Below are 57,671 nucleotides of genomic sequence, written 5' to 3' on the forward strand. Positions count from 1 at the left end.
GTTCAGGTTTTCCGCCATCCACACCTGATCGCCGATTTTTACGGTTCTATAAGTCTGGCCATCGCGGGAGTCCGTAAGTGTTCCTTCGGCAGGCTCAGAACTGCTGCTGGACAGATCCTCGACCGGAGTCGAGGATGACGACTGACGGGAACCGCTGCTAGATTCCTCGCTGCTATCGCTGCTCAGGATGACGGTGTCGCCAAAGGCTTCAATGTACTTCTCGAATGCGGGCACTTCGTCGGCATAGCCCAAGTGTTCGACGTTCTTGCGGATTGAATCGAGCGTGCCGTCGGCCGTAGCGGCAATCTGCCACTCTTCAATCGCGGCCTTCGTCTTGTCATCGCTCCACTTGCCGGTTTCCGCAAACGAATCCTTAAACCCGTCCATGCGCTTCTCGAGCCCAGGCACATCCGTCCCAGCCTGCATCAACACGCTCACGGCAAGCAGCGCAGCGTTGCCGTCGCCACTTTCATAGATGGTCAAGTCTTCGGAATTATCGAAGTCACCCGCAATGCCGAATGCAGCGAGTACTTCCTTCTCGGCCTGCTTCTTCGCATCCGCGAACTTCTTGCTCTTCTCGGTCACGAGGTACAACACGCGCTTGCATTCCAGGTCGGTGAGCATGTTTACGTTCACATGCCCGCGGTCCTTCAGGTCGCTCAGCGCAAAGAGCGTCACCGACTCCGACGTTGTATTGCCGGTAATTTCGTTGCGGTAAATGCCCGAAACTTCGAACAGCGCGCACGTAGACGAAAGCGTCACGTCGTCAAACGCGAAGTCGCCCTTGTCGCTATTGATTTTGCCTTCGAAAATCTCATCCGTCAGTTCAAGCGTCTTGCAGTCGATTCCCTGCACCGTCACCTTGGAGCCCTTCACGAACGGGCCCTTCTGCGCCAAGCCCGCGATATCCTTCGCGACAATGCCCATGTCTCCCGAGGCACCGCCAACGAAATCATCTGACTCGTCATCGGAACACGCCGCCGTCAAGATAGCCATGGCGGCAAGCGCACAGGCCGGAATAAGCCGAGCCATAAAACTCCTGTTCATCATGTTCCTCATCTCCTTTACCTCTTTTTAACTTTAAAAACTTTCTTGGTTTCGATCCGCTTGCTCAGCGGGAACAGTTGCATATTCATGCGATAAACGCGCTCCGTCTCGTCATCTTCGGTAGCAATCGCCACAACACGGCGGTAAAAATCCGCCATTTCCTTGCGGATGCGTTCGTACGAGCGTTCCGTAAGGCCGAGCACGAACCCCGACATAGTGCGTTCAGAAAGCGGCAGGTCGATGGCTTTAATCGCGAATTCCCCCATCTGGCGCTGCAGTTCGCGAGCCGCCACGGGCACCACATCCATGTTACCCATCGTAATCGTCTTGTCCGTCTGGTGGTAGTTTCCGTCCCTGTCCTTCTTCAGGAGCTTCATCCTTACCAAAAAGTTCAGCGTCTCTGTCACCTCGGCAGCGGTAATCGACGGGCTGCAGGCGCGCGCCATCTCGAGAGGCTTGGCGCCCGGCATGTGCGGGGCAAGTTCTCGCAGCACCGGATTCTTCCACGACTTGAAATAGTCAAACTCATCGTTACCCAGCACGCGCATCTTGTGCGCCTTCGCGAGCGCACAGCGTTCCTCGAACGCGGCACGCTTGGCCTTGTCGCTTTTCGCGTGCGCATACGAGACCATCAGTACAAAATAAGTCTGTTCGTAACCGGCGAGCCCCATGGCGCTCGCGACAGAACCTGCGGAACCGACGCTCAGGTTCTTTTTACCCTCACAAACATATTTCAGAAACACCGCCGACGAAAATCCGGCATCCTGGGCAAACTTCTGCCACGAAAAGACGGAACTACGCTTGCGCTCTTCGTAGTAGTCCAGGATATACTTGCGGTAATCCGTATATTCAACGATTTCCTTCATAGGTACAAATATACCCTCTTTTCGTGCATTTAGGACATAAATATGGCGATTTTAGCCAAATTTTACCACTTTTGGCTAAATTTTGAAAAATTTAGCATTTTAGAACATGGCGTTATGTTCTGAGGACATGAGAGATCCTCGCCTTCGCGAGGATGACAAGCACAAAAGCCCCGCCATTCCTGGCGGGGCCTTCCTCTTTTCCCCCTTACAGACTTTCTTAGTTCTTTACGCAGCGCACAAAGCCTTTTGGCTGTACTTCCGTGTCGGACACGTAATTCCAGTTAATCGAAATCTCGATGGTTACGAAATCCGTTTTCGTCAAGGGATAGTCGATAAATTCATCCCGTGTAAAGAATTCCCGGTTCCACACATCGTCATTGGGACTGGTTGGCTGGAAGGACATCCTTGGAGCATAGGTATGGAAATAGGCTTCCAGGAATTGCTTATCTAGCGGAACGAGATTGAAGTCCAGCCTATTGTAGAACACTCCCGTCAGGCCCTTCGCAATGGCGGTTTCCCTGTCAGTCCTCCAATTTTCGTCGAGCAGGTTGTTGGGATTGCCGTCCACGTAATCTAGCAGGGTTTTCCACTCCTCGCTATTCGCCACGTGCCAGCCGTCGGGGCAGATTCCCTGATGGAGAGAATCGATCAGGCCTTCGCGCACATACCTCGTCATGTAGCCCTCGTTAAGGCGCATGGCCTCGGTCCAGCTATATACACCCGGCTGGCGACGACTCACCCTACCTCCCCTTGGACGTGTTTCCGGATCAACAACACTATACATAAGGTTTTCCGCCATCCATTCGTACCTTTTCCCTTCGTACTCAAAGCTTATCGTCTTGTATTCCCGTCCATCACGCGGGTCAATCATAGTGCCATTTTCATGTTCAAACATCGTTGTGAGCGAATCGATGTACCCCCTTGTCTTTATATCCCACTTAAAGCCATCGCAAAGGACGTAGCCGGAATCCAAGATACGCTGTTCCCCCTCCTGATAGTCATAGACCTCTATGGGCTTGTGAAACGCCGTATATTCGCCCCAGCGATTCTCGGTGCATGCATCTATCTCCAGATGGTGCAAGAGCACCAGCTTGCTGAACTCGTATTCCTTTTTCATGACCACCAAATCATCATACGACCCTGGGTCAGCGGCTTCCTTTTCCCACATGTCGTCTTCATCGACATACTCCATATGGGTGTACATACGGGTGACTTCGTAGGCCCCGCCTGCGATAACCTGCATAATGGAATCAGCGAGTTCCCCGTCATCGGCAAAATCTTCCGCAAAACCATCGAGATAATTCTGCAATTTCGGGCAATCTTCTTTTTCATCATCAACCCAATAAGTCCATTCCGGGGTATTATCGATAAGAAGACTGATATTGAACAGGGTCCTGTCCCCTTCGGACGTATTGAATATATTCAAGTCCTCCGCAGAGGAGACATCAATATCAACCCCGAATGCAGCGAGAACTTCCCTGGAAGCCTGCTTCTTGGCTTCGGCGAAAGGCACGCCTTCCTTAACCAGTTTCAATACGCGCTTGTACTCGAAATGCGTCAGGATGTTGACGTTAGCCGTACTGCGGTTATTCAGGTTCGTGACCGCATCAAGGCGCATGGGGCATTCTGAACGTTCACCGTCGTATTCGTGAGCATAGTAACCTTCGGCAGAAAGCAGCGCATACTGGCTTTCCAGATCAAGCTCGCCAAACTGGAATTCACCCTTGTCGTTCACAGTCGTCGTATGGAATTCCCTGCCCGTGGGCTCAAGGCTCCCTTCTGCCGACGTTTCGCGGAGCACGACGTCCGAGCCCTTTACGAGCGGGCCCTTCTGCGCAGCGCCCTTGATTCCCTTACCCGCAAGAGCAACAATGCCTTCGGATTCCTCGCTCGTGCCCGCCGTCTGAGTGGAACACGCACAAAGCGCGAGGCTCAAGGCAGATACACCCATAAAAATATTCTTTCGCATAAACATATTCACTCTCCTTTACCCGATGTGGACTTGCCACGATTCTTGCCACTGTTCAAGTTTTCCGTCAGCGGGAAAAACTGGAAATTGAGTCTGCACACCTTATCCGGATGCGGCTCGTCGGCGACTATCGACACGATGCGCTTGCGGCACTTCGCAAGTTCATCCACGACCTTCTTGTAGCTTTCTTCCGTCACGCCCATAGTAATTCCGCTAAAGTGACGTTCCGAAATGGGCAACTTGTCAAGCGCCTCGAGCGCGAACTCGCCCATCTGGCGCAAGAGCGAATGCACCGCGACGGCAACCACGTTCAGGCGCCCCGTAGTAAGCGAGCGGTTCGTCTGGTGGTAATTGCCCTTGATGTCGCGCGTGATGAGCCCCGCCTTCATGAGAAAGTTCAGGCTCGCGCTCACGTCCGCCGCAGAAATCGCGGGCCTGCAGGCCTTCGCAATCTCGTGCGGTTTCGCTCCCGGCATGGCAACCGCCAGCTCGCGCACCACGGAATGCTTCCAGGTTTCGTAGAACGTGTAGAGTTCGTTCCCCAGAATCTTCACGTGGTGTGCGGCGCTCAGCGCCTGCATTTCCTCGAAACACTTCTTCTTTTCGCGATCCGTCTTCGCGCTTTCGTAGCGCACCATCAAAATAAAGTAGTCGTACTCGAAGCCGAGCAACCCCATAGCAAGCGCAGTTTTCTTCGCTCCTTCTTCCCGAAGACGCGTCTTGCCGTCGCATACAAGCTTCAGGTACGATCCGGAGGCGAACCCCGCAAGTTTCGCAAATTCTCGCCAGGTAAATGCGGAACTACGCTTGCGTTCGCTGTAGTAGTCCAGGATATACTGGCGATAGTCCTTATATTCGACAACTGATTTCATCATGACAATAAAATAGATAATCAAATTGTCCGATGCAACATTTTCTAAAAAACAAATTTGGCGATTTTAAGCAAATTTTGGAGGTTTTATATCCACCCAAAAGATTTTTGTTAAAGTAAAAAACAAAAACAGGGATTCTATAGAACAAACCGCACAAGGCATAAAAACGGAGCCCCCGGCGCATTGCCGAGGGCATTCCTTTGCTCAAAGATCCTCGCCTTCTCCCCAAAGAGGATAACTCTACTGAGGCAACAAGTTGCCAAGTATCGTATAGCGAGGATGACGTATTGTCGGCTAGCTCAGGCGGCTAATCATGTAACCGGCGCAGACTGCGGTACCGATCACGCCGGCCACGTTCGGGCCCATGGCGTGCATCAGGAGGAAGTTCTGCGGGTCATACTTGGCACCTTCCACCTGGGAAACACGTGCGGCCATCGGCACGGCGGACACGCCAGCAGAACCGATAAGCGGGTTCACGGGGTTCTTCGGAGAGCACCAGTTCATGATCTTCGCGAGGAAGAGGCCGGCCGCGGTCGAGAAACCGAAGGCGACAACGCCCATGGCGATAATCATGAGGGTCTGCGGCTTCAGGAAGATGTCGGCAGACATCGTGAGGCCCACGGAAGTACCGAGGAAGATAGTCACGATGTTCATAAGTTCGTTGGAAGAAGTCTTCACGAGACGTTCCACGACGCCGGCTTCCTTGAAGATGTTGCCGAGCATGAGCATGATGATAAGTGCAGAAGCATCGGGCACCACGAGGATGCAGACGATCATCACCATCACGGCGAAAACGATGCGTTCGGCCTTGCTCACCTGGCGGAGAGCCTTCATGCGGATCTTGCGTTCCTTGTCGTTGGTCATCAGGCGCATGATAGGCGGCTGGATGAGCGGAACGAGAGCCATGTAGGTGTAGGCCGCCACGGCGATAGGTCCGATGAGGTGCTTTGCGAGTTTGTTCGCAGTGAAGATGGAGGTCGGACCGTCGGCGCCGCCGATGATACCGATGGAGGCCGCTTCACCGAGAGTAAAGCCACCGAGGGCCACGGCACAGAACATGGTCGCGAACACGCCGAACTGGGCGCCACCGCCGAGAAGCAGCGTACGCGGGTTGGCGATAAGCGGTCCGAAGTCCGTCATGGCACCCACGCCCAAGAAGATGATGGGCGGGAAGAGTTCCAGGTGGATACCCTGGCTAATGTAGTAGTAGAGGCCGGCAGTCGGCGTGAACATACCTTCGATGCTCCAGCCGCCATCGTAGAACCCGGCGCTCGGGATATTCACCGCCAGTGCGCCGAGCGAAATCGGCAAGAGCAGCAGCGGCTCATACTTTTTGACAATCGCCAAGTACATCAGCACGAAACTCACGATCCACATAATCACCATGGGTCCGGTGACGTATGCGAATCCGGTATCGCAAGCGAACTCGACGACCGAATTTAAGAGTGAACTCATTTATCTGTACCTCTTAGGCGATGGTCATGAGGGTCTGGCCGTCGACGACGGTATCGGTTTCCTTGACGGAGATGGAGTTGACGGTGCCGGCGCACGGAGCGACGACCGGGTTTTCCATCTTGAGGGCTTCGATGATGGCCACTTCCTGGTTGGCTTCGACCTTGTCACCGACCTTGACCTTCAGCTTGAACACGGAACCGGCGAGCGGGCACTTCACTTCGGTACCACCGGCTGCGACGGGAGCTGCGGCAGGAGCGGCAGCGGGGGCAGCGGCGACCGGGGCTGCCGGAGCGGCGGCGACGGCGGAATCAAGAACTTCTACTTCGACGTCGTAGGTCTTGCCTTCGAAACTGATACGGACTGTTTTCTTCATTTTGATTTTTCCTGGCTTATAAGCCTGTTAAGTTTTAAAAGTTGACCTTACTTGACAATCGTCCAAGCAGGGGAGTTAATGTTCTTGTAGGCGGTCACGCGGCAGGGCTGACCGATGGCCTGGGTCGCAGCGGCGGTCACCAGGGCAAGGAACGTATCGTTGCTCATGCCGGGGTGTTCTTCCAGGGCGGCCACGGCGGCAATGCCGAGGAAGGCCTGGAGCTGCTTGTTGGTGAAGCCCGGGTGGACGCTCTTCGCGTTCGGGTCCCAGTCGCAGTGGGCCGGGGCGATCGTCTTCGGAGCGGCGGCGGCAGCAGGAGCAGCCTTGACCGCTGGTGCCGGAGCCTTGATCTTGTTGAGGCCGAGCTTCGCCATGATAAAGTTCATGAGGTAGCAGAGCACCGTGAGGCCGATAATCACCACCATCACCACTATGAGGCCGGTAGCCTGGAATTCAACCAGGGAACCGATGCCGAACGTGTCGGATTCGCCCTTGCAGCCCTGTTCGGTGGAGTATTCGCCCTTGCAGTAGGTGGTCCCGAGCTTCGCCTTCGCGATGGGGAGGACCTTGTGGCCGGCGGCGTTCTCGATGGAATCGCGCACGTCGCGGGCAAGCACTGCCTGGTCGTAAGTCTTGTAGAGAACCGCATGGTTACCGCCGTGGGTTTCCACGATCTTGTAAACCATGTCATCGCTCATGCCCGGCATGGAAAGCTGCGCCTGGACCTGGGCTGCGTCGGAGGGGAGCATGAGCCCGAGCTGTTCGTCGAACTTGCCCTTCACCTTGGCAGCCGGTTCGCTTGCAACGATAGCCGGTTGCTGCACAGCTTCTTCGGCGACAGGGGCCGCGGCGGGGGCCGGGGCTACTGCGGAATCGGCTGCATTCTGTACTGTTTCATTCATATAGGAATGTGTCCATTTAATTAAGTGAACTGTTTGATAAAATCAACGCGGGATAATTTAGAATTTTTTTTCGGAGAAGGCTGTAAAAACCCTTGCCACATGGCCGAATTTTTCTATAATTGAGCCCGTCGAAAGACCTTCGGATGATTAGCTCAGTTGGTAGAGCAGCTGACTCTTAATCAGCGGGTCGCAGGTTCGACCCCTGCATCATCCACGAAAGCCTCTCCCCAGCGGAGAGGTTTTTTTGTACCCTGTACATATTGCGCCTGCGGCTACATCGTGCCCGTTTCGAGACCCTTCACGGGAATATAGCGCACGGATCCGTCGGCAGAAATAATCATCGCCACGCCCGCCATGTAGTTGACCCAGCGATTCTTCTCGTAGTAGCGCACGTTCGCATGGCCGTCAGTCGTGTAGGCAAGGAGCGGAACCACCAGGTAATCGTGCGTGCACATCACGTTCACGCGCTTCATGCTCCCGATGTTCGCAAGAATCTGGTCCTTGAGCAGTTGCTCGCTGCGCGTTTCCAAATCGTAGAACGCATCCGGGTAGGCGCCGGTGAACCCGTACTTGGAATACACCACCCAGCCGCCGCCATCGGAATTCGTGTAGGCCTCCGCCTTGTCGGCATCCTTCACGTACCACGCGCCATCCATGTACGGAAGCTCCACGATGCTGTAGTTCACCTGGCCCTTGCCCTGCGCAATGTTCTCGCACGTCTCGTACGTGCGCGTGTAGCCCGAATACCCGAAGTAGAAATCCTCCGTCCCGACTTTCGCAAGGCGCGCGCCCAGCTCGCGGGCATATTTCTTCCCGTTGTCGGTCAGGTGGCCGCTCGGTCCTGTATCGTTCGTGCGCTCGCTGTGCCGGATGATGAACACCACCTTCTCGCTCGACTTGAGATTCGCGTAGACATCTACGAGATCGGTAAAGCCGTCGGCCTCCTGCGGGGTCGCAACGCGCCAGTTGCCCGCATCGAATATGTAGTAGTTGTCGTGGTTCACGCGGCCTTCGCGCACCTCGCGGTCGTACTCGCCCGCGCCGAAGCCCGCGGTATCCTTCTCGATGGCATTTGCGACGCGCCACTGGAATCCATTTGCATCGCAGATGAACCGCACCCGCGATTGGTCCGCATGCTCATAGTTGTTCGCGAAATAAACGCTCTGGCCCTGGTTCACGTACGTGACCGCACCCGCATTCGAGGCGCCACACGGTTCAAAACCGTAGGCAATCGGGAAAAACTCGCGCATGTACCTCTCGAAATAAGGCACGTTCCCGCCATAGTACGGAGCCGCGTTGTTGCGCACATCGTTATACCGCCAGCTGGAATCAAGCCCCACGACCCAGTCCGCAATCCTGATTTTCCAGTTCGGGTCGTTCCACACGCCATCGCCCTTCAGGTCCTCCCCCAGATTGCGGATAAAGTTCTGCGTCTCTTCCTTGCTGGCACGGTTCTGCACCATCGCCGAGACGGCGAGCATCACTGCACCGGAATCGCTTGCGAGCTGCACGGAATCTATCCCGAAGGCGGCGGCCGCTTCGCGTTTCGCCTGCACGTGCACCAGTTCCTCGGGCACGTGGTTCATCAGGAGCTGTTCCACGCGCGGTTCAGACAACATGTCCAGAATGTCGATAGAGGTCGAATCCGCCGCCATCCGGTCTGCGAGAATTTCATAGACAAAGAGCGGCGCGTCAATCGTCTCGTAAGCCTCGGGGGAACCCGACGCGTTTACAGGGCCATGACCATCGCTACAGCCCGCGACAAGAGCGCCAGCCAAGGCGGCCACCAAGCATCCAACAAACCATACAACCTGTTTCACCGAACACCTACATCGTCATAGTCGCCTTGTCGAGCCCCTTCACCGGCACATAGCGGATGTTGCCCTTCGAATCCATGATGACGGCAAGCCCTGCCAGGTAGTAAATCCACTGCTTGGTATCGAAGTAGCGCAGGTTTACCTTCTTGTTCGAGCCGTAAACCGTTATGGGTACCACGAACGTATCGTGCGAAATCCACACGCCCACGCGGTTAACCTTTGCAAATTCAGGCTTGACAATGTCCGAAATAAACGCCTCGCTCCGGGAATCGAAATCGTAGTAGACGCCCGGGCAAATGCCGCCCTTGTAGGCATACGCAGAAGTCGCCTGCCAGCCACCGCCGTTTTCACTCTTGCAGGATTCGTACTTGGATTCGTCCTTCACGTACCATTCGCCGTCCAGGTCTGCAATGGTGTTCTCGGTATAGGTCACGCCCGCACCCGAAGCCACGCCCTCGCAGGTTTCCATGCTGCGAGTGTAGGTAGAATTCGCGAAATAAATCTGCTCGCCCTTGAGCTTTTCACCCACGGTCTTCGACTGCTTCTTGCCGCCATCCGTCAGGTGGCCCTTCTTGCCCGTATCGTCGGTGCGTTCCGCATGGCGCAAGATGAATATGACTTTCTCGTCCGGAGCAAGGCCCGCCATGACTTCCGCGATATCCACGAATTCCATGATGTCGTCGCCAGTCGCCGCGCGCCACTTGCCCTTACTTTGCTCGTAGACGTAATACTTTTCCGCGTTAATCTTGCCGTTCTTGATTTGCCCGTCGTAATCGCCCTTGCCAAAGCCAACCGTATCCTTCTCGATATCGGTCGCCGCGCGCCACAGGTGCGTCTCGGCATCGCAAATGAATCGCGTGCGCGGGCCATCGGGCTGTTCGTAATACGAGATGAAGAACTTGCTCAGGCTGTTGTTCACGTGCTTCACGGTCCCCGCAGTCATGGAGTTGCAGGCCCCGAACTGGTAGATGCTTGTCCAGAAGTTGCGCAGGTGCTTCTCGAAATCGGGAACCTCGCCCAACTTCCAGCTTGCAATGTTGTTCCTGATAGTCGCATACGAGCCGCTCGTATCGAGCACCATGAGCCAGTCCGCAAGGTCCGCCTTCGCGTTGTTGTCGTCCCAGTTGCCATTGCCCTTGATACGTTCGGCAATGCCCGAGGTGTACTGGAGCATGTCATTGCCGGAACCGTTCCTCTGCATCATGATAGAAACCGCAAGGAGCGCCGCGCTGTACTCGTCACCATCGAACAGGCTGATGTCTTCGGCAAAGCGGCCATCGGTCGAAGTCGTTGTCTGCTGTTGCTGGCCCCATCCCCAACCCGGGAAAGCGCTGTTACCGCCCGAAGAGCCCCCCAGGCTAATCTCGAACGAGCCGAGAATCTCCTTCAGGGCCTGAGCCTTCACCGAACGTATCGGCTGGTTGTTGCCGCTATTCTCCACAAGTTTCAAGACGCGCGGGGCTTCCATGTGGGTAAGCATGTTCACGTTTACCGTATCGCGGTCCGTCACGTCTACAATCGCCTTGAGCGTTACCATGTGCGAAGAAAGCCCGCCGGTCAGTTCGTTCTGGAAATACCCGTTCGCCTCCACGCGCAGGTACGGCGACACCAGGTCGACGCTATCGAAACTGAAGTTGCCCGCAGCCTCGGTAATGCAGGTCTTGTGCGTCTTCCTGGAATCGGCAAGCCTCTGCGTGCTGTCGAGTTCGATAATCTTCACGGAAGCGCCGTAACGGAACGGTCCCTTCTCGGCAATGCCCACAATGTGCGCACCGGGGCGACGCGCGGGCATCGTGTCGAGCGCCGAAGAAGTGCTGCCACCGCCAAAGCTGAAGTTACCGCCCCACGGGTTCGTCTGCCCCTGGCTGGGCGATTCTTCCTCCTCTTCCTCGCCAGTCATGTTCAGCGTCAAGACGCCATTGTGGCAACCAACCTGGAAAACTTCCGTCACCGTTTCGGAGGGGTGCCATTCCGACCCGATGCAGAAATAGAGAGTCTGTTCACCTTCGACATAGAAAGACTCGCCTTCCTTGTCGGGCGTACAGGCCGGCAGGTCGCTCTTGCTTGCCACCGCAGTCGTGTCCTCAATCAGCGTGTCCGTCACCGCAGAGATGGGCTCCACCTTCATGGAACTCGAACTGCCCGAATGATGGCCTCCGCTCGAATGCCCTCCGGAATGCTCGCCGCCGGAATAGGCGATATCCCCGCCAGACGGATCGTCGACAGCGGGGTCTTCGGATGCAGGATTGTCAGAACCACAGCATACGAGAAAAAAGGCGAGCAGTACTAGGGGCCATGTCGTCTTCATAATGAGGAACAATAGTAAAATAAACCGGAATTACGGCTACATGTAGGCCGAATCGAGCCCCTTGACGGGCACATAGCGCCTGTTTCCGAGTTCGTCAATGATAATGGCGACCCCCGCGAGGTAATTGAGCCACTTCCCGCCGTCATGCTTCTTGAGGTTCACCTTGCCCTGCGTGCAGTAGACCACCAGCGGGACCATCACCTTGTCGTGCGAACTGAGCATCACGAACCGCTGTGACGGGTCGTTGTACTTCGCGAGGAGCACATAAACAATCAGTTCCACGGAGCGTTCGTCCAGCGCATAGAACGCCGCCTTGTCGCCAGACGTGTAGGCACCCGTGTAGGCATACTTGGAAGTCAGTTCCCAGCCGCCACAATTACAGTCGGACTTCGCCTTGTCATTCGCTTCCTGGCTAAACGTGTACCAGTCGTCGTTGAGTTCGGGGAAAGTGTCGCGTACATCGTACTGCTGACCACGCCCCCTCGCGATGTATTCTACCGTCTGGTGCGCCCGCTTGAATTCAGAACCGCCCAGCAGGAAGGGTTCCTCGAACTTGGTGAGTTTTTCGCCGACTGCCTTCGATTGTGCCTTGCCATTGTCCGTAAGCGAACCGCCCTTGCTCGTATCATCGCCACGTTCCGCATGGCGGAGCACGAAAATCACGCGTTCATTCGGCTTGATTCCTTCGTAGACATCCTTGATATCGGTAAAGGTCGACGTTGCCGACATTTGAACAAAGTAAGAGTCCTTCTCCACCTCGGTAGAGGGCACCCAAGCGTTCTTCGAAGAACTGTAAGTGTAGTAGCGGTTCTTGGTGAATGCGCCCTGGCGCACTTCGCCAGCCTTACCTTCACCGAACGCATAAACATCCTTCAGGGAATCCGAGGCGAGTTCTATGCCACCTGCAGCATTGCAGGTAAACCGCTCGGAGACCTTCGAAAAATCCGATTCGTCCGTAACAAAGTAGCGGCTCGCGACATTCCCCACGTGAAGCATCGTCCCCGCATTTTCGCTACTGCACTCGGGTATCCCGAGTTCTTTCTGGTAGAACAGGCGCAGGTTCTTTTCGAAACCGGGAACAGACGGAGCCCGATCCGAAAGCCACTTGCGGACACCGGCAAAGGCATCTTCCGCATCCGCGCGCAGAGCCCAGTCGGCAACTGACGCACGTGCAGCCGAATCATTCCAGAGTCCGTCATCCGCAATGTCGCGGGCAATATCTGCAAACGTAAATCCATCGCCCACCGCCACGCGCGAAGAAACAAGCAGGTGGATGGCGAGGAAATGTGCAGCCACATCCTCTTCAGGCAAGTCGGTAAAATCGTCCATGTGGAACACACGCAGAACCTCTGTTGCCGCCTGCCCCACCGCTTCGGCCAGGGGTTGCCCTGCAGCTACAAGGGTTTCAGCACGCGAAAGTTCAGCGGTCGAAACAAAGTCCACGTTCACCGTATCGCTCGAAATCAAATCGCCCAATGCCGAAAGAGAAATCCCTGTAACCGCCGATGCACCCGGGAAATCGAGAGCGATACCATCGATCGACACCCTGACATAGGGCTTCCAGTAAGTGATCGGTAAAAAAGCCTCGATAACGGAAGCACTTCCAGAATCCACCCCATTCACGGAGAAGTCGGTTAGCGTCTGCAGATATTCAATCCTCATCGAGGAGTTCGGAGTCAGGCCGAATAACGCGGACACGCGGCCATCAATAGCAAGACGGCTAAAATAATAGATGGAATCCGGATTCCTGACCCAGTCCGTATCGTGCGAAAGGGTATCGTCCGACACAAGAGTATCACCTACCGTAACCGTATCGGAGGTCTGCACGGAACTGCTGCTGGCGCTGACCGAAGACGAATAAGAAATTGCCGGGTCCGGGGCATCGGCCTTAAAATCAGAAGACGAGGATTCCGGAACCTGCTCGTCGGAAGAGGAATCCTGAACCTGTTCTTCGGGCGAGGCAGATGAGGAATCGCCGCCACAGGCAACAAGCCCGAAGGCCAGCGCACACACAAATGCCCAAAAAGTAGCAAGTCTATTTTCTTTTCGTGTACCCATCAAAACGCCCCATGAACGTATAAACGTGGAGTCACACACCCGTTCTAAAGATATAATAATTTTCTTACATGCGCAAAAATATGCCGCAAATCGGGCATTCCAAATGCGAATGATGCGAAAGCCGAGCTTTCCTAGAGCATTTTCCCGGTTTCGAGGAAGCGGTTGTGCATCTCGAAGGCGCGTTCGAGCGCGAGCGGCAGGTGCCTACCCTTTGCATGCTTCAGGCCGTATTCCAAGAAATCGGTCAGCGGTTCGCGGAAGTCGGGGTGGGCGCAGTTCTTGATAATGAGTCGCGCGCGGTCTTCCGAGGCGAGCCCGCGGAGGTCGGCAAGGCCCTGCTCCGTCACGAAAATCTGCGTGTCGTGTTCCGTGTGGTCCACGTGGCTCACGTAGGGCACGATGCTGCTGATGGCGCCACCCTTCGCGACAGACGGCGTGAGGAAGAATCCGAGGGCGCAGTTGCGGGCAAAGTCCGCCGAGCCGCCGATGCCGTTCATCATGGCCGAGCCGCACACGAGACTGCTGTTCACGTTACCAAAAATGTCAGCTTCGAGGGCAGTGTTCATCGAGATGACGCCCACGCGGCGGATGATGTCGGGGCTATTGCTCACTTCCTGCTGGCGGAGCACGAAATGCTTTTTCCAGTCGGCGGCGTTCTGCACGAACTCCTGCTGCGCGGCCTGCGACAGCGTGAGCGCCGTACCGGAGGCGACACCGAGCTTGCCCTTCTTCAACAGAGGGAGCACCGCCTCCTGAATGACCTCGGTAAACAGGTCGATGCGCCCGAGACGCTCGTCGTTCGCCATCGCGCAGAGGACCGCATTCGCAACCTTCCCGACTCCGCTCTGGTAGGCCATTCCCTTCGGGAGCCTGCCGTGCGATTCCTCGAACCGGATAAAATCGAGAATGCGCTCGCCGATATTGCGCGAAACGTCGTCGGGTTCTACAAACGGGGTCACCTCGTCGTACGCATCGTTCTCGACAATTGCAATTACTTTATTCGTATCAATCTTGACAAATTCGCTACCCACGCGGTCACCTGCGGAATAGACCGGCAGGGGTTTCGCATGCGGGGGCAGTTCCGGGAGGGCGTCGTCGTGCATGCCCACACAGCTCTCGCCCAGGCGTGTATTGAGTTCCAGGATGATTTTCGGCGCCATGTCGAGGTAGCAGACCGAATTGCCTCCCGAAGTAGAAAGGCACACGCGTCCATCGGGGAGAATTGCGCTCACTTCTATCACGGCGACAGTGGGCGCAGGGACTGCGCCCGTGCGCACAAGGTAACCCATCTTGCCGAGGTGCGCGTCGATATAGCGGATGCTCCCGTCGTTGATGCCCTTGCGGAGGCTCGGGTTGCTCTGGTAGGGCATGCGCAACTTGAGCGCACCTGCGCGGGAGAGCGCCCCGTCGCAGCTGTCGCCGGTCGATGCGCCCGCATAGAGCGTCACCTGGAAAGGCGTGCCGACAGCGTGCAGTTTTTCGGCGCGGGCGGCAAGCGCGAGGGGAACCGCCTTCGGGTAACCCGCGAGCGTAAAGCCCGAAACGCCAAGAATATCGCCATCCTGAATCATCGCCGCGGCATCTTCCGCGGAACACTTCTTGCCTTCAATCCAATTCATGCTATAAACCACCAGTCATTTCTTAAAAACCCACTTCTTGTACAGCATAAAGCTCGCCAGCACGTAGACAATGTTCGCGACAATGTTCGCAAAGTACGTAGGCTTCATGAACTGCGAAATCCACACGGTAAACGACCTGCACCACTGCGCGTTCTCGAGCAGGTACGCAGTGCCCTCGAGCGCCGCGAGATTGAGCGCGTAGCTCAGCAAAAAGACAACGAGGAACCGCACGACTTCCGTCCGCTTGCGGTTATGGCTCTTGAAATTCCAGATGCGGTTCATGAGGTAGCTGTTGACGCCGCCCGCGACGAACCCCAGAAAGTTCGAGACTTCCTTGCCCCAGTCCAGCCACTGGTGCAACACCCACACCACGGCAAGCGTGATGAGCGTGTTTATGATGCCAATGGCATTGTACTTGATGAAATGGAGCACGGGTATAATATAGTTATTGGTCATTGGTTATTTCCATATACAAAAAGAGCACCTGCATTTGCAGGTGCCCTTAAGCTTTATCTCAGCAGTCTATTACTTTTCGAACGGAACGAATTCCACGCGACGGTTCTGCTTACGACCCTTCTTGGTGGAGTTGCTGGCAATCGGCTTGTCCGGACCGAAACCGACAGCGCGGAAACGGTCGGCGGCGATGCCACCCTTCTTCACAAAGTAGTCAACCACAGCCTGAGCACGCTTCTGAGAGAGAGCCTTGTTCTTCTTGGCGGAGCCGACGTTGTCGGTGTGGCCCTGAACTTCAAGGTTCACGTTCGGGTACTGCTTCAGGAGGTTCACGAGGTCGTTCAACTTGCCGTAGCTGTTCTTGGTGAACTTGGTGGAGTTCGTCTGGAACTCGATACCGTGCTTCAGTTCGTTGAGGTCCTGCTTCTTGTCGAGCGGGCAGCCCTTCTCGTCGACCTTCACGCCTTCGAGCGTGTAGGCACACTTGTCGAGGTAGTCGGCAACGCCATCCTTATCGGTATCCATCGGGCAACCGACAGAGTCAACAGAGACGTCAGCCGGAGTTTCCTGGCACTGGTCAAGGCCATCGAACACGCCGTCCTTGTCGCTATCCTGCGGGCAACCGGTAGAGTCGACAGTGATACCCGGCTTGGTGTTCGGGCACTTGTCGTTGTCATCGGGCACGCCGTCCTTGTCGTAGTCCATCGGGCAACCGGTGTTGTCAACGGTGGTGCCGGCCGGAGTATTCGGGCACTTGTCGTTCACGTCAAACACGCCGTCCTTGTCGCTATCGGCCGGGCAGCCGGTAGAATCGACAGGCACGCCCTGCTTGGTGTTCGGGCACTGGTCAGCATCGTCCGGTACGCCGTCACCATCGTAGTCGCCTTCGCAACCTTCAGCATTCACCTGAGCACCCTGCTTGGTGTTCGGGCACTTGTCGAGAGCATCAGCAACGCCATCCTTGTCAGCATCAGCCGGGCAGCCGAGAGAGTCAACCGGGAGGCCAGCCGGAGTGTTGAGGCACTTGTCGAGAGCATCGGGCACGCCGTCCTTGTCGCTATCCATCGGGCAACCGAGAGAGTCAACCGAGAAGCCGGCCGGAGTGTCGGCACACTTGTCGAGGTCATCCGTCACGCCGTCCTTGTCAGCATCAGCCGGGCAGCCGAGAGAGTCAACCGGGAGGCCAGCCGGAGTGTTGAGGCACTTGTCGAGAGCATCGGGCACGCCGTCCTTGTCGCTATCCATCGGGCAACCGAGAGAGTCAACCGAGAAGCCGGCCGGAGTGTCGGCACACTTGTCGAGGTCATCCGTCACGCCGTCCTTGTCGGTATCCTTCGGGCAACCCGTGGTATCGACAGAAACGCCCTTCGGGGTATTCGGGCAGCGGTCGAAGGAATCTTCCACGCCGTCACCGTCGAAGTCACCTTCGCAGCCGTTGATGCCGACCTGGTGGCCTTCCGGAGTTTCGTTGCACTTGTCAATGCCGTCATACACGCCATCCTTGTCGGTGTCGAACGGGCAGCCGACAGAGTCGATGGTAGCGCCTTCCGGAGTACCCGGGCACTTGTCGAATCCATCGAGAACGCCGTCCTTGTCGCCATCGAGCGGGCAGCCGAGGGAATCAACCACGGCACCCTTCGGGGTGTTGGCGCAGGAATCCTTCTTGTCGACAACGCCATCTTCATCGGTGTCCTTATCCTTGCCGCCGAAGCGCCAGACGAGGGCGGCAGTACCGGCATAGCGCGGAGTCGGGACGTAGCCGTAGGTAACCTTGTTGCCACGTTCATCCATGTAGCGGACCGTGTAGAGGTTGGCCGTTTCCATTTCGTCCTTCATGTCGTAACCGAAGTTCTTGAGGGCACGGACGGCAATGTCGAGGCCCATGGCAAAGTCGATGTTCCAAGGCAGGTGGAAGCGCAGACCCGGAGTAATGAGCATCGGGTCTTCGATAGCTTCGCGCGGGTAACCCGTCTTCTGCACGCGGAATTCGCCGGAGTATTCTACGAAGGCATCCATCCAGGAGAGCGGGAGCCAGTTGATACCCGTACCGTAGACGAGCGTGTTGGCCTGACCATCACCCGTTGCAAGCACGAAGCCCGCATGGGTGTTCCAGCGGATGGGGATGTTCTTCTTGGTGAGGTCCAAGGTGAACTCGAGAGTACCGGCCATCGCGAATGCGTCGGCAGAGAACGGCTGGGTAAAGCCTTCGTCGTTCAAGTACCAGGCGTGGCGGGGGCGAGTACCCACGGAATTTTCACCGGTCGGAATATAGAAGTCGAACATGGCGGCAAGGCCGAAGATGCTCTCGTCGCTGAACGGCACGCCAACCTTGAACCAGAGATCAAGGTCGCCACGGCTCGTGGTCCACATGTCCAGGTAACCGGACGGACCTTCGTCATCGTTTGCGTGGTCGTAGTAGAGCGGAAGGCTCACACCGACATCCAAGAAGTCGAGAAGACCAATCGCGGCATTGAAGTTGCCGGCGAGAGTCCAGTCCCACTGGTTGAGGTCATAGGTCTTGCCCTTGTAGGTGTAGAGGCCACCACGGGTAAGGGACCAGGAATCCAGAGTAATGTCACCACCCGTGCCAATGGAGAAATTCCACTGGCCAAGAGTACTGGCATTGTGCTGGTGGATACCGTCCACACCGCCCATCAACCCACTTTGGGCGAAGGCCATGCTACCGGCAAGTAGAGAAAGAGCGATTGCTTTTTTCATCTATACTCCTTATTGTGTTGTTAATACTTCTTGTAGCCATAGTAGCCGTAGTAGCCACCATAGCCGTAACCCGAATGGCGTTCGCACTTGTTGAACACGAAGGCCTTCGGCAAAGGTGTTTCGGTACTGCGGTCGAAGGTAGAGAGCGCTTCCTGGATGTTATCCATGCTATGCGCCGACTGCTTCAGCACGCACAAAAGGTAATCCGCATACTTTTCGACCAGGAGCGCATCGCTGCACTGGAATACAGGCGGGGTATCAAGAATAATCAGGTCGTACTTCTTACGGAACGTGTCGAGGAACGTACCGAAGCGGTTCTTGTTCAAGAGGTCGCCCGGGTTCACCACGCGCTTGCCCGAACCGATGATGTGGTAGTTCTCGCTAACCATCTCGATGTACTCGTCGTCAAACTTTTCGGCACGGAGCATTTCGCAGAGGCCCTTGTGGCCCTTCTTGAACATGCGGCCACGGCGCAGGTCCATATCCACAAGCAAAACCTTCTTGCCCGACATGGCAAAGGAACAGGCGAGGTTCGTCGAGACAAACGACTTGCCCACGCCCTCTATGAGGCCCGATACCATAAGGACCTTCTTGCCGTCGGCAAAGAGCGAGAACTCGAGCGCCGTCCTGAGTGCGCGGACCGCCTCGGCAAACGGTTCGTCGGGCTTTTCGTGCACGACCGGATCGAGCACGTTGTTCTCGGTGCCCTTGCCGAGCATCGGGAGCTTTCCGTACACGCCGATACCCGTAGCCTGCTCGACCTCGGTACTGCTCGCGACACCGTTATGCGACATGCGACGCACGAGCACGATGGCACAGCCAAGGAGGAGGAACGCCAGGGCGACACCGCCAAAAATCAGCTTGCGGTTCGGCTTCGCGGGCTTTATGGGCACATAGGCCTGGTCCACGATACGCACGTTACCGACTTCACCCGCCTGCACCACGCGGAGCTGCTGGATGTTGTTCAGGAGGTTCGTGTAAAGCTTGTTGTTGACCTCGACTTCTTCCTGCAGGGAAAGGAATTCCTGCTGGGTCTTGGGGAGCTTGTCCGCCGCCTTCTTCTGCTTTGCGATTTCGCCGTAGAGCCTTGCCTGCTGCTGCTCGATGGTACGGACCGTCGGGTGTTCCGCCTGGAACAGGCGCAGGGCTTCCTGCTTCTTCTGTTCAAGTTCGAGCAGGCGCTGCTGGAGGCTCACGTCCTTCTCGAGGTGCACGCGTGTTTCGCCCGAGAGGTCGATGGTCCCGTTCGCGTTACGGAACGAGGTAAGTTTCTGTTCAGAGGAATCGAGCTTGGCCTTCACGCTCGGGAGCTGCTCCTCGAGGAAGTCGAGGGTTTTCTTCGCTTCGGCGCTACGCATCTCAATGTTCTGCTTGAGGTAGGTATTCGCGATAGAATTCAGGATGTCCGCCACGCGGTCCGGGTAGGCGTGCTGCATCGAGACGCGGATAATCCCGGAATTCTTGCCCTCTTCCGAGACGCTCAGTCCACCCAGGAGACCGGCGACCGCCATCTGCGGATGGGTCGCCCCCAGGAGGAAGGTCTGGCCCGGACGGGCCTTCATGGAACGCACGCAAATAGCAAGCGTATCACCCGCATAGGGCTGACGATAGGTTTCCCCGACCTCGCCCTTCAGCAACACGGCATCGTCCTCGCCCAGGAGTTCGAACTTGGTGGAATCGGGCAGCACGCGGGCCTTTATCTTGATTTTCGCCTCGGATACGGCACGCGGGATGCTCAGGAACTCGAGGTCCATGCGGCCTTCCCTGTGCAAAAGGCGGTCGACCTTGTCCAGCGGTACGGCCGAATAGCAGAGGCGCTGTTCCTCGACAACGGAAGAAAGCACCATGCGGCTCTTGATGAGCTGCATCTCGGCCTCGGAGGGGGTAGAAACATCCAGAAGGGCGCCCATTTCGCCAAGCGCCTTGGAAGACTTGTTGCCCTTCACGTCAACCTGCAGAAGGATATCGCTCTTGTAGGCCGGGCGCATCCACATGGCGGCGACACCACCCGCAAAAAGCCCCAAAAGAAGGAAAACCAGAAGGAATTTCCACTTCGTCTTCAAAAACATCAATATCTCGAGAATGTCGATCTCGTCATCTTCCTGCTTAGGAGCGACATTCTGCGATACATTATTATCCATCAAAAATCTCCAAGTCCTTATCAAACGTCAAGATACGTTCAATCCGGAAAAATACATTCTTATTACAAAAGCTAGCAAAAAAACAACAGGTGACGAGTATCACTTAGTATTCCTACCGTGATTTCGCCACACATCGCCCACAAAGATATTATCTTCTAGCCGCAACGCAACGGAAATTAGCGTATAATCATCTAAAAAAACGAAATGCGAGCAGAAAACCCCATACTTTCGATACAGGACATCCGCCGGGACTTCAAGATGGGCGACGAGACCGTGCATGCGCTGCGCGGTGTAAACTTTAGCATACATCCAGGCGAGTTCGTGACCATCATGGGGACCAGCGGCTCGGGCAAGTCCACGATGCTCAATATACTCGGGTGCATGGACCGCCCCACCTCCGGGCACTACATCCTGGATGGCGAACATACCGAAAAGCTAAAACGCGACGCGCTCGCACGCATAAGGAGCAAGAAAATCGGGTTCGTATTCCAGAGCTACAACCTGCTGAACCGCACGACCGCCATCGAGAACGTGGAACTGCCGCTCCTGTACAATTCCGGCGTATCGGCAAGCGAGAGGCGCCGCCGCGCCATCGAGGCTCTGGAAAGGGTCGGGCTTGCAGAACGCATGAACCACCTGCCGAACCAGCTTTCGGGCGGCCAGCAGCAGAGGGTAGCCATCGCGCGCGCCCTCGTGAACGACCCCGTGATTATCCTTGCCGACGAGGCCACGGGTAACCTGGATACACGCACGAGCTACGAAATCATGATGATTTTCCAGGAACTCAACAGGCAGGGGAAAACTATCGCCTTCGTGACCCACGAACCCGACATCGCGACATTCAGCGGGCGCACCATCACGCTGCGCGACGGGCTTATCAAGAAGGACGTAATCAACGAGAACGTGCAGGACGCGAAGGCCGCGTTCGAGGCCCTGCCGCCACCGGAAATGATTGATGATTGATGATGGATGATGGATAATTGACGATGGCCCCACTTACTTTAGCAAAAATCGCGATACGCGCGCTTCTCCGCAACCGCATGCGCACCTTCCTCTCGGTGCTCGGCATCGTCATTGGCGTGGCGGCAGTCATCGCCATGGTGGCGATGGGCGAAGGCTCCCGCATTTCCATCAAGGAGCAGATGACTTCGATGGGCTCGAACGCCATCATCATCATGCCGAACCGCGACAGGCGCGGCGGCGTGCAGATGGAATCCAGCGAGATGCTCGAGGAAGCCGACGTGATTGCCATACGCGAGCAGGCGACATACATCGACGGGGTCTCCCCGATGGTCACTGTCGGCGGGCAGGCGATTGTCGGCAACAACAACTCCCCCACCACTCTCTCCGGGATTTCCGCAGACTACCTCAAGATACGCAACTACGAAATCGAGGACGGCGTGATGTTCGACGACGAGGCCGACCGCATGGCGAAAGTCTGCGTCATCGGGCAATCCGTCGTGAAGAACCTCTTCCCCGAAGGCGACCCCATCGGAAAGACCCTGCGCTACAAGAGCATTCCGCTAAAGGTCATCGGTACATTGAAGGCGAAGGGCTCCGGCGATTTTGGACAAGATAACGACGACGTGATATTCACTCCGTACCAGACCGTGATGCGCAGGTTCTCGGCAACGACAAACATCCGGCAGATTTACGCGAACTCCATCGGCGAAGGGTACGCCGAGAAGGCGACCGAGGAGATCATGGGAATCCTAAAGGAACGGCGCAGCTGGACAAGGCCCACAGACCCGTTCCGTGTGTTCACGCAAGAAGAAATGATACAGACCATCACGAGTACATCCGACCTGATTTCGCTCGTGCTCACGATTATCGCGGGAATTAGCTTGTTTGTAGGCGGTATCGGAATCATGAACATCATGTATGTTTCCGTCACCGAGCGCACCAAGGAAATCGGGCTCCGCATGGCAATAGGTGCACGCGGGCGCGATATCATGTTCCAGTTCCTGTTCGAATCCGTCATCATCAGCCTGCTGGGGGGTATCATCGGGATTGCGCTCGGCATTGCCGCCTCCGAGGTGGTAAAGAGCGTATTCAACATGCCCATGAGCGTTTCTATCACGAGCGTCGTCGTGAGCTTTGCCGTGTGCTTTGTTACCGGAGTATTCTTCGGATGGTACCCTGCAAGGAAGGCCAGCAGGCTCGACCCGATTGAAGCGCTTAGGTTTGAGTAATCGTTTATCGCCCGCACATTAAACGGCGGCGGGGCGGTAACCGAGAAGCCGCATGCTGTAGAGTGCGGTTCCCTTGCTGATGCTGCGCACACCGGTGGCATACCCGAAAATTTTTCGCAGGGGGACTTCCGCCTTCAAAAAATGTGTCTTTCCGTCACCGCCGATTTCCTTCACCTTGCCGTCACGGGACTGTATATCGCCCGTAACGAGGCCCGCAAAGTTCACCGGGCATTCGAGCGAAAGTTCCATCACGGGTTCGTACAGCCGAACATCGGCGGGCTTGATGAGTTTCACGACCGCATCGGCGCACGCCTTCTTGATCATGGGGGGCAAGGCGCCCTCGGTCCATGTGAACTCGTGAACGATAAACCGCACACCTACCAGGGCGCCCTTCCCGAGCACTCCCACCTCGGTCGATTCCAGGAGGGCAGAACGCACTCCCGCCAGAATCTCGCGGGGGGCGGTCTCCAGGAATTCCGCAGAAAGCCGGATGTCGTGCGCCTCGCTATCGAGCGGGCTTGCCGAAAGCCTTATGGAAATCTTGTGCGGGCCTACCTGGAACGTATTTTCCACCGGGCCCACCTCGCGGCACAGGCGTTCCTGCCAGCGCACCTCGGGGCTACCCGCGCGCACCTCGCAGCCGAACTCGCGCTTGAGGCGAGCCAGCAGCACCTCGAGCTGCACCTCGCCCACCGTATGCAGGTACCAGAAACCGCCATCATCCTTCTGCACGCGGAAACTCGGGTCCATGCGGCTGAGCGTATTCAGGCTCTTTTCTACATGCTGGTAGTCCTCGGAACCGAGGCACTCCACGCGGGTCTGCAACAGCGGGCGGTACTTCTCGCGGATGGATTGCGGTTCCGGCACATCCTCGTCTCGCGCATCTTCATCTTGCGGCATTCCACTCAGGATTACACGGCGCTGTCCGTCCAGGCTTATTACCTGCCCGAGTTCCGTCTCGAACGGGGCGCGCATCGCATATATGTCGCCCGGGCGTATCTCCTCTACGGGCACGAGCAGGTTCGCCTTGAGCCTCGAGAACTCGAAACCCGCGGGCCATTCCTTGCGCTGCATCGCCGTATGGCTACGGAACAGCGAGATTTCGCCCACTCCCTTGAAATGCCGCAGGCGAATCACCTGACCGAGCTCGCCCGCGTTAAACTCCGGGACTTCCGGCAAAAAGAACGATAATGCCGTAATGAGGCTTCGCACGCCGTAACCCTCGAGCGCGGAACCCGCGTAACAGAGCGCGTATTCCCCGCTCTTCGCAAGCGCCCTGAGCCCGCGCAAAAGCAACTTCGGGGCGACCGCCTTCCCATCCATGGCAAGCTTCAGAATCTCGTCATCAAAACTGCTCGCGAATTCCACCGCCTCGGCATAGTGCTTCTTGAGTTCGCGCGAATTGTCCCAGCCGTCATCGACGTTCCAGCCCTCGTCCACGACCTCCTCGCCCGTCTCGGAATGCACAAGCCTGCTCTGGCTCAGCACATCCAGAATGCCGCTCATCTTGCCCGCGGTATATTCGGGAAGGGCCATGAGCACCGGCCGCACACCCAGCTGTTCCTCCACGTTGATGAGGGTCTCGTCCAGCGAATAGTCGGGATTGTCCAGCTTGTTTATGAACAAGATTACGGGGACGCCCGCCTCGCGCAACTTGCGGAAGGCGGCGACGGTCTGCGTCTCGACACCGCTCGCGGCACTCACCACCAGCACGGCACCTTCCACAGCACCGAGCGCCATGTCCACCTCCGCGCCAAAATCCACGTGGCCCGGAGTATCTATGAAATTGAACCAGGTGTTCTTCCACTCGAAATGAGCGACGCCGCTCTCGATGGTAATGCCGCGTTCCTTTTCTTCGGGCATGTAGTCCATCGTGGCAAGGCCCTCTTCCACCTTGCCCGGCCGGCGCACCTCGCCCGCCGCAAACAGAATGCGTTCCGACAGGGTCGTCTTGCCGGCGTCCACATGGGCGAGAATTGCAATGTTGCGAATGGGCATAAGTTTCAATCTAGCAAAAAACTTTACTTGACACAGCGGAGCGAGAACGCGAACTTTTTCGATTTCGCGGTGTAACCGAAGGCCATCGACTTGTTCGTGAGGTACCACACGCGAGCCTCGCCCGCAGGGATATCTTCCGACGCGTCGTCCGCTGTCCAGAAAAAGGCGAACTTCGCGAGGTTACCGTACGTGCCGTCATCGAAGCGGTTGCCCGCAGGCATGGCAGAAAACTTGAGCGTATCGTTCCCGTTGGTGTCACCTTTCCAGCCGTAGTTTGTCTTCAATAGGTAACCCGCATTAAAATCCGCGCCAGCAGACGTCCAGAGTTTCTCAAAATCTGCGTGTGTCGGCACACGGAAACCCGCAGGGCACGCCTTCTGCGCAACGTCCCAGCTGTACAGGCGCCCATAGGCCATGCAGTTGTTCTCGTCGTCATCGAGGCAAAAACTGCCTTCCGCATTGTAGTTCAGGTTGTCACCCATCCAGGTAAGGCCCGCAATATTTACCACGCGGTAAACCTGCCCGTCGCGGGCATCCTTCACTTCGGATTTCTTCACCGCCTTTGCTGCCGTCCTGGCGGGTTTCGGGCTAGCCTTCGCCTTCGCGGGCTTCGCTACGGATAAACTCGCAAACGCAAACACAAGTACCGTTATTGCAACAATAAATCGCTTCATAATAGCAATTATAAAAAATCGGAGCCTTCCTCGGGCATCACCATATCCGGGTCCTCGAGCACGAACTCGTTTTCGACGGAATCCACCTTGCGTTCCGCTGTGGCATCAAGCGCTTCCGCATGCCCGCGGAGTGCTGCAAACGGGTGGAAAATCTTCGCACGGGCCTCCATGCTCATGCGCGGGTGCTTCATGAGGAAGTTCCAGTCGTTCCTCGGGTACGGCAAATTTATTATGTCTTTATAATCATCAACCATCAATTATCCATTATCAATCATCAATTAGGCCCTGTGCCCTCCTATCTGTCCGTTGCGTTCTATGGTGGTGGCACCTTCCTGCAGGTCCATCCCCTTCACGATGGCGTTCTTGCCGAAGCGCTTCTTTATAAGCAGTTCCGCCTTCAGGCGCTTCTTTTCGCGTTCCTGCTTCTGCACGTCGGTAAACAGGTCGAACCCGCGGTTCTTTTCGTCCACGATGTCCGTCGCAACCAAATTTAGGCGACGCACCGTAAGCGCCGGGTCCACAATGCGGTCGAAAAGTTTCATCACAGCGTCGGCCATCACCGTCTGCGAACTCGTGTAGTACCCGATATTCGCCGTACCGTGCGCAGGCTTCGGCACCGTCCTTCCATAAAAATCCTGCACCGTCTCGCCGTGGTAGGTTCCCTTGTCCACGTTTTCGCGGTCATAACCCACCGTAAGCACGAGCCCGTTACATACAAGTTCATGTTCCACCAGTGCCATCGAGACGGTATCCACCATCTCGCGCACCACGATACGCGCCTTGTCGAACGGGTACGGGTCCTGTAGAACCTGCCCCTCGCCCGTACTGCGGCTGCGAGGTTTCGCCTTCCGGATATCTGCGATGGTGCACGGTTCGTAACCCCAGGCATGGTCTATCAGGATTTCCGCATTCACGCCGAGCATCTTGTAGAGCGCCTCGGGATTCTTGACACTCACGCGGGCAATGTCGCCCATCGTGCGGATGCCCCGCCCGCCGTTCAGGTAGCAGTTCTCTAGCCTCGCCGCTATGCCACGACCCACCTGCCAAAAGCTCGTAATCGGGCGATGCGACCAGAGATTTTTCCGGTAGCTCATCTCGTCGAGTTCCGCGATTCGCACGCCGTCACTATCTGCTTCCACGTGCTTCGCCATGATATCCATCGCGATCTTGCACAGGTAAAGGTTCGTGCCAATTCCGCCCGTAGCGGTAATTCCCGTCGTGTTGAACACGTCCTGGATAATCGTCTTCACCAGTTCGCGCGCCGTCATCTTGTACAACTTAAGGTAGCGCGTCAAATCCAAAAAGCACTCGTCGATGGAATACGCGTGAATGTCTTCTGCGCTCACATACTTGAGATATACGTTGTAGACCTTCGTGGAGTACTCCACATATTTTGCCATCTGCGGCTTCGCGATAATGAACTCGATTTTTTCGCCCGTACGGCGCTCCACCTCGCGCACCTTCTGGTTCACCTCGAACAGGCGCGCACGCCCGGGTATCCCGTAGGCCTTTAGCGCAGGCGTTACCGCAAGGCAAATCGTCTTCTCGGTGCGGCTCTCGTCGGCCACCACGAGTTTCGCCTTCAACGGGTCAATGCCCCGGAGGATACATTCCACCGAAGCAAAGAACGACTTGAGGTCTATAGCAGCATACGTGCGGGAGGGCATGGGAGGGAATATAAAAAAAATGGCCAAATAACCCCATTCAGGCTTTACAATTCACGGGTCCAGGACGATAATAAAATGAAATTTCTAAATTGTACCCGAACAAAAGGATATACTATGGCCGATTGCAACGAAAAGAAAGAAAACCAGACTCCGGAAATGATGAAGAAGGCGGAAGAATTCCTCGCTTCCAAGCGCCGTATCTTCCTGTGGGGCGGTGTCGATGACGAGAGCGCCGAACGCATCGTGAAGCAGCTCCTGTACCTGGATTCCCTGAACCACGAAGACATCGTGTTCTTCATCAACAGCCCGGGTGGCGTGATTTCTAGCGGTCTCGCCATCTACGACTGCATGAACGCCATCCAGAGCGACGTCGTGACGGTCTGCTGCGGCCAGGCGGCATCCATGGGCGCCGTGCTCCTTACCGCCGGTGCAAAAGGCAAGCGCGTCGCATGGCCGAACGCCCGCATCATGATTCACCAGCCGCTCATTCACGGCGAGATTGTGGCACCCGCGAGCGATATCCAGATCCAGGCCGAAGAAATGCTCCGCATCCGCGGCATCACGGGCAAGATCCTTGCCGAGACCTCGGGCCACACGATCGAGGAAATCGACCGCGACACCGAACGCGACAACTTCATGAGCGCCGAAGAGGCCAAGGCCTACGGCCTGGTCGACAAGGTCGAGAGCCTCGTCTAACGGCGCGTTAAAGGATTCTAGAAATGGGCCTGTTTTCTGCCATCAAGAGCGGTCTTGCAAAGACGCGCGACGCCCTCATGGGCGAACTCAAGGGCATTGTCGGCGCGGGCAAGATTACCGACGACACGCTCGAGGAACTCGAGGAACACCTGATCAAGGCCGATGTTGGCGTAGAGGCCGCATTCCTCTTGACGGATGCTCTCCGCGAACAGGCGCTGGGCAAGTCGCTCACCACCGAGCAGGTGCTCGACATCATGCGGAGCGAGGCGGAACGCTTATTGAAGGACCCGCCGCCGTTCGAACTCAAGGGCAAGCCGCACGTGGTTCTCGTGATTGGCGTGAACGGCGCCGGCAAGACGACCACGATTGGCAAGCTCGCCGCCCGCTGGATTAATGAAGGCAAGAAGGTGATGATCGCCGCCTGCGACACGTTCCGCGCCGCGGCCATCGAACAGCTGGAAACATGGGCGCAGCGCAGCGGTGCCGAATTCGTGAAGCACCAGGAAGGGAGTGACCCTGCGGCAGTCGCGTTCGACGCGTGCCAGGCCGCCGTCGCCCGCGGGTGCGACGTGGTGCTGATTGATACCGCCGGCCGCCTGCACAACAAGGACTACCTGATGGAAGAACTCAAGAAGATAGTCCGCGTGATGAAGAAGGTGAACCCGGATTTTCCGCACGACATGTGGCTCGTGATTGACGGCAATACCGGCCAGAACACCATCAACCAGACGAAGATTTTCAACCAGAGTTTCCCCTTGACGGGACTCGTGGTCACCAAGCTCGACGGGACTGCACGTGGAGGTGCGGTTCTCAGCATCGCAAGTTCGCTCCAGATTCCCATCCGCTGGATTGGCATGGGCGAGCGCATCGACCAGCTGGTGCCCTTCAGCAAGGCCGAATACGTGGAAGGCCTTTTCGAGAACGCGCTGGAAGAGCAGCCTTAACGTCTAAGGGTTCCGGCGATGGCGAGATTCACGCAAGATATGGCGAATGAGGCGCGGGCGACCGCGTTTCGTTTTGCTTTTGCCGTGCTCGCCGCGTTCCTGCTTGCCTCGTGCAGCAAGGAAGATATCAAGCCCGACATGCGCCTGGTGGAGGCGTTTGTCGAAGTGCGCATAATCGAGCAGAACTACGGTGCGGAAGCTCCTGCGGCAAGGCTTGCCCGCCAGGCGACGCTCAAGAAGTACGGCTACACCACCGAAACGTTTACGCAGGCATGCGACGCCGTCCTGAACGACGACGCCATGTGGCTCCCGTTCGAGCGTGCGGTTACCGAGCGCATCGATTCGCTGCTGGGCATCCCGAAGCCGGTCAAGGAAAAAAAGAAGGGGGACAAGAAGTGATGCGCGTTTCCCGTTTTGCGCCGGCTTTTGCCGCGGTCTTGTTCCTGTTGGCGTTCTGCGTATCCGCCGGTTTATCGCCCGCGTATGCGGCAGTCCCGAAGAAGAAGTCTAAAGTCCACTGGATGGACTACGCGACAGCACTCGCGAAGGCGAAACAGAACCCGAAGCTCATCTTTGTCGACCTGTATGCGGACTGGTGCGTGCCCTGCCGCATCATGGAGGCGAACGTGTACAGCGATCCGACGGTAGCCTCGCTACTGAACAGCAGGTTCTACGCCGTAAAGCTCAATGCCGAGTCGCAAGACACGATTTCGTGTGACGGGGAGCGCAAGACGGTACAGCGCTGCTACTTCGACACGTGGGAATTGAGCGCTTTGCCCGCCTTCGTGCTCGTGGCGCCGAAAGGTCTTACTATATTGACGGTGACGGACTCCATGAGCCCCGAAGAAATGCAGTCTCTTCTTTTCAAGTTCCTTGTAAAGGAAGAGGAGTGGATAAAACAATGAGTGAAGAAGTAGTATTCTATTTGCGCGTCGCCTTCTGGGGGCTGTTTTTTCTGCTTGCGCTCTGCTACGTGATTTTCCCGGTGACGCTCCCGTTCGTGAGCGAACTCTTCAAGCGCCGCCGCCGCGATATCATTGAAAATTTTGATCTGCCTACGGTTTCGCTCCTGATATCGGCCTTCAACGAGGAAGGCGTCATCGAGCGCAAAATCCAGAACATCCTGGAAATCGACTACCCGAAAGAGAAACTCGAAGTCCTGATAGGCGACGACGGTTCTGCGGACCGCACCGCAGAAATTATCGCGCGATACGCCGACAAGGGAATCACCCTCGTGAAGGCCCCGAAGAATGCGGGCAAGGCGGCGATGCTCAACCGCCTGCAGAAAATTGCGAAGGGCGAGATTCTCGTGTTCTGCGACGCGAACACGATGTTCTTCCCGAACGTGGTACGCAAGCTTGTCGCCCCCTTCGAGGATCGCAAAATCGGGTGCGTCTGCGGCCACCTGATTCTTTCGGACAAGAGCGGGAGCATGCTCGGCCAGGGCGAAAGTTCGTACTGGGATTTGGAATCCGAAATCAAAAAGTTCGAGGGAATCCTCGACAGGCTTATCGGCGGTAACGGCGCACTCTACGCCATCCGGCGTAACCTCTATACGGAACTGCCCGTAAAGAAGAGCGTCATGGACGACTTCTTCATTACCACGAAGATTCTCCAGAAGGGGTATTTCTGCACGTTTGTCGCAAGCGCCATCGGCACGGAACAGACATCGAAGGAATCGAGCGGCGAGTTCCGGCGCAAGGTGCGTATCGGGCGCGCGAACTTCAACTACCTGTGGTCTTACCTGCCGCTGCTGAACCCGTTCCGCCCGCTGCTTGCGTACCTCTTTTTCTCGCACAAGATTCTGCGCTGGTTCTCCCCGCACCTCATAATACTGCTGTTTATCCTGAACACGCTCCTTTTGCCTTTTGGCCGTGTTTATCAGGTGTCGTTCGGGTTCCTTGTGCTCGCCTTCCTTGTTTGCGTGACGAAGGCGGTGCCGAGTGCATATTACTTTATGTCGATGAACCTAGCCCTGCTCAAGGGATTCTTCCTCTCGTTCAGGCGTGAAAAGAGCGGTGGCTGGGCCCGCGAAGCGCGCAGCGATGAGTAGTTTTAAATGTGAAGTGTGTAATGTGAGGTGTAAAATTGTGCGAGAAAGTTTTTAAAGTGAAGTTGGCATTTTTTAAAGCGGTCTTGTTGGCCGTCGCATTCGCGGTCGTTCCGGCGAACGCCTTCACGATGGACGTGCAGGGTGGTGTTACAAACCACGTGAGCGAACTCTCCAAGTTCAACATGAGTTTCTATGGCCACTGGTGGTTCCCTATCGACAAGATGACCTTTGTGGGTGTGGGCGGCGGTTACGAAGAACTTGACAACGTCGGCTACGTTCCGCTTTCTGCCAGCCTGTGGGTGCGCCTCCCCATCGGGCGGCAGGTGCTCCCGGTCGCTATCGGCGATTTTGGCTACATGATTGGCGAACGCCACCAGATGTTCTGGCGCGCAGGCGGCGGGCTCGACATCAAGAACGGGGACTACTCCTCCATCCTGCTTATGGCAGGCTACCAGTACCTGCACCACGACGGGCACGGCTTCGTGTACCTCCACGCAGGAATCCTCGTGGAAATCTAGAATCGCTCTTGCATACTCAAGAACTTAACTGGGAGGTGCAAAATGCTCGGTAGATTACTTATCTGTCTTTTGCTTTTTATTTTCCTTGGCTGCGAAAATCGTGAAGATGATTCTTGCCCGCCTCCCGTTGATAGCGTATCGACAAATCAATGCAAGCAGTGCATGGATGACGAGAAGTCCTATTCGGCTTTTGGGCTATTCCTGAACCATTACTTTAGTCATTTTGACGACACATTTTCTTTAGATGATGATCTTGTGATTTATATGTACCCGGTGAATGACGGCTATTTTATGTATTCTAAAAACAAAGAAGTAAACAAGGTCTGGTCGAGCGTTTGCGGTGTGTACGAGAGTCTGTCCCCGGAACAGATGGAAAGGCTGAATAACATTGAAAATAATGTGAGGATTGTGACGCGAGAAAATCCGTCAAAAAATGGACCAAGAATTTCCTTGTTCATGTGGAAGGGGAAAAGCAATAAGCATGCTTCATTAAAAGAAAGGTTTGAATATTTCCCGGGCAATGAAGAAATCAGAGGGGATGACAACATGTACAATTTCTTTGCGAAAGAAGTTTTTGTACATGGATGTAAGAAACATCTTCTCTCGACCTTCTGAATGATGAACAACTAAAAAATCCCCCGGCTTAACTGGGGGATTCTTGATAATTGCGATAAACGCTTTTACTCGCGAACGAGCGGTCTTATAACACGCCGTGTGCCTGGCGGGCAATCACGTCGAGCTGCTGTTCACGCGTAAGCTTGATGAAGCGCACCGCATAGCCGGACACGCGGATAGTGAAGTTCTGGTATTCTTCCTTCTCCGGGTGTTCCATCGCATCCTTCAGCTTCTCGACGCCGAACACGTTCACGTTCAGGTGGTGGCTTCCGGTACTGAAGTACCCGTCCAAGACCTGCATGAGTTTTTCGGTACGTTCCGCGTCGTCGTGCCCGAGCGCTGCCGGGTTGATGGTCTGCGTGATGCTGATGCCATCGAGCGCGTAGTCGTACGGGATCTTTGCTGCGGAATTGAGCGAAGCCAGGAGGCCGTGCTTTTCGGCACCGTAGCTCGGGTTCGCGCCCGGAGAAAGCGGTTCACCCGCCTTGCGCCCATCGGGGAGCGTTCCCGTCGCCTTGCCATAGACAACGTTGCTCGTAATCGTGAGAATGCTGGTCGTCGGTTCGGAGTGGCGGTAGGTCGGGTTGTGTTTGATCTTCGCCATGAACGTCTTCAGGAGCCACACGGCAATGTCGTCGGCGCGGTCGTCGTCGTTTCCGTAACGCGGGAAGTCGCCTTCAATCTGGAAGTCCTGCGCAAGGCCGGTTTCCTTGTCGCGGATGACCTTCACCTTCGCGTACTTCACGGCGCAGAGGCTATCGACCACGTGGCTGAAGCCTGCGATGCCGGTCGCGAACGTGCGGCGCACGTCGGTATCGATGAGCGCCATTTCGGCAGCCTCGTAGTAGTACTTGTCGTGCATGTAGTGAATCAGGTTCAGCGTGTTCACGTACAGGCGTGCAAGCCAGTCGAGGTACAGGTCGAACTTGTGCACCAGCTCGTCGTAGTCCAGGTACTCGCTCGTGATGGGCGGGTACTCGGGGCCAATCTGCTGGCCCTTGCAAATCGCCTCATCCTTACCGCCGTTGATGGCGTACAGGAGCGCCTTCGCGAGGTTCGCACGTGCACCGAAGAACTGCATCTCCTTGCCGGTCTGCGTTGCAGAAACACAGCAGCAGATGCTGTAGTCGTCACCCCAGATGGGGCGCATCGTGTCGTCGTTCTCGTACTGGATAGCGCTTGTCTTCACGGAGATTTCCGCGGCGAACTTCTTGAAGTTCTCGGGCAGGCGCGGGCTGTAGAGCACGGTGAGGTTCGGCTCGGGCGAGGGGCCCATGTTCACGAGCGTGTGCAAGAAGCGGTAGTCCGTCTTGGTGACCATGTGGCGGCCGTCCTGGCCGAGACCCGCAACTTCAAGCGTCGCCCACACCGGGTCGCCGCTGAACAGTTCGTTGTAGCTCGTGATGCGCGCGAACTTGACCATGCGGAGCTTCATCACGAAGTGGTCCACGAGTTCCTGGGCTTCCTCTTCGGTGAGGATTCCCTTCTCCATGTCGCGGTTGATGTAGATGTCGAGGAACGTGGATACGCGGCCCACGCTCATTGCCGCACCGTTCTGCGTCTTGATGGCGGCGAGGTAGCCGAAGTACAGCCACTGCACGGCCTCGCGTGCGTTCCTTGCGGGCTTCGAAATGTCGTAGCCGTAAATCTTCGCCATTTCCTTCATGCCCTGGAGCGCCTTGATCTGTTCGGCGAGTTCCTCGCGCTGGCGCACGACTTCTTCGGACATGTCGGTCTCGTCGGTGAGGGCCTTGTCGGCCATCTTCTTCTCGATGAGGTAGTCAATACCGTAGAGGGCCACGCGGCGGTAGTCGCCCACGATTCGACCGCGGCCGTAGGTGTCGGGGAGGCCCGTGATGATGTGCGCCTTACGGGCTGCGCGCATTGCCGGGGTGTACGCGTCGAACACGCCCTGGTTGTGCGTCTTGTGGTAGTCCGTGAAAATGTGGTGCAGTTCTGCGCTCGGGGTGTAGCCGTAGTTCTTGCAGGATTCCTCGGCCATCTTGATGCCGCCGAACGGCATGAACGCGCGCTTCAGGGGCTTGTCCGTCTGGAGGCCCACAATCTTTTCCAAATCCTTCGTGCCTTCGCCGATGTAGCCGGCGGGGTGGCTCGTGAGCGTAGATACCACGTCGGTATCCATGTCGAGCACGCCACCCTTAGCGATTTCCTGCTTCTGCAGTTCCTGGACCTCGTTCCAGAGCTTGGTGGTGGCGGCGGTCGGGCCCACGAGGAACGACTTGTCCCCGTCGTAGGGCTTGTAGTTCTTCTGGATGAACATGCGGACGTTGATTTCTTCTTTCCAGCGCTGGCCGACGAGTCCGTCCCATTCTTCTTTCACTATCATCTTTTACCTTCTTTTATCCTTATTCAAAAAGCGATAACAAACTATTTATGAGTCCAAATCTACCAAAAAAGCGGTGGGGTCAATCCCCGAAAAATCGGCGCCTATCGATGTTTGCACTACATTGTAATTATTACAATGTATACATAATAAATTATCAAAGAGCAACAGGAAAAATTAAATATTTTACAATTTGTTGAGGGTCAACGAAATAACGCGTGCGACGGGAACGGAATTCTGGTGACGCCGGCGTTTTTAATACAGTTGATACACTTTTTACAGAACTTTAGCGTCTACGCGTGCGCGCCCCGTGAAAATAAGATACCTTTACGAATAGAAAAACTTGAAACCGCGAGGTTCCCATGAAAACGAAATTCATCTTGCCCCTGGTTGTCGCTGCCGCGTTTGTCGCCTGCTCCGACGACTCCTCCTCCACCGCCCCGGCGAATCCCGATCCGACGCTCTCTTCCGACGCGTTCCCGACGGACCTGAGTTCCTCTTCGGACATGGCGGTCACTGACCCGACATCTTCTTCCGACATGCTCCTGCCGGAACTGTCGTCTTCCTCGGTCTTGCCCGATGTTCCTCTCTCTTCATCGGCAACTCCGTCGGCCGGCGGCATCGACCCGATTCCACCCGCAGTCGATGGACCGTACGACCCGACCAAGAAGTACACGTTCTACGGTGCGGAACTTACCGGCAAGGAACAGTTCCTGTACGGGCGTTTCGAGGCCCGCATGAAGATGGCCGCTACAAGCGGTTCCGTGAGCTCCATGTTCCTCAACTACGACCTCTCCTGGAAAAAGGGCGACGAGCCGTGGAACGAGATTGACATCGAGATTCTCGGCAAGGATCCGACCTCCTGGCAGTCCAATATCCTTACGCGTGAGGCCGACCCCTCCATTTCGGGCCTGACGGCATCGGAAAAGATTCACGAATTCGGTTTCGACGCAACGAATGAATTTCATTTGTATGCAATCGTCTGGACTCCGGATTACGTTGCCTGGGAAATCGACAGCGTAGAAGTCCGCCGTGTATCGGTGGGTGAACTTGTGGGCAGCCACGCCGATGCGGACCAGGTGAAGTTCCTTACGGAACAGCAGTCCCTCCGCTTCAACCTGTGGGCCTCCAAGACCGCTAGCTGGACCGGCAAGTGGGCTCCGGAAAATCTCCCCATCGAGCAGCATATCGACTACGTGCGTGTGTACGCCTACAATGCGGATACCAAGGACTTCACCCTCTCCTGGCAAGATGACTTCGAAGGCGACGCTCTTGATTACAGCCGCTGGTCCGAAGGCAACTGGGAAATGGAGCGCGTGATGTACCGCGACCTGAACATCCGCGTGGAAAACGGCTACGCCAAACTCCGCCTCGACTACGAACTGTAGCTTTTAACGAAATTCGCTCCTCCTAATGGGACTCCCGGGTAACCCCGGGGGTTCTTTTGCGTCATCCCCGCGACTTTCTCGTCATCCTCGCGTAGGCGAGGATCTTTTCTGCGTCATACCGAAGCCGTGCGCCGCACGGCAAGTGTATCCATGAGATTTTTTTCTATCTTTACCCCCGAAAAATAAAAGGGACACATTATGCCTACAATGACTTCTGCGCAGGTGCGCGAATCTTTTATCAAGTTCTTCGAATCCAAGGGCCACCTCTTTGTGCGTTCTTCGCCGGTGGTTCCGCATGACGACCCGACGCTCATGTTCACGAATGCGGGCATGAACCAGTTCAAGGCAATCTTCCTGGGCGACAATCCGAAGGGCTGGAAGCGCGTATGCAATAGCCAGAAGTGCCTCCGCGTGTCCGGTAAGCACAACGACCTCGACGTGGTGGGCCGCGACAACTACCACCACACCTTCTTCGAAATGCTCGGTAACTGGAGCTTCGGCGACTACTACAAGAAAGAAGCTATCGCCTGGGCTTGGGAACTTTTGACCGAAGTTTGGAAGCTCCCGAAGGAACGCCTCTTCGCAACTGTCTATCAGGATGATGACGAAGCCTGGCAGATTTGGAAGGACGTGTCCGGTCTTCCGGATGACCGCATCATGCGCTTTGACGCCCACTCCAACTTCTGGGAAATGGGCGACACCGGTCCGTGCGGCCCCTGCTCCGAAATTCATTACGACCGCGGCGACCTCGCTACGCAGGCCGAAACCTTCAAGGACCCCATCAAGGGCGTGAACGGCGAAAACGACCGCTACATCGAAATCTGGAATAACGTGTTCATGCAGTACGAACGCGTGAGCGATGGCAGCCTCATTCCGCTGAAGGCGAAGAACGTCGATACCGGTATGGGCTTCGAACGTATCTGCGCTATTCTGCAGGGCAAGACCAGCAACTACGACACCGACGTGTTCACCCCGATTATCGCAAAGATTGCTGAACTCAGTGGCGTTCCGTACAACGATGGTGAAGCCGGTACTCCGCACCGCGTGATTGCCGACCACATCCGTGCAATCTCCTTCGCTATTGCCGATGGCGCCTTGCCGAGCAACGAAGGCCGTGGCTATGTGCTCCGCCGCATTCTCCGCCGCGCTAGCCGCTTTGCCCGCCTGCTGGGCCAGAAGGAAGCCTTTATCTACAAGCTGGTGCAGGTGCTCGCCGACACGATGGGCGACGCCTTCCCGGAAATCCGCGAACGCAAGGAATTCGTTGCATCCGTGATCAAGAGCGAAGAAGAAAGCTTTATCCGCACGCTGGACGCCGGCCTCGAACGCTTTGCCGGCATCGTGGCTGAACTCGGCGACGCAAAGACCGTGCCGGGTGACAAGGTGTTCTTGCTCTATGATACCTATGGATTCCCGCCGGACCTCACCGGTATTCTCGCCGAAGAAAAGGGCCTTGCGATTGACGAAGAAGGCTACAACAAGTGCATGGAAGAACAGAAGGCCCGCGCCCGCGCCAACATGAAGCAGGGCATCAACACCATGGGTACCGAAGGCTGGACGCAGTACAGCGAAGCTAGCACAAACTTTGTCGGTTATGAACTCTCCGCTTGCGAAACGAAGGTTGTCCGCTGGCGCGAAGACAAGGGCGTGCTCTCTATTGTCCTCGAAACCTCTCCGTTCTATGCCGAAATGGGTGGCCAGGTTGGTGACAAGGGAACGCTCGTTTCTGCCGACCTCGAAATCCAGGTGTTCGACACCGTGAAGGTGAACGATACCGCTCTCTGCCGTGGTAAGGTTGTGAAGGGCGAAGCTAACGAAAAGACGATGGGCGCCGTGTTCATGGCAACTGTCGATAACGACCGCCGTAACGACATCCGCAAGAACCACTCCGCAACGCACTTGCTCCAGGCCGCTCTCCGCGAAGTGCTTGGCACTCACGTGCAGCAGCAGGGTAGCTTCGTTTCGAACGAGCTTCTCCGCTTCGACTTCAGCCACTTCAACGCGATGACCGCCGAAGAAATCCAGAAGGTCGAAGATATCGTGAACGCGAAGGTCATGGAATGCTTGCCGGTCCACACCGACGTGATGGACGTTGACGAAGCCAAGGCTAGCGGTGCTATGGCTCTGTTCGGCGAAAAGTATGGCGACAAGGTCCGCGTCGTGAAGATGGGTGACGCTGGCGTCGAATTCTCCCGCGAACTTTGCGGTGGCTTGCATGTGCAGAACACCGGTAACATCGGCATGGTGAAGATTGTTTCTGAATCTAGCGTGTCTGCTGGCGTGCGCCGTATCGAAGCCGTCTCTGGCCGTGGCGCGCTCTCGCTGCTCCGTGCCGGAACGCAGATTTTGACGGCCCTCCGCGAACAGCTTCGCTGCAAGGACGCCGAAGTTCTCGACCGCATTCAGCAGAGCTTCGCCAAGACGCAGAACTTGGAAAAGAGCCTGCAGTCCGTGAAGCTGGAACTTGCGACGCTCGCTGCTGCCGAACTCTTGAACGGCGGCATTAACGTGATGGGCGTGAATCTGTTTGTACGCGAACTCAACATGCCCGAAGACAAGTACAAGGACTTGCTGGACGGCGTTCAGAACAAGCTCGACACCGACAGCGTCGCCGTGATTGCGAACAAGGGCGAAGGCAACGGAAGCATCGCCGTGATGGTGGGCAAGGACGTTCAGGCCAAGGGCATCAAGGCCGGCGACCTCGTGAAGGACCTCGCCGCTGCTTGCGGTGGCCGCGGCGGTGGACGCCCGGACCGCGCTCAGGCCGGCACCAAGGAAGTCGACAAGATTGCCGGTGCCATCGCCAACGCCAACAACTGGATTCGCGCGAAGTTGGGTGCATAGCGAAGTCATCCTCGCGACTCTTCTCGTCATCCCCACCACGGTGGGGATCTTTTTTAGACCTTAAACCCCGCATCCACCATGCATTTTTGCGCGAATGCGTTCGCCTCGTCCTCTTTTTCGGGATAGTTGTGCGTGATTTCGATGTTCTGCAGGCAAATGCCCTTCTTTCCGTGGTAAAGCACGTGCGCCAGCTCGTGGAAGAACGTGAACCACATCGTCGCGCGCTTCTCGAAGCGGTCATGCAGCTGGATTAGGGGAACGTCCTTGTACCAGCGGTACATCCCGTGAACCGGCGAACTCTTGATGTTCTGTACGAACAGCACGCGGATACCGATTTTGCGGCACAACGCCTGCAGGCCCGTCATGCAGTCGTCAACCACTTCCGCCTCGGGCGTCCAGTAGGTAATGCGCTTCTTGCTTTTCGGGCGAACCTTGTTGGCCGCCGCAAATGCGATGATTTCGGGGAGCGCCGCCTTCAGGTTCTTGCGGACCGCGGGCTGCCCCAGCTTTTCCATCGGGTCCTGGTCCGAAAGGATTTCGCCCCGACGAATCCATGCCGACATGGCATACGGGTCCTTGACATCGGCGAGCGAAATGCGGAAGGCGACCTTCAGGCGGGCATCCTTGTAGTAACTATCCCACGCCTGCGGAGACGCCACCGCGAAGAACTTGAGGAGCGAAAGGCCCGATTTGTCGTCAGCCTCGTTTTTACCGCGCCGTACCCAGTCGCGCACGCCAAGTTCTTCGGGAAAAGACTTTCTCCAGAGAGGCTGGTCCGAAAGCGAAGCCTTGACTCGTTCGCGAGAGAGAAATTCGTCGTGCGACATCTGACGGCGCAACCAATAATCTGCCGGAATTTCCGTAATCACTTCCAGCATTATCGCCACATCCGGCGTTATGCGACTATTGCCCTGCAAAATGTCATTTACCGCCTTGGGCGTATAGCCCATGCGGGCCGCCAAATCGTTGGCATCGAGGCCCATTTCTTCGAGTTTTTCCGCCAATTCGCTTCCCGGCGAAGGCACATGCCACAATTCAATCTTATTTCCGTTCATACTGCTACCTATCCGTGCTCTTGAAAATCAACCGGTACGGCTGATCCAAGTCGCAAGCCCATTGGCCAGCACGATTGCCAACCTCATTATTTTAATGCACCTATAATATACATTAAAATTTTAATAAAAGCAATAGGTGTAGTATTATTTTTGAAAATTTTCTTATATTAACAAAAATCGTAGCAGAGGACCTGCCCGAAGACTACATAAAAATTCGCAGTCGCACGCTTTGTCGATATCCAATACAAAATGGCGAAGCTAAACCATCTGTTCAAGGACGATTACGTCTTTATTTCTTACAAAGAAAAAACGAGTCCGATTTTTACGAAACATGCTTTCACGGAAACGACAAGAAATTTTTGAAAGAAATCGATAGCAAGTGGTGATCGTCCGCATAATCCAGGCTCATCGTAACAATTTCGTTCAGGATTTTGAGACGTTCGTCGTGTTCTTTTGGAAATAAAAAATATATATTTAAAACATGGCAAACACAATCTACACTCTCATAAACAAGGAAACACCCCTTTGCGACTTCGTAATCGAAGGAGAGGGCGAACTTGAACTTTGCAAGATTGTGAAGACCTTTTCGCCGTTGCCCTTTTGGTGCGAACCCCTTACGTCGTGGATCGAGAACAGAAGCGCAGCCAAACACAGAGCGCACGTAAACAAGATTCTGGACCTTTGTGGCGGAAAGACAAAAAGCGGCTTTATCGCACTCACGCACTGCCTTTCGCTGACAGACACGCTTTGGGTGAAAAGCGAAAATGAAAACGTGACTTGGAAAGACGTCAACCTTTACGAGAACAACTTCGACGAGGTCATCTCCAGGCTTTCGTTCGACGGGAACGGACTTTTCGGAGTGCAGATGTCCACGACATCGCCCGAACTTACGACCGACGGCGCCTACGACAAATGCTGGCTGAATGAAAAAGACGGAATCCACCTTATAAAAACCGGCAGCACCGGTGCTAGGAATTCGGGGCTGGAGCCCTACGGCGAAGTACTCGCGAGTCAAGTTTTCGAGAAAATATGCAACTCGGTCAAGTACTGTTTTAGAAGGTTCGACGGCCGAGTCGTTTCGGATTGCAAGATTTTCACAAGCCAGGAATTCGGATACAAACCAATTAGCGTTTTCTTGAAGAACGGCATAAGATACGGTCTCCCAGAGACACTTGAAATCTACCGCGGAATGGGTTGCGAGGACGCCTTCCGCCGAATGATCGTGGCCGACTGCATCACGCTGAATTCCGACCGGCATTTCGGCAACTTCGGTTTTACTGTAAACAACGAGACCTTCGAACGGACCGGAATCAACCCGTGCTTCGATTTCAATATGGCGTTCGTCCCCCTGTCCGAAGAAGGCTTCGATTTTGGCAAACGTGCCGACGGAACGGAATGCGACTTTGACGAATACCTCTCACACCGCGGGCCCGTAATCGGCAGCGACTATGTCGCCCCCGCCCGCGCGATACTCACGCCCGAAATCAAGAAGTGCGTGGAAGAAATCCGCGAAATTACACTAACCATCCCCTGCGACGAAAGATTTAGCGAGAAACGGCTCGCGCAGATGAACATGATAAAGAATGTTCAGTGCGAACGGATTCTCGGATTTGACGCAAAGTGGGAATTTTAGTGGGCGTCGCCATGCCGAGAAAGTGCAGTTGTTTCCATTTTGGAAACAACTGAATTTTCTTGGAGTTCCCCCTCGGCAAAGATGTTCTTCAGGTGCTTTGAAATGGCCGCTTTTTGCACGTCGAACAGGTCCGCCATCTTCGCCTGAGTCAGCCAAAGATTCTCATTCTGCAAAAGGATTTCAACCTTCACCTCTGCATTATCGGTTTTGTAAAGCAAAATCTCATCCATATACACAAATGTACACTACTTTTATGGCTCTGTCAAGTCTTTTCATGAGTATTTGGGGATTTTTTTTCCGGCAAATTCTATATTCCCCACCAGATGCTCACGGTCCTTAAATACATCGCCCTGATTGGCACGTTCTTCATTTACACCACGTCGGGGGTGTTCTCGAAGCTTGCGTCGCAGCGGGAGTTCCTCTCGCTGGGGTACATCGCGTTCCTTGCCTGCACGGTGGGCGTGCTGGGCATCTACGCGGTGCTGTGGCAGCAGATTATCAAGCGTATGGACGTGAGCCTGGCCTACATGTTCAAGGGCACGGGCGTGGTGTTCGGGCTAATGCTCGCGCACTTTGTGTTTGGCGAGGCCATCACCACGACGAACATAGTCGGGGCGGCAATCATCATCTGCGGCATCACGCTGTATGCGAGGCCATGATGTTCTACGCGCTCGCACTATTCAATGTCTTTGTCGCGGCGGTGGCCCAGATGCTCCTGAAAAAAGCCGCCATCACGCCGCACAAGTCCATCGTCAGGGAATACCTGAATCCGTGGGTTATCGGCGGATACTCACTGATGGTGTTCTCGCTGGTATCGAACGTGTATGTGCTGAGCCAGGGCGTGCTGCTCAAGGAACTCGGCACCATCGAGGCGGCCAGTTACCTGTTCGTGCCGGCCCTGGCATTCGTCTGTTTCAAGGAAAAAATCAACCTGCGCAAAGTTGCGGCAATCGCGCTTATCTTAGCGGGCGTCGTCGTGTTCTTTTGGGAGTGAGGCTCTCTACAAACAATACAGCACTAGTTCATGCGTCAAGTGTGAGTGGCGGCGCAGATAGAACCTGTAACTATTGTCTAACGAATAAATATACTGAGGCAACGTGAACAAGTCTTCAAACTTATGATAGGCAGAAATTGCCAACTTGGGATGATAATTTCTTATTGTATTTTGCGCACCCTTCAGTGCATCTAGTTCTGCGCCTTCAATATCCATCTTGATAAATGTCGCCTTCTCACCATTAAGCACATTGTCAATGGAATCTACTTCAATTTGAATCGCGCCATCATCAACAATCTTGCTTGCATCTGCATTTCCACCAGCAAATGAGAGCGTCGTCTTTTTGCTAAATGCGCCCAGTTTTAAGCACACAATGTCGTTATTGCCAGCAAAGTTCTTTACTAGAGTCTGATAATTTTTCTCATCCGGTTCAAAGGCAAAAACCTTTTGCGGTCTCGATTTGGCGAGTAATTCCTGTATGGTATCGCCCGTAAATGCACCACAATCAACGAAGATCTCATTTTCTAGTTTAACGACATCCTCTGCAAAATAATGATTGGGGTCATAAAGATTTTCAGCCCAACCATAATCACCAGAAACGCGTTGATTTAAATACGACAAAAACGTTTCTCTTGACTTACCCTCCTCTAACCGGTCGTATAGCCATTGAAAATCTTCAGCATGTGCAACGACATCATTATACTTGTAATTTTGCATAGCAAAATTTTCGTATTTCGCGCAATCGCAGGCATAAATTTTTTCAACACCAAATCGTACAGCAAGCTCCTTCCGCAAAGATCCATACGATTTCTTATCTAAATTAAACCCCACCCACAACACAGGATTTGGAATTACTTTTACAAGTCCTTCAATTGGTTGAATATCTTTATCAAAGAACTTCATTCCTGGCTTGTAATAGGCAGAATCAAAGCCTACCGCATTTACGTTAACGCCAAATTCCTGCAACATCCGATACTGCTGCTTCGCCCAGCAGCCAGCTCCATACAGAATGACATTTGAATCACATGCTTTTATCTCCTTGGCATAGTCTTCAAGGATTACATGGTCCATTTTTATATTACGCAGAAAACTTTGTTTTTCCATCTTCAAACCTTTTCACGAATAACATACTGTGGAGCCTGATTGATGCAAATGTAAATGCGGCCTATATACTCGCCAATCAGCCCAAGAATAAGCATAATCATACCGCCCAAAAAGAGCATCGTTGACATAATGGACGCATAGCCCATAAGCATCTCTGGCATCATTATTTTTTGAATAACGATATATATACCGGAACCAAGGCCAAGAACCGCACATAAAACACCAATATACGTTGCCAATCGAAGCGGCTTTACAGAAAAAGCGGTAAAGCCATTTATCCATAGCGAAAGCAAGGACATCAGCGTATAATTGGATTCACCCAAGATTCGCTTTCGGTGTTGGATCTCCACACTACCAATCTTTTTGGTGGTTCTGAAAATTAGACCGCCTATATAAGGGAATGAATTTTGGTACTGCGTAATTTGATCAATTACAAATTTTCGTGCAATAAAAAAACTTGAAGCACGTAAATTTTGCGGTTGGCCAATAAGAGACTCTGCCATTTTGCGGTTTATAAAAGAGCCGAACCGCCGATACACCTTTTGCGTAGATTTAACGTGGCAAGCATATACCACATCAAAGCCTTCTTCTAGCTTATCGACAAGCTTAAAGCACTCATTCGCTGGTGTCTGACCATCGTCATCAAGACTAATGACGTAATCTCCGGTAGTTTGCCCATATCCAGCCATCAAAGCGCTATGCTGACCAAAATTTTTTGCTAGGCAAATGCCCTTGATATGGCAATCTTCGGCTGCAAGTTGCTTGATAACTTGCCACACATTATCTGGGCTACAGTCGTTCACCAAGACAATTTCGTAGTCTGTACCAGAGCGCGTCGCGATGGTATCGCGAATTTCTTGCACCACGGTACCGATTGTATTCTCACTTCGGTAGCAGGGAATTACAAAAGAGAGTTTCATTTAAAAATCCTGATGAACAGATTCCCACTTGTTGCTCTGAGCCGATTTTGCCGCGGCCTGCATCATGGCTAGACCTTCAAGCGAAGTGTGAATGCCGCACACATATTGGCTAGTGAAACTTCCTGTAGCAAAATACTGTCCAAGACAATCAGCAATGTCCTTATAGTAGTTCGCAAAGGCCTCAATAAAGCCAGCCGGGTGTCCCGCCTTAAAGCGGTTGTACCGTTGCTGGTTTGCAATCTTCACATCGCCAGTGCGGTCACGCAGGCTTACGTTGCCCCGCAAATCGCAGGTCTTAAGAGTTTCAGGCTCCAGCTGGAACCATTCGGCACTGCCTTCGCTACCATACACACGAATGCGCAACCCGTTTCGGTTGCCAAGAGCAGTCTTGCTAAACCAGATTTGTGCTCGAACATTATTCGTATACTGAACAAGAGCCCCCACATTATCAACAATCTGCGGGAAGAGTCCAAACGTAGTCTGGTCCGCCACAATATGTTCAGGGCGTTCGCCAGTCAAGAAGTAGATCATGTTGTGCAGATGGCTACCCAAGTCTAACGAAATCTTCGGAATCACCGTTTCTTTCAGTCGCCAGCTCTGCGGTTTAGGCGGTTCGTTATGCGCACCCAAGCGCATGAAACCTTCTTGAGGCATTTCAACTTGCACCTGTTGGATTTTACCAAGTTTACCGTCAGCAATGATCTGCTTGAGTTCACGAATCATCGGATAACCGGTGTAGTTGTACGTTGTGCAGAAGAAGCCCTTAGTTTCCGCAACAACCTTCGCGATCGCCTCGCCTTCGGCAACGCTTGTGGCAAGAGACTTTTCGCAAACAACAGGGAAGCCCGCCTTTAATGCGTCAATAACAATATCCTTGTGCAGATCTGTCGGCGCAAGCACAACCACAGCATCAAGTTTGCCTTTTTCGGCATTTAGCAAATCATGGTAGTTTGCATAGGTGCGTCCGTCTGCAACGCCCCAAGTGCGGGCCGTCTCACGATTTGTTTCTGCATGGGTGCTAAATGCACCCGCCACCAGTTCAAAGTGTCCGTCCATCTGGCTCGCAGCCTTGTGGACTTCCCCAATAGCAGAATTAATTCCGCCGCCAATAAACGCGATTTGGTATGGTTCCTTATTCATATTTCTGAATATAGGTTATTTTAATGTATCGGGGCAGTTTTGGCCCAGAAAAGCACTATTTTGAATTGGAATAAGGGCTATTCTACAATAATTCTAGCCAAATCGGTCATTCGCCCCGTTTTTTCCTGCATTTCGACAAGCGAATTGAACTTAAAGAAGACTATTCCCGCCTTGTACAAGAGCTTGTCCGCGATAACATCACTCGGTTTGAACCACAAGAACTTCTCGACGATATTCGATTCAATTTCAGGAGCAAAAACAACATCACGAACCACACCCTCGCAAGTCGGCATAACGCAATGGCGCAGCCAATATCCCTGCGTAGGGACATCTACTATATCAGAAATATCTTCTCCCGTTTCCGCCATCACGATAAACTTCGGATAGTCAACACCAGTAGCGTACTTCACAAACTTGATGTACAAATCTCCAGGCGGACGCCGGCAAATTTCAATGATAACAGGCGTTCCGTCGAATTTCTCTATATACTGAATATGCAGAATGCCATCAACTAGACTCAATTCTTTCGCAATTCGTTCACTATAGTCACGAAGTTTTTTTAATCCAGCATCAGATGTGGTCGTTGGGGTATTCGCACCACTTACCATGTATTTGTTTAGAAAATACTGTTCGTTATCAGCAAAAGCAAACGCGACTTTGCCATTCACCAGCATAGCAGAGAATCCATGATTCGTCCCCTGAATAAATTCTTCTACAACAACATGATCCTCTCTAGTGCGACCCACAGCATCTCTGTAGGCTTCGCGTGCTTCGTCTGCATTCTCTGCTCGGTGAATTCCTTTGCCTCCCGTCAAGTCAACCGGCTTAACAATAATCGGGAACTTCAGCATCGCAATAGCATCTTCAAATTCCAGATCATTTCGTACCACTTTCGCCTGTGGCGTAGGAATGTTCAAACGGGTTGCCAATGCACGGTACCTATCCTTATGGTGAATTTCAAGGGATGTTGCATAAGAATCATGTCCCTGCAAGCCCATTTTTTCACAAACATAAACCGTCGAAAGCAAGGCAAAATCATTGCATCCAGAACACACTGCCTGAACAGCTTCATTACGAGCGAGTTCAAGCATCGCATTTTTGTCGCTAAAATCAGCAAATACTGTCTTGTCTGCAAACGAATGTCCAAGTCCATCGCGATTATTTCCTGTGGTAATCACATACCAACCAAGATCTTGCGCAGCTTTGATTAGCGGAATCTCAGCGTGAGACCCTCCCAACAAGAGAAGTTTTTTTCTATTAATTTGACTCATTTTAATAAACAAGACTCACGCTAGTTAACCGCCAAAGAATTCAAACACCTTCCCGCAGATATACTCGATTTCTTCCGGTTTCAGCCCGTAGAACATGGGCAAACGAAGCAGACGGTTACTTTCATTAGTAGTGTACTTATCTTCGCCATGGAACCGGCCGAAGCGCATGCCTGCGGGCGACGAATGCAACGGCACATAGTGGAATACCGCAAGGATTCCGTTGTAGGTCAAGTGCTTCAAGAGCGCCGTTCGCGTCGCTAGGTCTTCTACTTTCAAGTAAAACATGTGGGCGTTGTGCGTACAATGTTCCGGAATGTACGGCAACTCGACCAAGCCCTTTTCGGCAAGGAGCGCGAGCCTTTCACGATAGGCGTTCCAGCTCGCCATACGTGCATCATTGATGATGTCGGCACATTCCAGTTCAGCGTAAAGATAAGCCGCGTTCAATTCGCTCGGCAAATAGCTCGAGCCAAGTTCCACCCATGTGTATTTATCGACTTCGCCGCGATGGAACTGGCAGCGGTTCGTGCCTTTCTCACGAATGATCTCCGCACGGTCGTTGTACTTAGGATCGTTAATGAGCAGCGCTCCGCCTTCGCCCATGCTGTAGTTCTTGGTTTCGTGATAGCTGTAACAACCAAAGTCACCCAACGAGCCTAGCGCGCGGCCTTTGTATGTAGCCATCATTCCCTGGGCGGCATCTTCAACTACGAACAAATTATGGCGTTTAGCAATTTCATTTATTGCATCCATCTCGCAGGCGACCCCCGCATAGTGGACCGGCACAATTGCCTTTGTCTTTTCGGTAATCGCGTCTTCGATAAGTTTTTCGTCTAGGTTCATCGTGTCGGGGCGGATATCCACGAACACGCACTTGGCACCCTGCGACACAAACGCATCGGCCGTGCTCACGAACGTGAACGAGGGCATAATCACCTCATCACCGGGAGCGATATTGCAGAGACGGGCAGACATTTCCAACGCATGCGTGCAACTAGTAGTCAGGAGAGCCTTCGCCGTCCCAGTATGTTCCTCAAGCCACTTGTGGCACAGGAGGTTGAACGTTCCGTCACCACAGATGCGACCGCTCTCCACGGCCTGTTTCACATAATCGAATTCCATCCCTACAAAGGGAGGCTTGTTAAAAGGAATCTTTTGCATGTTTGAAATATAAACAAATATCACCCCAATTTTCTAAACTTCTTCATCTCTTTATCCAAAAAAGTATCCACATACTTTGCGTAAATCAAGGTCGTTTCCAGATTCCTGTGCCCAAGCAGTTTACTTGTTGCGGGCAGAGGAATGCCAAGCGAAATGCAAGTAGTCGCAAATGTGTGCCGGGCCAAATGACAATGAATTCTCTTGCAGTAGCCAAGTTTCTTTGCTGCGCTGCGGAGAGTCCGGTTGAAATAAGAGTTTTCCACAACACGAAACACCGGGCCGCTTGTTAGTTTCTCTGGCAACAGCAGTCGAGCCTGCAGCGGAATGGGGATATACACGGGGTCGCCCGTCTTGTGCATTTGCTTACGGATTTTCCAGTCAAAGATTTCGTTTGCGTCTAACGAACGAAGATCGTTATAGCGCAACCCGGTAAAGCAGGCGAACAAGAACACCCGCATGGAATCAGATTCCGTTTTAGTAAGCACTTTTTCCCGATCTATATAATTGAGATATAGACTTTTTAATTCGCGCATCGTCAAGAAACCACGCCGTGTATAGGCCCGACCGATTTTCACCTTATCGAACGGATTACTTTCAACAAGGTTATCAATAGCAAGTTTATTCGTAAATATCCGAAAAACAGAGAGTGCCTTATTTATAGTTGCGGGTTTATTTCCGAGCTGTTGCATATAACACTTGAACTCCTGGATAACATCCGGACTTAAATCCGAGCATTCAAGACCGGGTCTAAAGTCAGAGATTTTCTTCAAGTTCCAGTAATACGTCCGGACTGTATATGGCGATAGGTTGAGTTTGTCCTTTTCTAGATATTGTACTGCAGCGTCGCAAAAAAGCATAGGTATTCCTTTTAAAAGAAATGATGTGAAAAGTTCGTAAATATAAACGAAGCAGAGTTTCCTCATCCGGAGAATTAGCAGGAACCTACGTGAAGTTGCAGGATGCTTTCTATTCGGAAAAAAGCATGTATGGCGGATGGGGCGTTATCGGTTATGTAGCTCCGGGTGCGGGGAGCTCTAACTCCTATGCTTCCACCAACTTTACCTATGCCGGACATATTGACTATGCAACCGAAACCAATGCGACGGAAGCGGATGCGTGGACTGTTACTAGCAAGGCCGCGTTGAATGACTGCCCGGCATCTAGTGTATGGAAGATTGGCGTTGTCCAGAATGCTGCCGGTAACACGTCAAAGTACTCGCAGGCACTCCCGACTGATGCGGATTGCAAGTCCTTGACTCCGAACTTCGATCAGATTGGCAAATCGTAATTTTTCTTTGAAATAAAAGAAAGAGACCTGAGATTTTTCTCGGGTCTCTTTTGATAATGGTGATAACGCGTTATTCATTAAAGATTCTCTTTGCAAACAATCAAAAAAAGCCATCCCCAAAGGGAATGGCTTCTTTCATTTCGTTTGCAAAAACTACTTACCAATAGCATTGAAATTAGGCGTCAATTCAGGGCACTCGGTTGTTGCGTTATAGCTATCCGTACCGGTAGTAATCGCAATATGTGCAATATGCCAGTTCTGGCCACCTTCGCAATCGTTCAGCTTAGACCTATTTGTTGCCGACCAGGCATTTTCAAGGGCTTCGTTGCTTTCAGTGTCATAAGTCAAGGCGCCAGCATAAACGAAGTTCGTTGTCTGAGAAGAAGCCTCGTCAGTCGCGTTTTCTCCCGGGCCGCTGTAGCCGATGAGTTTCCAACCACCATACATGCTCTTTTCAGAGGCATAGGCAGCCTGCAACTTCACGTAGGTTGCGACGTTTTCTCCAATTAGAAAAATTAGTTTAGCACCACAAAAGGTACCCAACGACGATAGAATTTCCGCTGGAACTCCAAGGGCGACAGAATCGGTTCGTGATCCCCCTGCACCACAAATCGCACATTGGGGTGTTTTTTTGCCAAATCGGCCACTATTTGCATAGTTGCAAACAAGCGTTCGTAATAGAGTTTTTCTGTTTCTTCCGCATTATCACTAATAGGGAACCGAGTATCACGCGTAGTCCAAGCGATAAAATGCCTTACGTTATCCGTCGAGCCTAGCAGCGAGTCAATCTTTAAAGCCATTACGGCATCACTCGTTGTAGTATCAGTCCAAAACTCCTGTTGAAAACCGATACGTCTAATATAATGGTATCTCCATTGTATTGTGGAGTCACCACCAAAGAAGAACGAAGTCTGATAGCCCAACTTAGCAAAACGGTTGGGCGTATAAAGAGAATCTCTTCGCCCTTGCGAACGCCATGCCGAATCCAGTAGGTCTGTTCGTTCCGCCGTGCGGGTACGGCTGGACATTCTAAAGTGGATTCCGCGCTCCTTCACCAAACCGTTAAATACGGCTAATTCTTTTGCAAACATATTAGAATCCATCGGAATCCCCCAGGATTCAACAAGTATAACCACATTGCTACGGGTCGTATCTACATAATAGCGTGTAATAGATACAGAATCAGTTGCGTTATTTTTTTCTCTAAATTCATCTGTCAAATGATTGCGAGCCCATTCTGGGCTTGTCGTTGTTCTTGCCAGCCATTTTGCGACAGGAAACTCAAATATCGGCTGGCTTGGGAAAAACTGGTTCAGATAGCAATGTGACATTAGCGCAGCGAATAAAAAGAAGCTGACACCTCGTAAACTAAATGCTTTTATCGGTTTCAAAAGAACAATGGCAACAGAACACGTGATTAAAGGAATGACTATTCGCCAACCGATGTTCCAGCCCTTATACGAAAGTATATTCTGCAAATCCGCTACAGCCACCAAAAACAAAACTGCAAATACGCAACCCATCAACGGTTTACGAGCAAAGGTCGTCCTGTCTCTTACTAGCATAAACAGGAGCAACAAGGCAAGAACGCAAAAATCGAACAAGCCCCGGACAATATCTTGTCCCTTTTCAAAGGTACTCAAAAACGGGAGAACCGTTATTAAGGCCGTAGCAATCAACGGATAAAGAATTCTTTTCATTTCCCTGTCTCCGTTAAAGAATCATTGACCAGAGAATACTTATAAACAACCATTCCGTTAAAATTATGGACCGTATCTACTTTGACTTTATTATAATAATGCTGTTCCAAGAAATTTCCCAATGTTGGTACATCTACAACAAAAACATTATCTAGTACAACATCTTTCATGGGGTTTGTGACGCCTCGCTTGTGGATAGCCTTTTCTACATCAGGGAAATAGGGTGTCCAAAAGCCAAAAGATATCACCTGTTCCCAACTTCCCTGCGGTTCCGTCAAATATGGTGGAACCTTCTGCCTAGACATGCTCATGTACGAATTCATTTCCATGACGAATACTGTAGAATCCGGGACAGAATCCATAAAGGCAAAAAGTCCTTTGTAATCCACAGTGTCCGTATGTTCGTGATGAATGGGGACTATTTCACCCGATCTCACATGTCGAACGGTGGGGCCCGAAATTGCGTATGAACACAAAGTGATAATTGCAACAACGCAAACAAAACCTATAGAAATACTTTTATGTATTTGGAAACGTTCCTTTAAAAAGGGTATTGTTAAAAGGGCCGCATACAACCACAATCCAACTTCAACACGATAAACAAGACGTTGCAAGTACAATAAATACGCAATCATTGCACATACTATGAGCAAGGACAGCCACGACCATAGACTTTGGGGTGATTTGAACGCGAACAAGGCGAAACATAATAAAAGCCATATGATAAAGACGGGGTATTTGGCAGAATTCGGCAAAGTCCCTAAAACGTTTGCCAATTGTGGACGAATGAACATCTCATTTTTATATTTTGCAATCAGGTTTGTTATAATTCGGAGGCTGTCGGGCGCAAAGACTTCGGTATCGTAGAAGAGCCAATGCGTTAACATAGGTAAGGCTTGCCCCGAATATGAAATTTCATCAAGATCTTCATCAACAGCCTGTTGGTTGTAAAAGAGGCCATCCCCCAAAAGGGCACGAGGCCCTTGGAATTCCATATATTTCTTATAATCGGGAGCTTGGTACAAGCTTTTGTTGAAAAATTGGAACCCATAAGCTCCTACAAACACAATCGCCAAAGCAACAATTACAGTTAATTTAACATTCCATAGTTTTTTGACCAACAATAATAAAGCCGCTGCAAAAAACGGCATTCCCATCAGAAAAGCTTCCCAACGCATCCACGAACCCCACCATAACAATAGTACACCAAGGATTAAAAGCGTAATCCAATTTTTGGTAGGGACTTCAGTCGCTTTTTTTTCTAGCCCGTAAATAAAAGCAAGCATCCCTGTCGCAGAGAGCATCGCTGCACACTTTGTAAACTGAATGGCAAGATAAAAATCACTTGCACATAAGGCGACAATAACGACCGTTAGAATCGCCCCCCATTTTTCACCAACCTTATTAACAACGATATAACCAACAATGGTTAATGAAACAAAGACCGAAGCCATTTCGCCAATGTAATACCAATTTATTTTGGGAAACAGATGATACAATGGCAGCAAGCAATAGCCATACAGCGCATTTACAAATGTCAGGTGAACATTGTAGCCTTCGCCATATATGCCAGAGAGAATTCCGGACATAAATATATCATCTATGGCATCAAAGCGTAAATCGCCAAAAGCAATGCATAGCCCTAAAAAATAAAGGTTGATGAGAAAAGAAATAAGAATAAATTTTTTGTTAATCATAAAAGCCCTATTCACAATTATTTAGAATCGCAACAGGAACCCAATGCGCCTTATAGGAACGCCTTGTTTCTGGCGTACCAAGAGTAGGCCGATGTGTTCCTTGGACAATAATAGACGCTTCAGGATGTTTTTGGGCAAAATCTGCGATTAGTTGGAGAGAATGGTGCAAACTATCCCTATCACCAGTCCGAGAACTCTGCGTAGTCCATGCAATTGTTTTTAGAGAATCAGTCAACAGTAATGAATCGATCTTTACAAGCATCACGCTGTCTGCACACCTTTGACAGAACTGAGCGTAACTAAAACCAATTTCACGAATATACTCTCTCCGCTCGTATTCCGTTGAATCGCCGCCAAACAAATATAAGTTCGGATGCGGAGTTTCTCGGTACTCCGTTTTTTCAGCGTGCTTCGTTCTGTTCGCGAGTCGGCGATGAAGTGCGAACGTATGTGGAATGTCCGCAAATACCGCGAATTCTTCTGCTAGAAGATTTTCCTGTATTGGGACCCCCCAGGCATCCACCAAGATTATCACTTTTGTTTGAGAAGAATCTCCTATTTGTAGGTGAAGCCGCCGTTTATCGAAAATTGTGTATTTGTCCTTATACATCTGGGTGAGGGAATCTTCGTGGACCGATGGTTGCAGGTGCCAGGGTTTTTCGAAAACGGTAGACATGCTGGTCTTTCCCGCAATATAAAAAAGAACGCTTGAAAATAAAGCAAGGAAAAGAAAGCAAGCTATGTTTATTTTTTGCCACTTTTTCATTGTCTATCCCCAACAACGGAATATTTGATTACATATATTTCACCAAATGTCGCTATAGTGTCCGTGGACAAAGTCCTACGATAATGTCTCTGATAAAAGTCAGGAAGTATCGGATAGGGGGAATCTTCAACAAGATAGACATTAGGATTAATAATATCTTTAATCGGGTTTGTTACGCCCCTCTTGGTAAGCTCTTTCTTCATTGCCGGCAAATGAATGTTCCAATACCCTAACGAAAAGATATTTTGCCAACTTCCTGGCTTTATGGACCAATACGGCTTATCTTTCAGCGTACCCAACTGCTTATATCGTTCAAAAGAAAGCAAAAAAACATCGTCAGGATGTTGCTGTACATAATCTACGAATTCCCTCCAATCCCGAGTCATTTCTCGAGTTTCAATGATATTCCATTTTGTTTTTAACGACTGCGACGAAATAGCCAAGGCGGAAAATAAAATGGCGAACAGGATGACTGCAAAAGGAAAAATATTTTTATGTTTCGCTACGAACTCATTTTGAAAAAGACCATCTTTTGTAAGGAACGGAATTGTGCCGACAATAGCATAAAGCCACACCCCGGTCTCTACATGATATACTAGTCGATTTACCAAAAGAAGGTAGCTCAAGGACGCAGCGACGATGCATAGCGATGCCCATGGGTATAAATTCGCTTTCTTGTCGCGGATTGCAATAAGCAAAATGCAGAATATCACCCAACACCATCCGTTTGTGCGAGTGAGTGCCGAAGAAATCGCCATAAGGAAAGCAAACGGCATTCTAGACCAATTCGGATAGTACAAATTCCGTTTTGCGACATCGATAATCTTCTGTAATTCGCCCTCACTTAGAATTTCTGTGTCATAGAACACCCAACTCTTGGCCAATTGATAATCAATTCCGGACATTTCTCGTTCTTCGAGTTCATCGAAAGTTGATTCTGAATCGTAATACGCCCCATCTCCAAAAAAAGCTCTCACAGGCTGGTATTCTGCATAATACTTGTAATCACCTTGGCTATATAGACTTTTATCATGATACTTTAAAGCAAATAACGCAACAAATGTTATAGATAAAATAATTAGCGAGCCTTTATAAAGACCCTTCCGTTCAAATATATTAGAGGTGAGCAATATGCAAAGAAGCGGCAATCCTAATAAGAAACCTTCCCAGCGCATTACGCTGCCGGCAATTAAGAATAGCCCACCTAGAATTATATGAAATTTTTTTTGACTGGCATCGCCGAGTGCAATAAGTAAGATGCCGGCGGCAGTATAGGCGGTCGCACATTGCGTGAAACTGAGCTGAAAGTAGAAGTCAGGGGTCAGCGCGGCAAGCAAGACCGCGGCCACAGGAATACCTATTTTCTTACCCAGATTTTGGATTAGTGCGTAGGTATAAACAGTAAAGGCGGCAAAAGTTCCTGCTAATTCGAAAATAAAATACCACCCAATCTTAGGGAATAGCAGATAGAACGGCTTTAGAAAAAAACCATAAGCCGAATTAACGAAGTACATGTGCACATCATATTCCGCGCCATACGCTCCAGTTAGGACGCTGGACATAAAGTAGTCATCAAGAGAACCATGTCGCACCACGCCAAAAGCGAGATACAAAAGAAAAAAGATGAAATTTAAGCCTAGGGCTGAGAATAAGGCTTTACCACTTCGCATAATTGAAATATAATATTTTAAACAATCAGTTAAAAATATTTTTTCAAAACTAAACATTCGCCATACAGCTTTGAATCCGATAGTAGCATAATACTACGTGAAGTTGCAGCAGGCATACTTTGCCGAGAAAGTCAAGTATGGAACATGGACAATGATTGGCTATTCTGGACCGGGCTCCAATGCGGGGACTAGCTCCACCACAACAAACTTTGTTTATGATGGAACGGGTCTGACCACAGAAACGAATGCCGCAGATCAAGTTGGCTGGAAAGCAAAGAATATTGCCAAGTTGAATGACTGTGCTGGTGACACATTCCATTGGCAGGTAAAAACTGGTACTGTAACAAATGATAAGGATGCTTACGTTGTTGAAATGACAAATGATACTGATGGTGCCTGTGTTGCGTTGACCCCGAACTTCACGTCGATTGGCAACTAATCTAATTTGTTAAACTAATTGAAATGGTTCTCATCGGCGAATGCTGGTGGGAACCATTTCTAATTTCTTGAGTGCCCATTCAACACGATCATTGGAACCCATTTAAAGTAGAATGACTGTACAAAGCCGGCGTCCATTAAGGCACCCATAGGACGATGGTCTCCGCGAATAATGAATGTGTATTCAGAATGACGATGTGCTAGCCATGTAATCCATCTTGCGGTATTCTCCTGCAGTGTAAAGAACGTGCAATCAATATCCGACAAATCAAGAGCCGTGCACTTATCTGATTTCTCATGGATTGTTGACAATTCATAAGGCGGGTGAGAATCTAGTGTTGTCCAATATATGAATTTTGGCGTAGTTTCACCAAGCAAGGAATCTAAAAAGATGACCAAGGATGAATCGCATATACCAACAAATCCGTAATTACATGTAGACAACCTTTTGTCTGTTAGCTCATCACGAAAAAGAAGATGCTCGAAACCAAATTTCGCATAATTAGCACGTCTGTCGTAAAATCCGCCAGAAAAACCATGCACGTACCACGTCTGCAATCCATTCTCTTTAAACATCGCAGGAATTGGTGTTCCGTTAGCTATTCCATTTATGGAACCAAAATCTTCCCATTCCGCGCCCTGTGTATGATTCGAATGACGGTGATACAAACCCATAAAACTTGGATCGGCATCCGCATAAGCGGAAAATAGCGTTTTGTCATAAGCAACAGATTTGTTTACTCCGAAACTTTCGACAAGAATCATCACAGTCGGTCTTGAGTAATCTGCAATGACAGATGCTGCGCTATCCCATTGCGGAAATACCTGTTTTATATCCTCTTGTAAATAGGAACTCTTTCCGACGATATTTTGTTTAAAGTATTGCCAAAGCCATGTTTTTGCAGGGTATTCCATTAGGCTTTGACGTTGTTGCAAGCAAGAGAAACCATAGCCTAAACAAATGGAAATGGTAGCAAGGGCAATCGCCACCGGATATGACAATTCAAGTCTTCTGCCGCCACAAAGATTTTTTCTTGCAAAGGCGTATTGAATCGCCGTAATCAACAATGGAATAACGACAAATAGAGGAGGTCCCCACCAAAAGAACCTAGCCAAGCCCCATACATCGGAATTCTTTAACGCAAAAGTCGAATAAAAGAAATTCTCACAATCCACCACAAAGAATAAAAGAGAAAAAGCGGTAAATGCCGGTAGGACAAACTTTTTTTGCTTAGGAATTGATATGATAACCCAAAACGTCAACAGGTAAAGGCCGGCTGTTGCAAAGCCTTCCGCAGAATTTGCATAAAAAGAATACCCACAGATAAAGGCTGTGATTATGACTTTCCATACGATATTTCTTGATGGCAGAGCAAATGCCAACAATAGAAAGAATTCTTCTGCTGAGAAAAAACCGTGTAGCAGGGGCGAATCAAAGAATTCGCACGCTAGGTACGGTGCAAATGCGGCTACAATTGGGACAAAGAACAATAAAAACATATATAATCACAAAAAAGGAACCCCGCGAAACAGGGTTCCTTAAGATGTTTATTCGGCTTTGATTACTTACCAATCTGGTCGAAGGTCGGGGTAAGAGCCTTGCATTCGGTGTCATCTACAGCAGACGTGTATGAACTTACCGTTGTCGTACTACCGATCGCGCCCAAGGCGATGGTCCAGTGATAATCACTATCACAGTCATTTAACTTAGCAATATTCTTAGCCTTCCAACCTATAGCATTACCAGTGGAAGTTGCTTCGTCTGTGTCAACTTCGGCTGCGTTATATTCAAAGTTGTTTGATTCGCTAGATGCGCCCTTAGATCCACCCGGTGCCGCATAACCAATCATATCCCAGCCGCCAAACTTGTTCTTTTCGGAGAAGTATGCATCCTGCAACTTCACGTAGGTTCCTGCTGCAGGGCCGACTTCAGAGGCCTTGGACTTGGCGATCATGCCGAACAGCTTGGGAACTGCGACGGCGGCGAGGATGCCCATGATCACAATCACGACCATCAATTCAATGAGGGTAAAACCTTGTTTCTTCATAGTGTACTCCTTGTTGTTTGTGACACACTTGTTTGAGTCCTGGCCCGGAATTGAGCGTTCGACTCGTTTACTTCCCTAATATACACAATTTTTTTCGGAAAAGCAATAGTTTTGTCAAACTTTTGTCATTTTTGTGTCATAACAACCTGGAGCAGACGCAAAAATTGCTTTTTTCGACCAAAATCGCCGTTTTAGGGGTGTTTCGGATGCTTACAATTATAGATTTTTTTCGCAAAAAAGGGGACTTCCGCCGAA

At 52.5% G+C, this 57,671-nt stretch carries 48 protein-coding genes, 1 tRNA gene and 2 pseudogenes (1 of these 51 running past the window's edge); 17 read left to right on the forward strand and 34 right to left on the reverse strand.

Annotation, left to right across the window (positions count from 1 at the left end):
* The 7 genes and pseudogenes from BUA44_RS05025 to BUA44_RS05055 all read right to left on the reverse strand — a co-directional run.
* Positions 1-1,059: pseudogene (locus BUA44_RS05025) on the reverse strand (fibrobacter succinogenes major paralogous domain-containing protein); it reaches 1,863 nt to the left of the window's first position.
* Between the two features lie 5 nt (positions 1,060-1,064).
* Positions 1,065-1,913, reverse strand: a complete 849-nt coding sequence (locus tag BUA44_RS05030; protein WP_072809283.1) for a TIGR02147 family protein — start codon at positions 1,911-1,913, stop codon at positions 1,065-1,067.
* Positions 1,914-2,130: 217 nt separating this feature from the next.
* Positions 2,131-3,882 carry an FISUMP domain-containing protein gene (locus tag BUA44_RS05035; protein WP_178348744.1) on the reverse strand — a complete coding sequence of 584 codons (1,752 nt, stop codon included), beginning with the start codon at positions 3,880-3,882 and terminating at the stop codon, positions 2,131-2,133.
* Positions 3,883-3,890: 8 nt separating this feature from the next.
* The gene (locus BUA44_RS05040; protein WP_083579499.1) at positions 3,891-4,757 is read right to left on the reverse strand and encodes a TIGR02147 family protein; all 867 of its coding nucleotides are present in this window, start codon (positions 4,755-4,757) and stop codon (positions 3,891-3,893) included.
* A gap of 291 nt (positions 4,758-5,048) precedes the next feature.
* Positions 5,049-6,209, reverse strand: a complete 1,161-nt coding sequence (locus BUA44_RS05045) for a sodium ion-translocating decarboxylase subunit beta (RefSeq protein ID WP_072809289.1) — start codon at positions 6,207-6,209, stop codon at positions 5,049-5,051.
* 13 nt (positions 6,210-6,222) lie between these two features.
* Positions 6,223-6,582, reverse strand: coding sequence for an acyl-CoA carboxylase biotin carboxyl carrier protein subunit (locus tag BUA44_RS05050; protein ID WP_072809292.1), 360 nt, complete (start codon positions 6,580-6,582; stop codon positions 6,223-6,225).
* Positions 6,583-6,629: 47 nt separating this feature from the next.
* A complete protein-coding gene (locus BUA44_RS05055) occupies positions 6,630-7,484 on the reverse strand; it encodes a hypothetical protein (protein WP_072809294.1) in 855 nt (284 codons plus the stop codon).
* Between the two features lie 141 nt (positions 7,485-7,625).
* Here BUA44_RS05055 and BUA44_RS05060 point away from each other — a divergent pair.
* Positions 7,626-7,698, forward strand: a tRNA-Lys gene (locus BUA44_RS05060).
* Between the two features lie 58 nt (positions 7,699-7,756).
* Here BUA44_RS05060 and BUA44_RS05065 read toward each other — a convergent pair.
* From BUA44_RS05065 to BUA44_RS05095, 7 genes are all read right to left on the reverse strand, one after another.
* Positions 7,757-9,304: a histidine phosphatase family protein gene (locus BUA44_RS05065; protein ID WP_255370465.1), complete on the reverse strand. Its 1,548-nt coding sequence runs from the start codon at positions 9,302-9,304 to the stop codon at positions 7,757-7,759.
* Between the two features lie 7 nt (positions 9,305-9,311).
* Positions 9,312-11,609, reverse strand: coding sequence for a histidine phosphatase family protein (locus tag BUA44_RS05070; protein WP_143151868.1), 2,298 nt, complete (start codon positions 11,607-11,609; stop codon positions 9,312-9,314).
* 36 nt (positions 11,610-11,645) lie between these two features.
* Positions 11,646-13,667, reverse strand: coding sequence for a histidine phosphatase family protein (locus BUA44_RS05075; protein ID WP_083579489.1), 2,022 nt, complete (start codon positions 13,665-13,667; stop codon positions 11,646-11,648).
* 131 nt (positions 13,668-13,798) lie between these two features.
* Complete coding sequence (locus BUA44_RS05080; RefSeq protein WP_072809304.1) at positions 13,799-15,286, reverse strand: acetyl-CoA hydrolase/transferase C-terminal domain-containing protein; 1,488 nt, start codon at positions 15,284-15,286, stop codon at positions 13,799-13,801.
* Between the two features lie 15 nt (positions 15,287-15,301).
* The gene (locus tag BUA44_RS05085) at positions 15,302-15,718 is read right to left on the reverse strand and encodes a GtrA family protein (RefSeq protein WP_072809649.1); all 417 of its coding nucleotides are present in this window, start codon (positions 15,716-15,718) and stop codon (positions 15,302-15,304) included.
* 93 nt (positions 15,719-15,811) lie between these two features.
* Entirely contained in the window at positions 15,812-18,457 is a 2,646-nt protein-coding gene (locus tag BUA44_RS16065) for an OmpA family protein (protein WP_083579490.1), read from the reverse strand.
* Between the two features lie 20 nt (positions 18,458-18,477).
* A complete protein-coding gene (locus tag BUA44_RS05095; RefSeq protein ID WP_072809308.1) occupies positions 18,478-20,598 on the reverse strand; it encodes a polysaccharide biosynthesis tyrosine autokinase in 2,121 nt (706 codons plus the stop codon).
* A 204-nt stretch (positions 20,599-20,802) separates the two neighbouring features.
* On the opposite strand from BUA44_RS05095, the gene BUA44_RS05100 reads away from it, so the two are divergent.
* Both BUA44_RS05100 and BUA44_RS05105 read left to right on the forward strand, forming a co-directional pair.
* Positions 20,803-21,561: an ABC transporter ATP-binding protein gene (locus tag BUA44_RS05100; RefSeq protein ID WP_072809311.1), complete on the forward strand. Its 759-nt coding sequence runs from the start codon at positions 20,803-20,805 to the stop codon at positions 21,559-21,561.
* A 23-nt stretch (positions 21,562-21,584) separates the two neighbouring features.
* Entirely contained in the window at positions 21,585-22,790 is a 1,206-nt protein-coding gene (locus BUA44_RS05105; RefSeq protein WP_072809652.1) for an ABC transporter permease, read from the forward strand.
* Between the two features lie 18 nt (positions 22,791-22,808).
* Here the strand turns inward: BUA44_RS05105 and BUA44_RS05110 are convergent, their stop codons facing one another.
* Genes BUA44_RS05110 through BUA44_RS05125 form a run of 4 tightly spaced genes read right to left on the reverse strand, consistent with a single transcriptional unit; the run spans position 22,809 to position 27,129 of the window.
* Complete coding sequence (locus BUA44_RS05110) at positions 22,809-24,788, reverse strand: GTP-binding protein (RefSeq protein WP_072809314.1); 1,980 nt, start codon at positions 24,786-24,788, stop codon at positions 22,809-22,811.
* Positions 24,789-24,811: 23 nt separating this feature from the next.
* Complete coding sequence (locus BUA44_RS05115; RefSeq protein ID WP_072809317.1) at positions 24,812-25,462, reverse strand: fibrobacter succinogenes major paralogous domain-containing protein; 651 nt, start codon at positions 25,460-25,462, stop codon at positions 24,812-24,814.
* An 8-nt stretch (positions 25,463-25,470) separates the two neighbouring features.
* The gene (locus tag BUA44_RS05120) at positions 25,471-25,716 is read right to left on the reverse strand and encodes a hypothetical protein (protein WP_072809319.1); all 246 of its coding nucleotides are present in this window, start codon (positions 25,714-25,716) and stop codon (positions 25,471-25,473) included.
* A 24-nt stretch (positions 25,717-25,740) separates the two neighbouring features.
* Positions 25,741-27,129 carry a Y-family DNA polymerase gene (locus BUA44_RS05125; RefSeq protein ID WP_072809655.1) on the reverse strand — a complete coding sequence of 463 codons (1,389 nt, stop codon included), beginning with the start codon at positions 27,127-27,129 and terminating at the stop codon, positions 25,741-25,743.
* 114 nt (positions 27,130-27,243) lie between these two features.
* Between BUA44_RS05125 and BUA44_RS05130 the strand changes: the two genes are divergently transcribed.
* The 7 genes from BUA44_RS05130 (at position 27,244) to BUA44_RS05160 (ending at position 31,955) form a co-directional block, all read left to right on the forward strand.
* Positions 27,244-27,825, forward strand: a complete 582-nt coding sequence (locus BUA44_RS05130) for an ATP-dependent Clp protease proteolytic subunit (RefSeq protein ID WP_072809322.1) — start codon at positions 27,244-27,246, stop codon at positions 27,823-27,825.
* A gap of 23 nt (positions 27,826-27,848) precedes the next feature.
* Positions 27,849-28,769 (forward strand): signal recognition particle-docking protein FtsY, encoded by a 921-nt coding sequence (gene ftsY, locus BUA44_RS05135; protein ID WP_072809324.1) that lies wholly within the window; start codon positions 27,849-27,851, stop codon positions 28,767-28,769.
* Positions 28,770-28,787: 18 nt separating this feature from the next.
* The gene (locus tag BUA44_RS05140) at positions 28,788-29,168 is read left to right on the forward strand and encodes a hypothetical protein (protein WP_143151869.1); all 381 of its coding nucleotides are present in this window, start codon (positions 28,788-28,790) and stop codon (positions 29,166-29,168) included.
* Positions 29,168-29,674 (forward strand): thioredoxin family protein, encoded by a 507-nt coding sequence (locus BUA44_RS05145; RefSeq protein ID WP_072809329.1) that lies wholly within the window; start codon positions 29,168-29,170, stop codon positions 29,672-29,674. The genes BUA44_RS05140 and BUA44_RS05145 overlap by 1 nt, the downstream gene beginning before the upstream one ends.
* Entirely contained in the window at positions 29,671-30,822 is a 1,152-nt protein-coding gene (locus BUA44_RS05150) for a glycosyltransferase family 2 protein (RefSeq protein WP_072809331.1), read from the forward strand. Before BUA44_RS05145 ends, BUA44_RS05150 begins: the two co-directional genes overlap by 4 nt.
* Before the next feature lie 86 nt (positions 30,823-30,908).
* Entirely contained in the window at positions 30,909-31,340 is a 432-nt protein-coding gene (locus BUA44_RS05155; RefSeq protein WP_255370466.1) for a hypothetical protein, read from the forward strand.
* A gap of 42 nt (positions 31,341-31,382) precedes the next feature.
* Positions 31,383-31,955 carry a hypothetical protein gene (locus BUA44_RS05160; protein WP_143151870.1) on the forward strand — a complete coding sequence of 191 codons (573 nt, stop codon included), beginning with the start codon at positions 31,383-31,385 and terminating at the stop codon, positions 31,953-31,955.
* A gap of 85 nt (positions 31,956-32,040) precedes the next feature.
* Here BUA44_RS05160 and pflB read toward each other — a convergent pair whose 3' ends face one another.
* The gene (gene pflB / locus BUA44_RS05165; protein WP_072809338.1) at positions 32,041-34,302 is read right to left on the reverse strand and encodes a formate C-acetyltransferase; all 2,262 of its coding nucleotides are present in this window, start codon (positions 34,300-34,302) and stop codon (positions 32,041-32,043) included.
* Positions 34,303-34,661: 359 nt separating this feature from the next.
* Between pflB and BUA44_RS05170 the strand changes: the two genes are divergently transcribed.
* Both BUA44_RS05170 and alaS read left to right on the forward strand, forming a co-directional pair.
* Entirely contained in the window at positions 34,662-35,687 is a 1,026-nt protein-coding gene (locus BUA44_RS05170; RefSeq protein WP_072809340.1) for a family 16 glycosylhydrolase, read from the forward strand.
* Positions 35,688-35,885: 198 nt separating this feature from the next.
* Complete coding sequence (gene alaS, locus BUA44_RS05175; protein ID WP_083579491.1) at positions 35,886-38,531, forward strand: alanine--tRNA ligase; 2,646 nt, start codon at positions 35,886-35,888, stop codon at positions 38,529-38,531.
* Between the two features lie 53 nt (positions 38,532-38,584).
* Here the strand turns inward: alaS and BUA44_RS05180 are convergent, their stop codons facing one another.
* Positions 38,585-39,586 carry a HigA family addiction module antitoxin gene (locus BUA44_RS05180; protein ID WP_072809345.1) on the reverse strand — a complete coding sequence of 334 codons (1,002 nt, stop codon included), beginning with the start codon at positions 39,584-39,586 and terminating at the stop codon, positions 38,585-38,587.
* 481 nt (positions 39,587-40,067) lie between these two features.
* On the opposite strand from BUA44_RS05180, the gene BUA44_RS05185 reads away from it, so the two are divergent.
* Positions 40,068-41,219 carry a HipA domain-containing protein gene (locus BUA44_RS05185; RefSeq protein WP_072809347.1) on the forward strand — a complete coding sequence of 384 codons (1,152 nt, stop codon included), beginning with the start codon at positions 40,068-40,070 and terminating at the stop codon, positions 41,217-41,219.
* A 23-nt stretch (positions 41,220-41,242) separates the two neighbouring features.
* Here the strand turns inward: BUA44_RS05185 and BUA44_RS05190 are convergent.
* A pseudogene (locus BUA44_RS05190) lies at positions 41,243-41,449 on the reverse strand (cell filamentation protein Fic); the annotation flags it as partial.
* A gap of 93 nt (positions 41,450-41,542) precedes the next feature.
* Between BUA44_RS05190 and BUA44_RS05195 the strand changes: the two are divergent.
* Both BUA44_RS05195 and BUA44_RS05200 read left to right on the forward strand, forming a co-directional pair.
* Complete coding sequence (locus tag BUA44_RS05195; protein ID WP_072809352.1) at positions 41,543-41,878, forward strand: EamA family transporter; 336 nt, start codon at positions 41,543-41,545, stop codon at positions 41,876-41,878.
* Complete coding sequence (locus BUA44_RS05200) at positions 41,875-42,213, forward strand: hypothetical protein (RefSeq protein ID WP_072809356.1); 339 nt, start codon at positions 41,875-41,877, stop codon at positions 42,211-42,213. Before BUA44_RS05195 ends, BUA44_RS05200 begins: the two co-directional genes overlap by 4 nt.
* A 6-nt stretch (positions 42,214-42,219) precedes the next feature.
* Here the strand turns inward: BUA44_RS05200 and BUA44_RS05205 are convergent, their stop codons facing one another.
* The 6 genes from BUA44_RS05205 to BUA44_RS05230 all read right to left on the reverse strand — a co-directional run bounded on the left by BUA44_RS05205 (position 42,220) and on the right by BUA44_RS05230 (position 48,732).
* The gene (locus BUA44_RS05205) at positions 42,220-43,317 is read right to left on the reverse strand and encodes an FkbM family methyltransferase (RefSeq protein WP_072809358.1); all 1,098 of its coding nucleotides are present in this window, start codon (positions 43,315-43,317) and stop codon (positions 42,220-42,222) included.
* A gap of 2 nt (positions 43,318-43,319) precedes the next feature.
* Positions 43,320-44,237 (reverse strand): glycosyltransferase family 2 protein, encoded by a 918-nt coding sequence (locus tag BUA44_RS05210; protein ID WP_072809359.1) that lies wholly within the window; start codon positions 44,235-44,237, stop codon positions 43,320-43,322.
* On the reverse strand, positions 44,238-45,377 hold the full coding sequence (locus BUA44_RS05215) for a Gfo/Idh/MocA family protein (RefSeq protein ID WP_072809361.1): 1,140 nt from the start codon (positions 45,375-45,377) through the stop codon (positions 44,238-44,240).
* Between the two features lie 77 nt (positions 45,378-45,454).
* A complete protein-coding gene (locus tag BUA44_RS05220) occupies positions 45,455-46,648 on the reverse strand; it encodes an ATP-grasp domain-containing protein (RefSeq protein WP_072809364.1) in 1,194 nt (397 codons plus the stop codon).
* 24 nt (positions 46,649-46,672) lie between these two features.
* Positions 46,673-47,809, reverse strand: coding sequence for a dTDP-4-amino-4,6-dideoxygalactose transaminase (gene rffA / locus BUA44_RS05225; RefSeq protein WP_072809367.1), 1,137 nt, complete (start codon positions 47,807-47,809; stop codon positions 46,673-46,675).
* Between the two features lie 20 nt (positions 47,810-47,829).
* Positions 47,830-48,732: a tyrosine-type recombinase/integrase gene (locus BUA44_RS05230; RefSeq protein ID WP_369806412.1), complete on the reverse strand. Its 903-nt coding sequence runs from the start codon at positions 48,730-48,732 to the stop codon at positions 47,830-47,832.
* Between the two features lie 23 nt (positions 48,733-48,755).
* Here BUA44_RS05230 and BUA44_RS05235 point away from each other — a divergent pair, with 23 nt between their 5' ends.
* On the forward strand, positions 48,756-49,097 hold the full coding sequence (locus tag BUA44_RS05235) for a hypothetical protein (RefSeq protein ID WP_072809371.1): 342 nt from the start codon (positions 48,756-48,758) through the stop codon (positions 49,095-49,097).
* 153 nt (positions 49,098-49,250) lie between these two features.
* On the opposite strand, the gene BUA44_RS05240 is transcribed toward BUA44_RS05235, so the two are convergent.
* The 5 genes from BUA44_RS05240 to BUA44_RS05260 are packed head-to-tail and all read right to left on the reverse strand — an operon-like array spanning position 49,251 to position 54,930.
* Positions 49,251-49,580: a hypothetical protein gene (locus BUA44_RS05240; protein ID WP_072809374.1), complete on the reverse strand. Its 330-nt coding sequence runs from the start codon at positions 49,578-49,580 to the stop codon at positions 49,251-49,253.
* A gap of 32 nt (positions 49,581-49,612) precedes the next feature.
* A complete protein-coding gene (locus BUA44_RS05245) occupies positions 49,613-50,797 on the reverse strand; it encodes an alkaline phosphatase family protein (protein WP_072809376.1) in 1,185 nt (394 codons plus the stop codon).
* Positions 50,794-52,494, reverse strand: a complete 1,701-nt coding sequence (locus BUA44_RS05250; protein ID WP_143151872.1) for a hypothetical protein — start codon at positions 52,492-52,494, stop codon at positions 50,794-50,796. The genes BUA44_RS05245 and BUA44_RS05250 overlap by 4 nt, the downstream gene beginning before the upstream one ends.
* A 7-nt stretch (positions 52,495-52,501) precedes the next feature.
* On the reverse strand, positions 52,502-53,260 hold the full coding sequence (locus BUA44_RS05255; protein WP_072809381.1) for a hypothetical protein: 759 nt from the start codon (positions 53,258-53,260) through the stop codon (positions 52,502-52,504).
* Complete coding sequence (locus BUA44_RS05260; protein ID WP_072809384.1) at positions 53,257-54,930, reverse strand: hypothetical protein; 1,674 nt, start codon at positions 54,928-54,930, stop codon at positions 53,257-53,259. Before BUA44_RS05260 ends, BUA44_RS05255 begins: the two co-directional genes overlap by 4 nt.
* A 97-nt stretch (positions 54,931-55,027) precedes the next feature.
* Between BUA44_RS05260 and BUA44_RS05265 the strand changes: the two genes are divergently transcribed.
* Complete coding sequence (locus BUA44_RS05265; RefSeq protein WP_143151873.1) at positions 55,028-55,369, forward strand: hypothetical protein; 342 nt, start codon at positions 55,028-55,030, stop codon at positions 55,367-55,369.
* A 59-nt stretch (positions 55,370-55,428) separates the two neighbouring features.
* Here BUA44_RS05265 and BUA44_RS05270 read toward each other — a convergent pair whose 3' ends face one another.
* Both BUA44_RS05270 and BUA44_RS16070 read right to left on the reverse strand, forming a co-directional pair.
* A complete protein-coding gene (locus BUA44_RS05270) occupies positions 55,429-56,868 on the reverse strand; it encodes a sulfatase-like hydrolase/transferase (RefSeq protein ID WP_072809389.1) in 1,440 nt (479 codons plus the stop codon).
* 62 nt (positions 56,869-56,930) lie between these two features.
* A complete protein-coding gene (locus tag BUA44_RS16070) occupies positions 56,931-57,416 on the reverse strand; it encodes a type IV pilin protein (RefSeq protein WP_072809391.1) in 486 nt (161 codons plus the stop codon).
* Between the last annotated feature and the right edge of the window lie 255 nt (positions 57,417-57,671).

Source organism: Fibrobacter sp. UWR3, assembly GCF_900143055.1.
GTDB lineage: Bacteria > Fibrobacterota > Fibrobacteria > Fibrobacterales > Fibrobacteraceae > Fibrobacter.

Bases quoted from the DNA above. Each gene is read 5' to 3' on its own strand.
- BUA44_RS05270 (WP_072809389.1), bottom strand. From the start codon at position 56,868: ATGTTTTTATTGTTCTTTGTCCCAATTGTAGCCGCATTTGCACCGTAC.
- BUA44_RS05050 (WP_072809292.1), bottom strand. From the start codon at position 6,582: ATGAAGAAAACAGTCCGTATCAGTTTCGAAGGCAAGACCTACGACGTC.
- BUA44_RS05055 (WP_072809294.1), bottom strand. From the start codon at position 7,484: ATGAATGAAACAGTACAGAATGCAGCCGATTCCGCAGTAGCCCCGGCC.
- BUA44_RS05070 (WP_143151868.1), bottom strand. From the start codon at position 11,609: ATGAAGACGACATGGCCCCTAGTACTGCTCGCCTTTTTTCTCGTATGC.
- pflB (WP_072809338.1), bottom strand. From the start codon at position 34,302: ATGATAGTGAAAGAAGAATGGGACGGACTCGTCGGCCAGCGCTGGAAA.
- BUA44_RS05125 (WP_072809655.1), bottom strand. From the start codon at position 27,129: ATGCCCTCCCGCACGTATGCTGCTATAGACCTCAAGTCGTTCTTTGCT.
- alaS (WP_083579491.1), top strand. From the start codon at position 35,886: ATGCCTACAATGACTTCTGCGCAGGTGCGCGAATCTTTTATCAAGTTC.
- BUA44_RS05250 (WP_143151872.1), bottom strand. From the start codon at position 52,494: ATGATTAACAAAAAATTTATTCTTATTTCTTTTCTCATCAACCTTTAT.
- BUA44_RS05095 (WP_072809308.1), bottom strand. From the start codon at position 20,598: ATGGATAATAATGTATCGCAGAATGTCGCTCCTAAGCAGGAAGATGAC.
- BUA44_RS05160 (WP_143151870.1), top strand. From the start codon at position 31,383: ATGCTCGGTAGATTACTTATCTGTCTTTTGCTTTTTATTTTCCTTGGC.
- BUA44_RS05115 (WP_072809317.1), bottom strand. From the start codon at position 25,462: ATGAAGCGATTTATTGTTGCAATAACGGTACTTGTGTTTGCGTTTGCG.
- BUA44_RS05080 (WP_072809304.1), bottom strand. From the start codon at position 15,286: ATGAATTGGATTGAAGGCAAGAAGTGTTCCGCGGAAGATGCCGCGGCG.
- ftsY (WP_072809324.1), top strand. From the start codon at position 27,849: ATGGGCCTGTTTTCTGCCATCAAGAGCGGTCTTGCAAAGACGCGCGAC.
- BUA44_RS05105 (WP_072809652.1), top strand. From the start codon at position 21,585: ATGGCCCCACTTACTTTAGCAAAAATCGCGATACGCGCGCTTCTCCGC.
- BUA44_RS05150 (WP_072809331.1), top strand. From the start codon at position 29,671: ATGAGTGAAGAAGTAGTATTCTATTTGCGCGTCGCCTTCTGGGGGCTG.
- BUA44_RS05180 (WP_072809345.1), bottom strand. From the start codon at position 39,586: ATGAACGGAAATAAGATTGAATTGTGGCATGTGCCTTCGCCGGGAAGC.
- BUA44_RS05220 (WP_072809364.1), bottom strand. From the start codon at position 46,648: ATGAGTCAAATTAATAGAAAAAAACTTCTCTTGTTGGGAGGGTCTCAC.
- BUA44_RS05045 (WP_072809289.1), bottom strand. From the start codon at position 6,209: ATGAGTTCACTCTTAAATTCGGTCGTCGAGTTCGCTTGCGATACCGGA.
- BUA44_RS05035 (WP_178348744.1), bottom strand. From the start codon at position 3,882: ATGCGAAAGAATATTTTTATGGGTGTATCTGCCTTGAGCCTCGCGCTT.
- BUA44_RS05260 (WP_072809384.1), bottom strand. From the start codon at position 54,930: ATGCGAAGTGGTAAAGCCTTATTCTCAGCCCTAGGCTTAAATTTCATC.
- BUA44_RS05230 (WP_369806412.1), bottom strand. From the start codon at position 48,732: ATGAGGAAACTCTGCTTCGTTTATATTTACGAACTTTTCACATCATTT.
- BUA44_RS05170 (WP_072809340.1), top strand. From the start codon at position 34,662: ATGAAAACGAAATTCATCTTGCCCCTGGTTGTCGCTGCCGCGTTTGTC.
- BUA44_RS05205 (WP_072809358.1), bottom strand. From the start codon at position 43,317: ATGGAAAAACAAAGTTTTCTGCGTAATATAAAAATGGACCATGTAATC.
- BUA44_RS05210 (WP_072809359.1), bottom strand. From the start codon at position 44,237: ATGAAACTCTCTTTTGTAATTCCCTGCTACCGAAGTGAGAATACAATC.
- BUA44_RS05200 (WP_072809356.1), top strand. From the start codon at position 41,875: ATGATGTTCTACGCGCTCGCACTATTCAATGTCTTTGTCGCGGCGGTG.
- rffA (WP_072809367.1), bottom strand. From the start codon at position 47,809: ATGCAAAAGATTCCTTTTAACAAGCCTCCCTTTGTAGGGATGGAATTC.
- BUA44_RS05245 (WP_072809376.1), bottom strand. From the start codon at position 50,797: ATGAAAAGAATTCTTTATCCGTTGATTGCTACGGCCTTAATAACGGTT.
- BUA44_RS05185 (WP_072809347.1), top strand. From the start codon at position 40,068: ATGGCAAACACAATCTACACTCTCATAAACAAGGAAACACCCCTTTGC.
- BUA44_RS05140 (WP_143151869.1), top strand. From the start codon at position 28,788: ATGGCGAGATTCACGCAAGATATGGCGAATGAGGCGCGGGCGACCGCG.
- BUA44_RS05075 (WP_083579489.1), bottom strand. From the start codon at position 13,667: ATGGGTACACGAAAAGAAAATAGACTTGCTACTTTTTGGGCATTTGTG.
- BUA44_RS05100 (WP_072809311.1), top strand. From the start codon at position 20,803: ATGCGAGCAGAAAACCCCATACTTTCGATACAGGACATCCGCCGGGAC.
- BUA44_RS05040 (WP_083579499.1), bottom strand. From the start codon at position 4,757: ATGATGAAATCAGTTGTCGAATATAAGGACTATCGCCAGTATATCCTG.
- BUA44_RS05120 (WP_072809319.1), bottom strand. From the start codon at position 25,716: ATGGTTGATGATTATAAAGACATAATAAATTTGCCGTACCCGAGGAAC.
- BUA44_RS05215 (WP_072809361.1), bottom strand. From the start codon at position 45,377: ATGAATAAGGAACCATACCAAATCGCGTTTATTGGCGGCGGAATTAAT.
- BUA44_RS05030 (WP_072809283.1), bottom strand. From the start codon at position 1,913: ATGAAGGAAATCGTTGAATATACGGATTACCGCAAGTATATCCTGGAC.
- BUA44_RS16070 (WP_072809391.1), bottom strand. From the start codon at position 57,416: ATGAAGAAACAAGGTTTTACCCTCATTGAATTGATGGTCGTGATTGTG.
- BUA44_RS16065 (WP_083579490.1), bottom strand. From the start codon at position 18,457: ATGAAAAAAGCAATCGCTCTTTCTCTACTTGCCGGTAGCATGGCCTTC.
- BUA44_RS05255 (WP_072809381.1), bottom strand. From the start codon at position 53,260: ATGAAAAAGTGGCAAAAAATAAACATAGCTTGCTTTCTTTTCCTTGCT.
- BUA44_RS05110 (WP_072809314.1), bottom strand. From the start codon at position 24,788: ATGCCCATTCGCAACATTGCAATTCTCGCCCATGTGGACGCCGGCAAG.
- BUA44_RS05195 (WP_072809352.1), top strand. From the start codon at position 41,543: ATGCTCACGGTCCTTAAATACATCGCCCTGATTGGCACGTTCTTCATT.
- BUA44_RS05145 (WP_072809329.1), top strand. From the start codon at position 29,168: ATGCGCGTTTCCCGTTTTGCGCCGGCTTTTGCCGCGGTCTTGTTCCTG.
- BUA44_RS05130 (WP_072809322.1), top strand. From the start codon at position 27,244: ATGGCCGATTGCAACGAAAAGAAAGAAAACCAGACTCCGGAAATGATG.